The following is a 53,160-nucleotide window of genomic DNA, read 5'->3' as shown; positions in this document are numbered from 1 at the left end:
CCCGATCCTCGCCGGCGATACTCCCGCCGAGCAGCCGTCCCGTCCCGCGGTCGGCGGTCAGCGTGACCGTCGTCTCGGCCCCGCCGGGGTAGTAGCCCGACCGGGAGCCGGCGGTGATCGTCTCGCTCACCGGGTCGAAGCCGACGTCACGGGCGCGTTCGTGGTCGAGGATCCCGGTTCGGCCACACTCCATCTCGAACGCTTTCACCACCGCCGTGCCGGCGATATCGCCGACCGGCGTCGGCGTGCCGGCGACTGTCTGCCCGACTGCGCGACCCGCGCGGTTCGCGGTGAGCCCCAACGGCACCCAGTCGGACTCGCCGGTCACGGCGTGGCGCATCTCCGCACAGTCGCCGGCCGCGTAGACGTTCTCGCGGCTCGTCCGGCCGTACTCGTCGGTCGCGATCGCGCCCGAGTGGCCCAACTCGATCCCCGTCCCGTCGAGCAGCGCCGTGTTCGGGCGGATGCCGATCCCGACGACCGCCGTGTCGACGGGGATCCGTTCACCGTCCCCGACGACGGCCTCGACGGTGTCCTCGCCCGCCAGCCGTTCGACTTCGGTGTCGAGGTGGAGCGTCACCCCGTGGTCCCGCAGGGTCTCCGCGACGCGTTCGGCGGGCGCCTCGCCGAACGGCGGGAGCAGCCGCTCGGGGCGCTGGAACAGGTGGACGTCGAGGTCGTGGGCGCTGAACGCCTCGGCCATCTCGACGCCGACGTAGCCGCCGCCGACGATCGCCGCCGACGCCGGGGGGTCCCGTTCGGCGTACGCGGCGACCAGCTCGCGATCGACGGCTTCCCCGTCGACCGCGTCGGGATCGGCCGCCCCGGGCGGCGTCAGGAACGCCCGCAGCGCCGCCGCGGCGTCCATGCTGTGCACGGTGAACGCGCCCGCGAGGTCGGCGCCGTCGATCGGGTCGGACACCGCGTGGGCGCCCGTCGCGATCAGCAGATCACCGTAGGGCTGTTCGGACCGCCCGTTTCCGGACTCGACGGTCACGGTTCTGGCGGCCGGGTCGACGCCGACCACCTCGTGGCCACGCCGGAGGTCGATCCCGCGGTCGGCGATCCCCTCCGGCGAGAGCGAGAGCAGGTCGTTCAGCGACTCCACCTCGCCTTTCACGTAGTACGGCATCCCACAGTGGGCGTAGGAGACCCACTGCCCCTTCTCGAAGACGATCACCTCGCGCTCGGGCGCCTCGCGCTTGCACTTGCTCGCCGCGCTCAGCCCAGCGGCGTCACCACCGACGACGACGAACGGGTCGCTCATGGCCCTGTATGTGGGCTCGAACCACCTAACGTTGCGTGTGGGGCCGACCCGGGCTCGGTCGCCGACCCCATCAGCCAAGCACTCCGCCGCCGACCCACCCGCCGAGCACGAGCCCGCTGGCCAGTCCATCGAGGAGTGCCACCATTGTAGGGTACCTCAAGTAACCCAATTACCTCATGTCTCGATAAGCGTGAGCCGGCCCTGCAGTAACACGGTAACCTCGACGTAACTCGTGATTGAAGGCCCGTGGGGCTGTACCTTGGGTATGGAGGAGTTCGACTTTCTCGTGATCGGTTCAGGCTCCGGGCTCGAGGTGGCCAACGTCGCCGCGAACCGGGGGCAGTCCGTCGCCGTCGTCGAGAAGGGGCCGCTGGGCGGCACCTGTCTCAACCGCGGCTGTATCCCTTCGAAACGGCTGCTCTACCACGCCGACGTGTACGAGACGATCGAGGGCGCCGGCGAGTTCCACATCGACGCCGAGATCGAGGACGTGGAGTTCGCGGAGATGGTTCGCGAGGTGAACGAGGACGTCGGCGAGTCCTCGTCGTCGATTCAACGGGGCCTGCGCTCCTCGGAGCAGCACCGACTGTTCGAGGGTGAGGGACGGTTCGTCGACGACCGCACCGTCGAGATTCACGGCGGGGAGGACGATGGCTCGCCGGCACGAGGAGCCGGCGAGGACGACGGAACTCGCGTCCGCGCGGGGACCGTGCTGATCGCCGCCGGGACACGGCCGGGGATCCCGAACATCGACGGGATCGAGACGGTCGACTACCTCACCAGCACCGAGGCGCTCGAACTGGAGTCGCCGCCGGATCGGCTCGTGATCGTCGGCGGGGGGTACATCGCAGCCGAGCTCGGCCACTTCTTCGGGACGTTCGGCAGCGACGTGACGATACTCGGCCGGCGACCACAACTGCTCCCGAACACCGACCCCGAGGTCGCCGCGGCGTTCACCGATCGCTACCGCGAGCGGTTCGACGTCCAGACGGGCTACTCGGTCACCGCGGTCTCGGAGGCGGACGGTGAGATCACCGTCGAAGCGCTGCCCTACGAGTACGGCGACGGCGACGCAGACCCCGGTGTCGTCGAGGACGGTGAGGCGCTCAGCGTCACCGGCGACGAACTGCTCGTCGCCGCCGGCAGGGTCCCGAACACCGACACGCTCGATCTGGAGAACACGGCCGTCGAAACCGACGACGCGGGGTTCGTCGAGACCGACGAGTACCTCGAAACCGACGCCGAGGGGGTCTGGGCGCTGGGCGACATCGTCGGCGAGTACCTGCTGAAACACAGCGCCAACCACGAGGCGCAGTCCGTTGCACGCAATATCTTCGGCGAGGAGCCCGAGCCCGTTGACTACGACGCGATGCCGTACGCGGTGTTCGGCTCGCCGGAGGTCGCCGGCGTCGGCGCGACCGAGGACGAACTCCGGGCCGCGGATCGGGAGTACGCCACGAACAGCTACCGGTTCGACGAGACCGCCCGCGGGGACGCGATGGGCGCCGACGGGTTCGTGAAGGCGCTCGTCGATCTCGAGGGCGAGATACTCGGCTGTCACATCGTCGGCCCGGACGCGTCGACGCTGATTCAGGAGGTCGTGACCGCGATGACGGCGGGCAGCGGCACCGTCCGGGACATCCGGGAGTCGATCCACGTCCACCCGGCGCTGCCGGAGGTCGTCCAGCGCGCGTTCTCCGGGCAGTTCTCCCGTGGCGGGAACCACCAGCACCACCACTGAGTCGGGCGGCGCCTCTTGCCCGATTCGGACCGTTACGCGAACGTAACCGCGTTCCGTGACGACGCGTCGGCATGTGACTACTGCTCGGGCGCCTTCGGCGTCGACGATGCCGTGCAGGACGCCGGCGTGGTCCAGATCGACGACAACGACGGCCATCCGAGCATCCGGTCGCTGGTCGACGGCGACTACGAGATCATCACGTTCTGCCCGTGCCCGAGTGGAAACGGATCGGCCGAGCGCGGGAGGCTTTTCCCGGCCGGCGTCGAACTGGCTGATAGTGCCATCTTCCGACCCTGAGGACGGGACGCCGGTCCCTTCGACGGACCGCCGATCGCGGGTCGGCGAGCCCGTCGTGCGTGCGGACCCGGAGATCACCGGCGAGCGCGCGAGCGACGCGATCGACTTCGACCCCGACGACCCCGAGAGCGTCGCCCGCGCCGCCGAGGTGCTCGCGGCGTTCGCCGACGGTGACGGGCCGGGCGACTACCTCGACATGCTCCGGGGCGCGGCGGCGTGTGCGGCGCTCGTGCGCGGGGTCGGCTCCTACCGCGAGGCCGCCGAGCGCGCCGGCGGCGTCTCGGTGTCGTTCATCCGGACGTGGGCGCGGGTCCACGACCTGCCGCAGTCGGTACGGCGCCACGTCGCCCGCGGCGAGATCGCCCCCTCGGCGGCCAAACACCTCGCTCGCGTCGACGGCGCCGCGCGGCTGGATCTGGCGTGGGCGGTGCTCGACCACGACCTGACCGTCCGTGAGGTCCGGTCGCTCGCGAGTCGGGTCAACGACGGCGCGTCGGCGCGGGAGGCGCTCCGCGAGGAAGGGATCGAGCTCGGCCGGATCGAGCTCTCGCTGCCGGCGTCCGAGTACCGCAAACTCCGTCGCGAGGCGTCGATGGGGAACACCACACCCACCGAGCTACTGGCGCAACTGCTCGCCGAGCGCTACGACTGAAGGAACTGCACGGCGGCCTCCGCGATCGTTTCTCGGGCTTGCTCCACGTCGGGCCACTCGATCGTCTCGTCGGGGAAGTGGGTCTGTTCGATCGTCCCCGGCCCGAACACGACCGTCGGGATCCCGGCGGCGACGTAGTGTCGGGAGTCGGCGCCGTACGTCGCGCCACGGGGGTCGGTGTCCGGCAGCCCCGTGTCGAGCATCGCGCTCCGGAGCGTCCGGACGATCGGCTCGTCGGCCTCTGTCTGGGCGGACTCGAACTGGATGCTGAACCGCTCGAAGCTGGGCGGATGCTCGGAGAGCCACTCGTCGCCGTCGACGACCGACTGTAGCGCGTCCTCGTACTGCTGCTCAACCTCGTCGACGGTCTCGCCCGGTGCGACCCCGAAGCGCATCTCGGCGGTCAGCGAACTCGGCACCGAGGAGGCCCAGTTGCCGGCCTCCACGATGCCGATCACGATCGGCCACGGGACGGGGTACTCCTCGTACAGCGGGTGGGTGACGGTTTCGCCGCGCTTGGCCTCGAGATCTTTGAACGCCGCACGGATACGCTCGAAGTGCGGGAGCACGTCCTCGCCGCGCCAGCGCGAGGCGGCGTGTGCGGCCCGACCTTGGATCTCGAGACGCTTCATCACCGTCCCCTCGGTGGCGGTGATCGGCGTCAGCTCGGTCGGCTCGGCGACGATCGCGGCGTCGCGCTCGAACGGGTAGGGGTTCGACAGCGCGGCCGCTGCGGCGCCGATGCCGCCCTCCTCCTCGCCGGCGACGGCTTCGACGACCAGTCGGCCGTTCAGGTCGGCGTCCTCGGCGCGTTCGGCGGCGTCCAGCGCGGCGAACACGCAGGCCGCGACTGGGGCCTTCATGTCCACTGCACCGCGGCCGGTCAGCGTCTCCTCGCCGTCGTCGGTCTCGCCCCACACCGGCTCGAACGGCGGCGACGACCACGCGTCCTCGTCGGCCGGCACGACGTCGAGGTGGCCGTTCAGGATCAGCGTCGGGCCGGTAGCGGGATCGCCGAACTCCAGCACGCCCGCGACGCTCGGACGGTTCTCGGTGTCGATCAGGCTGGGGTCGTCCGGGAACGACGAGTGCTGGGCTAGTACCTCGGCGTCGGCCGCCCACTCGTACGTCTCGAAGCCGAGGTCGTCGAGGCGCTCTCTGGTCCACGCCGCGGCCTCGGCCTCCCCGCCGCCGACGGTGGGGAACTCGATCAGTCGCTCGGCGAACGTGCGCATCTCCATGACCGAGGGGTCGGCGGGAGTAGGTTTAGCTTCCGGGGGAACCGTAAACGCTTACCCGGTGCTCGTTCTGGTTGGGAGTGAGGGCTGATAGCTCAGTTTGGGAGAGCGTCTGGCTTTTAACCAGACGGTCGGGGGTTCAAGTCCCTCTCAGCCCGCTTCTCCGGCGAACGAACTGCCCCGCGAGCGCCACATCGATACTCAGTTCTCCCCCTGATAGCTCCCGTCGTACGTCCCCTCGCTCTCCGCATCAGCGAGCACGAACTGCCCGATCCGCGCCCCCTGCTCGACTTCGATCGCCCGGCCGACCTGGAGCAGCCCCTCGCCGCGGCCCTCGTAGCCGGCGTCCCAGACGGCCGTATCGAGCGAGCACGTGTTGCGCAGCAGCGTCGAGCGCGGGAGCACGAAGCCGACGCTGTCCTCGGGCACCGCCAGTCGCTCGCCGTAGCGGACGACGTAGTCGCCCGGCTCGAGCCGGTAGATCGGCGGGTCGTCGCCGTGGGGGTCGACCTCGCTGCGGTCGCCGACCGACTTCCCGTCCCGGCCGACGTAGCCGGGGCTGGTCTGTTCGAACACTGCCTCGAGGGTGAGGTCGACGCCGTTCGGCTGGACCGCGTCGTCGTCGGCGTCCTCGACGGCGGCGGCGACCTCGGCTCCGGAGCGGAACATGGTCGGTGTCGGTCCGTCGACGACAAAACCCTGCCGGAGGCGCCGTGACCGACTCTCGCGCCGGCGTGTGCCGGCCTCGCCGCCTGCGCCGTTTCTCGCCGGATTTATCACTGCTCCGAGCCCATCTGCAGACGATATGGGAAAGACAATTACGGAGAAAGTCCTCGACGATCACCTCGTTGAGGGCGAGCTGACGCCCGGCGAGGAGATCGGGATCGAGATCGACCAGGTGCTGACCCAGGACACCACCGGGACGATGGTGTGGCTGCAGTTCGAGGCGCTCGGCCTCGACGAAGTCCAGACCGACCTCGCCGCGCAGTACTGCGACCACCAGACGTACCAGTTCGACTTCAAGAACACCGACGACCACCGCTTCCTGCGCTCGGCGGCGGGCACCTTCGGCGCCCACTTCTCCCGGCCGGGCAACGGCATCTGTCACAACGTCCACAAGGAGAACTTCGCCGCGCCCGGCAAGACGCTGCTCGGCTCGGACTCCCACACGCCGACCCCCGGCGGCCTCGGCCAGCTGGCGATCGGTGCGGGTGGCCTCGACATCACCGTCGCGATGGGCGGCGGCGCCTACTACGTCGACATGCCCGAGGTCGTCAACATCCGACTCGAAGGTGAGCTCGGCGAGTGGGCGACCGCGAAGGACGTCATCCTCGAGCTGCTGCGACGCCTGAGCGTGAAGGGCGGCGTCGGCAAGGTGTTCGAGTACACCGGCCCGGGCGTGGAGACGCTCTCCGTGCCGGAGCGGACGACGATCACCAACATGGGGACCGAGCTCGGCGCCACCTCCTCGATCTTCGGCACCGACGAGCGCACGAAGGAGTGGCTCGACGAGGTCGGCCGCCCCGAAGACTACGTTGACCTGCAGCCCGACGAGGACGCGGAGTACGCCGACGAGATCGTCGTCGACCTCTCGGAGATCGAGCCGATGATCGCGGAGCCGTCGATGCCCGACAACGTCGTGCCCGTCCGCGAGGCGGCCGGCCAGTCGGTCGAGCAGGTGATGATTGGCTCCTGTACCAACGGCGCCTACGAGGACATCCTCCCCGCCGCGAAGATGCTGGAGGGCCGCGAGGTCCACAAGAAGACCGAGATGATCATCGCGCCCGCCTCGAAGCAGGCCTCCGAGATGCTCGCCCGTGAGGGCTGGACGGCCGAGCTGATGGCCGCCGGCGTGAACTTCTCCGAGGCGACCTGTGGCGCCTGTATCGGGATCGGCCACGTCCCCGGCAGCGACACCGTCTCGCTCCGGACGTTCAACCGTAACTTCGAGGGTCGCTCGGGCATCGAGGACGACTCGGTGTTCCTCTGCTCGCCGGAGGTCGCGACCGCCGCGGCGATCAAAGGCGAGATCGTCGACCCGCGTGATCTGGCCGACGAGCTCGGCGATCTGGAGGACCCCGGCTTCGAGCTCGGCACGGACTACGACCAGCACGACGTCGACCTCATCTCCCCCGACGAGGCCGTCGACGACGAGCTCATCAAGGGCCCGAACATCGGCGACGTGCCGCTGAAGGACGCGCTCGAGTCCGATCTCGCGGGCGAGGTGCTGCTCCGGATGGACGACAACATCACGACCGACCACATCATCCCGGCCACGTCGGACATCCTGAAGTTCCGCTCCAACGTGCCGAAGCTCTCGGAGTTCACCCTCTCCCGCGTCGACGAGAGCTTCGCCCAGCGCGCGCTGGACGCCGACGGCGGCTTCCTCGTCGCCGGCGAGAACTACGGTCAGGGCTCCTCGCGTGAGCACGCCGCCCTCTGTCCGATGTACCTCGGCATCGAGGGCGTGCTGGCCCAGAGCTTCGCCCGCATCCACAAGGCGAACCTGTTCAACTTCGGCCTCGTCCCGCTGACGATCGACGATGACGACTACGAGCGCATCGAGCAGGGCGACGACGTCCAGATCGTCGACGACGTGGGCGCCGGCGTCCGCTCCGGGCAGGAGGAGTTCGCCTTCCGCGTCAACGACGAGTGGGAGGGCATCGCCCACCTCGACGCCTCCGAGCGCGAGCGCGAGATCCTCGCGGCCGGCGGCAAGCTCTCGTGGACGAAGCAGCAGGCCGAGGGCGGCAGCGGCGCGGCGCCCGCGGACGACTAAGCCAGTCACGGCTCGCGACCTACCGTGACCTCCGTGTCACGGTGACGGAGCGTGCTGCCGTGACTGTGCGAAACCGATCACGGCTCGCGAGCGGCGACCGCCGTCGGGCGGTCGCTCCGAGCCCGTTGCCGTGACTGTGCGAAGCCGAATCGCGTCGACGAGAGCGCCGCTCTCGTTCACCGATCAGCCTTCTTCGATTCTTGCCGACGGCTCGCGGTTCGTCTCCCCGATCTGAGCGTGCCGACTGGGGGGCGTCGACCCACCGCTGCACCGCACACCGTCAGTAGGAGTAGCTGTTCTCGGCGAGCGTGAGCGCGCCGCCGTCGGCCCGCGTCAACGGCGAGTAGCGATCGTCCGCCAACTCCGCGAGGTACGACTCGAACCGCTCGCGGAACCCCTCCGGCGGGTCTTCCCAGAGGCGCGCAGCGTAGTCGATCAGATCCTCGTCGTCGACGGTTTCACGGTCGCTGTCGTGGGTGAGGCCGTAGTACCCCGACGCACACATCTCTCGCCACAGGGTTCCCTCCTCGTTGCAGAACATACACCCTCTCGATTCGGGCTGGAACTGCACCCCGCGTTCGCCGTGGCGTTCACACTCGACCCGAGTGAGTTCGCCAATCGACCGCATCTCGACGTCGAGGCCGTCTTCGTCGAGTTCGGCGACGAAGTAGCCGCCGACGCGCCGCTCCTCGGTCCGGGGGTCTCGGACCTGGAGGAACGCCGAGTTCAGCCGCCGTCCCTTCTGTCGGCCGCGGTGGGAGTTGCCACAGAAGTGCGCCCGCCCGTCGAACTGATCCGCGAGCCGCCAGTGCTCCAGATGCGTGACGAGCACCGTCTCGGCGTCGACGTGGTCGAGCGAGCTGGTGAACGCCACCTCCCCGACCGTCACCACGCCGTCGTCGGGAACTTCGGTGCCGACCGAGAGCTCGTAGTCCAGATCGCCGAAGTAGTCCTGATTGCCGTACACCCACACCAGCCCGTGTGCCGCGAGTTCGTCGAACCGTTCCAGCACCGGCTCGACCGCTTCCAGTTGCTCCCTGCCGCGTTCCTTTCCCGTTTGCTCGTCGTCCTGTCTCGCTGTCCGCCAAGCGTTCGTGTAGTCCCCGACGTGGACGACGTAGTCGAACGGGTCGTTGTCGGCATCGTCGAGGACCCGCCGGAGCGACCGCACGTCGCCGTGGTTGTCACCCATGACGAGGATCCGGTGGGTCATTTCGCTCGCGTCCGGGTTCTCGACCCCGGAGCAAGTAAGCACCGAACGATCTGACAGCTGTTGAACGGCTGCCCCAACGCGGTCGTCCGCGGCGCCGCCGGCCGCGTCGTTTATGCCGACCACCTGCCTAAATCACGGACGTGACCTCCCACCCGGACGCGTCGGACGCCGCGGATCTCACCATCCGCGAGGCCGACCGGGCGGACCTGCTCGCGGTGTTCCGGATCGAGAAGTCGGTGTTCCCCCAGCCGTGGCCGTTCGCCTCCTTCGAGCGGTTCCTGGGCAACCGGGGGTTCCTCGTCGCGGTCCGGGACGGCGCCGTCGTCGGCTACGCGATCGCGGACGTAAACGCGAATCACGGCCGCGATCTGGGCCACCTGAAGGACATCGCCGTCCACCCCGAGATGCAGGGCGAGGGCGTCGGCCGCGCGCTGCTCCGGCGCGTGCTGTTCACACTGAGGCTCGCCGGCGCGGACGTGGTGAAGCTCGAAGTCCGGGAGAGCAACGACGTGGCCCGGTCGCTGTACGAGGACGTGGGGTTCGAGCGCGTCCGGCGGGTGTCCGCCTACTACGACGACGGCGAGGACGCCTTCGTGATGGTGCTCGATCTCGCGGAGTGGCAGGGTTAGAGCACGCCGAGCAGGTCGGCGGCGAGATAGAGCTGGCCGAGTCCGGCGACGATCATCACTACGCCCGCAGCCTGTTTGATACGGCCGGTGTACCCGCCGACGGAGCGCCAGATGTCGACCCCGGCGCCGGCGAGCAGCGTCACGCCAGCCAGCGGCGCGGCGACGCCGAGGGCGTACGTCCCGAGCGCGAGCGCGCTCGTGGCGCCGTCGAGCGCGAGCGCCTGCGTGACGACGCCGAGGAACAGTGGGACGACACAGCCCGCGGCGGCGATCCCGTACACCGCGCCGAACACGCCGAACCCGAGCAGTGTGTCCGGTCGGCTCGGCAGCCGAACGTCGACGCCGAGCTCCCCGCCACGCAGCGTGAGAACGCCGAACACCACCAGTGCGACCCCGACGACCGGCTCGAACAGCGGGAGTGCTCGCGTCAGCGAGCGGCCGAGCGTGAGCACGAGCCCGCCCACGAGCGCGAGCGCGGCCAGCGTCCCCGCCGACGCCGTCGCCGCGGCCGGGACCGCGGCCACGCGCTGGTCGCTCTCGCGCAGGTAGTAGCCGACGTAGCCGGGGAGCAGCGGGAACGCACAGGGAGCGAGAAACGTCGTGACGCCAGCGCCGGCGGCGAACCCGAGCACGCCGATCGTTCCCGGGTCAAGCATCGGTCACTGCGTCCAGTTCGGTTCGGAGCGTGTCGGCGTGGACGAGTCCCCCGTGTTCGAACTGCACCGTCCCCTCGGCGTCGACGATCGCGACGTACGGCAGGCCGTCGGCGCCGAAGGCGGCCATGAGCTCGCTGCCGGGGTCGAGCCCGACCGTCCAGGCGCCGCCGTTCTCGCCCCACCAGTCGGCGATGTCCCGCTTGGTCAGCGACTCGCCGAGGCGCTCGTTGGTCACCGAGACGAAGCTGACGCCGTCGTACTCTCCGCGAACCGAGTCCAGGATGTCGACCTGCTCGTCACAGGGTGCACACCACGTCGCGAACAGGTCGACGACCGTCACGCGGTCCGGCGTCGGGACGGGTGCCGATCCCGCTTCGGAGCCGGGAGCGTCGATCGTCTCGACGCGGATCGGGAGGTCGTCGGTCGTCCCTCCCAGCAGGCCACTGCTGGCGGCCCAGAAGCTCCCCCCGGTCAGGCCGACGCCGGCGAGCGCCGCGAGTACCCGCCGTCGGTTCATGCCTCGCGGAGTTCGGTCAGGTCCTCGATGATCGCCTGTTCGTCGGGAGAGGAGGTCTGGTAGGCCCGTTCGACGTAGCCGTCGGCGTTGACCAACAGCGTCAGCGCGGTGTGGGCGAACATGTACATATCCATGTCCTCGGGCTCGGTGCGCCGGAAGTCGACGCCGAACTGCTCCTGAACGACCGTCTTGGCTCGCTCCTTCGACTCGGGTCGGAGGAACTGCCAGCCGTCTGCGGCCGTGGTGACGTTCATCTCCTCGCCGTAGCTCTCGAGTCGGTCAGCGGTGTCTCTGGCGGGGTCGAACGTCACCGGTGCGAACGTCACCTCGTCGGCGTACTCGTTCGTCTGTGCGTGGGCCTGGACGTTCCGGAGCGTGCCGACGAGAACGGGACAGACCGTCTGACAGTGGCTGTAGAAGAAGGTGAGCAGCCCCGGCGTCCCGAGATCCCGCAGCGACAGCGACCCGCCGGCAAGCGGTGCGGGGAGGCTCACGTCGGCGACCCGCTGGCCCCACGCCGGGTACGGTACGTCCTCACTCTCGAAAGGGCGGTCGGGTTCGGCGAGCGACACGTTCGGGTTCGAATCCCCGAGTCCGACGGCATCGAGACAGCCCGCCGTCGTCCCGACGACGGCGGCGGCGCCGGTCGACTTGATGAACGTCCGACGATCCATACAAACAGTTGGACTGCTGCCCGCTTAGGCGGTCTGGTGCGAACGTCGAAACGGCCGACTCACCCACTGACGAGCCGATCGAGCGCATCCGTTTTCCCCCTCCGGACCGAGACCCCGGTATGGGATACCGCTGTCCGGTCTGTGGCTCGCCCCAACAGGACGACGAGCACTTGGCGAACCACCTCGCGATGACCGCGATGCTCCACGGCGAGGACCACGAGGCGTGGCTCGACGATCACGTCGAGGAGTGGGGCGAGCATACGCCGCCCGAACTCGCTGCCGAGGTCGTCGACGGCGCCGAGGAAGTCGACTACGACGAGGCGACCGCCGAACGCGCCGAGACCGAGATCCCGACCGGCGACGGCGAACACGACCACGATCACGACCACGACGCATCCGGCAGCTACCCGACCGAGGAGATCGCCGACCCCGCCGAAGTGCCCGATTCAGGGTTCATCGACGAGGCGGCCGAGGAGGCCGTCGCCGAGGCGCGCGAGATGACGCGAAAACGCCGCGAAGCCGCTGCCGAGGAGGAGAGCGAGGAGGACGGCGACGCCTGACCGGCACGCTGTCAGTCGAGCAGTTCGACGCCTGACCCACCATCGTCACCGGTAAGCCCGTTCGCTCGGGATTTCCACGTATGCGAACAGAAGGAGTGTTCTCCCCGGAGACGGCGGACGGCGCGGCCGAGGCGTTCGAGAGCGTCGGTCCCGCCGCCCAGACGGTCGTCCGTGAGACCGCCAAGGCGATGGAGTTCGACCGCGAGGAGTACGACCGCCGGGTGACCGGCGACGTGGTGGAGACCGCCCGCGACGCGCTGTTCGCGTCGCTGCTGTCGGTCACGATCGCCGACCGCGAGGCGTGGGAGGCGTGGCGGGAGGAGCACCCGGCGTACGACGTCCACGAGACCGGCTCCGAGAGCGTCGAGCGGGTAGTCTGGCACGCCGCGCCCGCCACCGAGGAGGTCGTCGCGGCGACGTTCCAGTCCGAGGAGGAGGCGGCGGTCGGTACCCTCCGTAGGCAGGCGTTCGGCCGCATCTATCGGCCGCTGCTGCAAGACGACGCGCCCGGGGAGTCGGATGGGTGATTTCCCGCCGGACGACGGTCGCCGGCACGAGCCGCTGCCGGAGTCCCACCCCGACTGGCGCGTCATCGAGAGCGTGCCGGAGTACGAGACCGGCTGGTTCGTCGGGGGGTACGACCTGATCGAACAGCCCGACGGCACCCGGAAGCGCTACTACTGGGCCGAGCTCGCGACCGCGGTCGTCGTCACCGCCGTCACCGACGACCACGTGCTGTTCGTCGAGCAGTACCGGCCGACGATCCGCCACGAACAGCTCGAACTGCCCGCCGGCGTCGTCGAGGCCGAGGAGTCGTTCACCGCTGCGGCCCGGCGGGAGCTTCGCGAGGAGACGGGGTTCCGCGCCGACTCGCTGTCGCTGCTGGAGGACGTCTGGGTCGCGACGGGCGCGCTCAGACACAAGCGCGCCTACGTGTTCGCCGAGGGGCTCGAACCGGTCGGGCAGGAGCTCGACGCGAACGAGTTCCTCACCCCGCGGGCGATCCCGATCGAGGAGGCGATCCAGACGGTTCGCTCGCGACCGATCAACGAGGCCACGCTGCAGGGACTCACGCTGGCCGACGAGGAAGGGCTGCTGTAACCGCGCCCGCGGTCCGTGAGCTTCAACCGTCCGAGCGAGCCACGGTCGGTATGGACGAGATCTCGACCGAGCGCGTGGCCGAACTGCTCGAAGACGGCGCGGCCCCGACGATGGTCGACATCCGCGAGCCGCCGGCGTTCCGGCGGGGCCACATCCCCGGCAGCCTGAACGTCCCGTTCCGACAGCTCCCCGATCGAGTCGCCGAACTCGCAGACGCCGACCACGTCGTGACGGTCTGCCCCCACGGCAAATCCAGCGTGCAGGCCGCGAAGCTGATCGAGTCCTACGAAGGGATCACCGACGCGACCGTCGAGAGCATGGCCGGCGGGCTGAGCGAGTGGGACGGCCAGATCGAGTCCGGCGACGACGACGCGGAGCCCGACGAGGGGCCGGCGGCGCCGTTCTGAGCGAGCGACTCCCGACTACGCTTCTCAATTTCCGGATTCCGTCGACGATCGGCTCCAGCAGCTAGCTTCCCGACCGTCGCCGTCGAAGCCCCACCGTCGCGAGCACGGCGACGGTCGCGACCGGGACGCCGAACCCGGCCCCGGTGGTCTCCGTCGTCGTCGGGGCGATAGCGCGCACGTCGACCGCGCGGCCGCCCGCGCCGACGCGGTACTCCCCCGCCGCCGGCAGTTCGACGGTCGCCGAGACCGTCTCCCGCTCACCCGCGCCGAGTGTGACTGTCCGGGTCGCCACCGTCTCGCCGTTCCGGGTGAACGGGATCGTCGCGTTGCCCGGCACCTGCTCGTCGTTGGTCACGGTGGCGGTCACGGTCGTCTCCTCGCCGGGGTCGACGGTCCGTGGCTCGACCGCGAGCTCGGTCACCGCCGGCGTCGCCGGCTCGCGAACCGCGACCGTGAACCGCTCGCCGGCGATCGAGACGGTGTAGCGCCCCGGCTCCGCGAACTCGTGGCTCAGCGAGGTCGCCGTCCGCTCCCCGGGAGCGAGCGTCCCGTTCGCCGTCACGACTGCCCGGTCGTCGACCCGGAGCGTGACCGCGTACTCGCCGGTCGCACCGCCGAGGTTCTCGACCGTTGTCCGCAGCGAGAGCGCCTCGCCGGCCGCCAGCGTGACCGGCGGAGCGAGCGTCGCGTTGCGGTACGGGCCGGTCGCATGCACGTCGGTTGCGGGGTCGAAACCCACCCGCAGCAGTGCGGCGTCGCCGCCGAACGCCTCGCGGTGAGCGCTCCGGTTCCAGACCGCGGCTTCGTCGTCGGTCGTCGTGAACCGTTCGGCGGTGGCGCGGGTGGACTGCCCCCCGGCGTTCGCGACGGCTGCGAGGATGTCCTCGTTGGTGACCGGGGAGGTCCGCTCGTTGAGCGACGCCAGCACGCGCTGGAAGGTGGCGCCGCGGTCGGTCGCGACGCGGATCCGCCGGTCGATCTCGCCGCTCACCAGTGCCCCTTTCCAGTAGTTCGCGTTGTTCGCCCAGTCGCCCGGGTCGGCGAGCACCGAACTCGCCTGCGGCTGGGCGGTCCCGCGGTCGAGGAACTCGGCGAAGCGGGCGAAGGTCACCCCCTCCCGTCGGTGGCTCAGGAGCGCGGCGTACCACGTCGCGCTGGCCTCCGTGAGCCACCGCCCGGAGTCGGCGGTCCGGAACGACTGCCGGGTGTGGACGTACTCGTGGAGCCACGCGTTCCCGACCCCGTCGATCGGCTGGTTCGCGCGCACCCAGAAGTCGGTGTCGCCGACCTGGACGCCCTGTGCCGCCCAGTTCACTCGATCGGTGGGTGCCGCGACCGCGAACACGGTCGGGTCGCGGTCGCCCACGCGAAGCGCCTGTGAGGCGTTCCCGAGCCCGTCGAGGATCTCCTCGGGCGGGTCCGCGAGCGAGGCGGCCTCGGGCACGATCAGCGTTATCTCCTGTCCGCCGACCTCCCGGGTGTACGTCGCGTGGGGCCCGAGGAAGGCGGTCGTCTCGCCGACGGCGCCCGCCCCGTCGACGCGGGTCGTGCGGTCGACGCTGATCGAGTCGGCGCCGCGGTAGCGCCACTGGTAGCCGAGGTTGGGCTGCTGGATCAGCGCCCACTCGCCCACGTCGGCGTAGAGGTACGAGCCGTCGGCGCCCATCGGCCCGTCGCGGTCGGTGGTCCGGTTGGCCGCCATCGCGTAGCGGAGCCGTGGCTCGACGGTCTCACCGTCCCACTCCCACGTCTGTCCCTCGATGTAGCTGAACCCCTCGGCGTCGGTGACGCTCGACTGCGGGCCCAGCGTGACCCTGAGCTCGGTCACTTCCTCGGGGATCTCGAACGTCTGGACGACGCCGATCGATCCCGGGCGATCGGGCGTGAGCGAGAGAACGGTGTCGACTGCGATCGTCGGCGACGCCACGGGGTCGACGGCTCGCTCGGCGTCGTGGGCGGTCCACGAACTCGCGTCGGCGCCGCCGGCCGTGACGGCGGTCGCTGGCTGCACGCCGGCGAGCAAGAGAACGACCGCGACGGCGACAGCTCTGTGCACAGTACTGCTCGGTGCGGGTCCGGCATAGTTCCCCGGTCGCGACGCGGGAACCGGGCCGGCAGGGAAGGGGTCAGGCCACGTTGAAGCCTTTGTCGCGGAGGAAGTCCTCCACGCGACCGCTGTGGTTGCCCTGGAGCTCGATGGCGCCGTCCTCGACGGTGCCGCCACACGCGAACTTGGACTTCAGGTCCGAGGACAGGCTGTCCATGTCCACGTCTTTCGGATCGAACCCCTCGATGACCGTTACCTCCTTGCCGTACCTGCGCTCGTCGATGCGGATACTGATCTGCTGGGACTCTTTGGCGACGTCTTCGCAGACGCAGAGTTCCTCAGGCAGCCCGCACGTCGAGCAGACTTCACCCATTACGGCCGGAAAGTAGCTACCACAGCTACAAAACAGTATCGGGGCGCCGTTCGCGGCCCGAGTGTCGGCGTCGACGGCTACTCTTCTTCCTCGTGGACCAGCTTGTGGACGTACGTGCGCCCGGCCAGCCCGCCGAACAGCAGCTCCCGGGGAGTGAGCTCCCGGTCGAACCCGTCGCGGCGGGCGATGTCGAGGCGCTGTTCGGTCGTTTGGAAGTAGTTGACCACCGTGACGAGCAACACGCCGCCGACGGTGTTACCCAGCAGCACCGGGAGCACGAACCAGACTAGCCCGTCGAGGAACACGGGGTAACCCGCAAAGGCGAGGTAGGCGAGCTCGGTGAAGGAGACGACGGAGTGATAGAGGTTCCCGAGCGGCACCGCGAGGAAGGCCAGGTAGACGATCACCAGCCGGGCGACGCTGTCCCGGACGGCGTAGACGAGCCAGACGACGCCGGCGACGATCAGCCCCGCGAACCCTGCTTTGAAAAACAGCGGCCAGAAGTTCGTCTCGATCCCTTTCTGTGCGAGATACGTCGCGGCCTCCATCGCGCCCGGCGAGAGCACGCCGGTCCGGGCCAGCACGAGCGCGCCGACGCCGCCGCCGGCGAAGTTCCCGACGATCACGATTCCCCAGATCTTCAGCAGTCGCGGGACGCTCATCAGCCGTTCGAGCACCAGCACCACCGGCGGCAGCGTGTTCTCGGTGTACAGCTGGTAGCCGCCGATGATGATGAACACGAACCCCAGCGGGTACAAAAGCGCGCTGAGTATGGGGTGGCTGTCGGTCGACGCCGTCAGCGAGGCGTACAGCAGGAACGTGATCGTGATCGAGAACCCCGCCGCGAGGCTGCTGAAGAACAGCTCGCGCCCCCCCGTGGTGGCCTCCTCGTCGGCGGCGGCGATGATGCGCTGGAACACCTCGTGGGTCTCGAACTGGTCGCGCAGCACCGCCCCCGCGGCGGGCGCGCCGTGCTCGGACTGCTCGATCGCTTCGCGAACGCTCTCGTCGTCGGCGTCGCCGTCCGACATTGCGGGTGGCTACGAACGGGGAAACCTAACTCCTGTGGGTTTGGAGTTAAAACGGCCAGAACGCACGGACGAGGATCGCCAGCCCCACGAACGCGGTGACCCCGCCGACGATCTGTGTCGCGTCGATCTCCCACTCGTCGGCCACGTCGCCCTCGTGACCCTCCTCCATCGCGGCCTTCCGTGCGGCCTGGTAGGGGGCGACGACGTGGACTCCCCCTGAGAGGAGGAGGAACAACCCGGCTGTCAGCGGCCGCCACGCTTCGAACGGCATCGACGGGCATTCTCGCTGGTCGCAAAAATGGGTTCCGCCGGCGGCGGGCGAGCACCAGCGGCCACCCGAGTCGGTGCAGATATCCAACGGGGTGCCCGCCATGAGTGGGGCCACTGGGAGCTTTCGCTCCTCACTGTCGTTCGGAGACGAAAGCCTGGACCGGGAGTCGAACCCGGGAAGTCTCGATTACAAGTCGAGTGCATGAACCACCCATGCTCTCCAGGCGCAGTCGACGCTACTCAGTCCTCCTTTGAGTGCGTGTCGTTTTCGGGTGCCTTCTCCATCTCCACGCGGTGGGTGTCGTAGCCGTGGCGCGCGTAGAACTGCCGGGCGGCCTCGTTGTCGGCGAGCACCTCCAGCGAGATCCGATCGACGCCGGCGTCGAGCAGGCGGCGCTCGGCGGCGTCGAGCAGGTCGCCGCCGACGCCGGCGCTGCGGTGGCTCGGCCGTACGTAGATGTTCTCGATCACGCCGCGGTCGACGTCCTGCCGGAAGCCGCCGGTCTCGGGGGCGAACTCGACGAACCCCGCGAGGTCCCCGTCGGCGGTGCGGGCGACCAGCACTCCCTCGGTGACGATCGCCCGGGCCAGCCCCTCGCGGACCGACTCGCGGTTGGGCGCCGCCAGTAGGTGCGAGTCGTGTGCGCGCTGGTCGCGCGCGAGATCCACCCACAGCTCCGCGATTCGGTCGGCGTCGTCCATCGTCGCCGGCTCGATCTCCATTCGCTTCCCTCTCGGGTCGCCGAGGGGTAAGAGGTGTCGGCTGCGGCCGCCACGTCCCGCCGATCCACGCGGAGCAACTCCGAGCCCGTTGCTGATACGGGAGAGGGAAACGTTCAACCGCCGTCCGGCCGACTACTCGCGCATGGATCTCGACGATATCGACCGGATCGCGGTACTCGGTGCGGGCAACATGGGCCACGGCATCGCCGAGGTGGCCGCATTGGCCGGCTACGACGTGACGATGCGGGACATCAACGAGGAGTTCGTCCAGAACGGCTACGAGCAGATCGAGTGGAGCCTCGAGAAGCTGGCCGAGAAAGACCAGATCAGCCAGGCCGACGCCGACGGCGCGCTCGATCGGGTCACGCCGGTCGTCGACCTCGACGCCGCGGTCGGCGACGCCGACGTGGTGATCGAGGCCGTCCCCGAGAAGATGGACATCAAAAAGGAGGTGTACCGCGAGGTGGCCGACCACGCGCCGCCGGAGACGATCTTCGCGACCAACACCTCCAGCCTCTCGGTGACGGAGCTCTCGGAGGTCAGCGACCGACCCGAGCAGTTCTGCGGGATGCACTTCTTCAACCCGCCCGTGCGGATGCAGTTGGTCGAAGTCATCTCCGGCGCCCACACCGCCGACGAGACGCTCGACACGATCGAGTCCCTCGCTGAATCGATGGGCAAGACGGCCGTCCGTGTCCGAAAGGACTCGCCGGGGTTCATCGTCAACCGCGTGCTCGTGCCGCTGATGAACGAGGCGGCGTGGATCGTCGAGGCCGACGACGCAACGATCGAGGAGGTCGACTCCACCACGAAGTACGACCTCGGCCTCCCGATGGGCTCGTTCGAGCTCGCCGATCAGGTCGGTATCGATGTCGGCTACCACGTACTGGAGTACATGTACCAAGAGCTCGGCGACGCCTACCGGCCCTGCCCGCTGCTCGCCGAGAAGGTCGAGGCGGAGGAGCTCGGGAAGAAGACCGGCCGCGGCTTCTACGACTACGAGGACGGCGACGGCGCCCAGATCCCGACTGACGCCGGCCGCGAGGATCTCCAGGAGCGCCTGCTCGCCGTGATGGCCAACGAGGTCGCGGGCCTCGTCGCCGAGGACGTCGCCGACCCCGAGGCGATCGACGAGGCGGTCAAGCTCGGCGCCGGCTTCCCCGACGGTCCGGCGAAGATGGCCGACGACTACGGAATCGACGCCCTCGTCGAGACGCTCGACGAACTGTACGAGGCGACCGACGAACCCCGATACGAGGCGGAGGACTCGCTGCGCGAACTCGCTGACTCGGGCGCGGGGTTCCACGGTGCCGCGAGCGACGGCGACGGCGAGACGGAGTACGAGGTGCTGAACGTCTCCGTCGACGGCTACGTCGGCCACATCGAGATCGCCCGACCCCACCGGATGAACACGATCAGCGAGGAGCTGCTCCACGAGCTCGACACCGCGATCGACGAGCTCGACGCCCACGAGGACGTGCGCTCGGTGCTGCTCACCGGCGAGGGCGACCGCGCGTTCTCGGCGGGTGCGGACGTGCAGTCGATGGCCGCCGGCGGCGGCGACCCGCTGCACGCGGTCGAACTCTCCAAGCTCGGGCAGGAGACGTTCGGCAAGCTCGAATCGCTCGACGCGCCGGTCGTCGCCGCCATCGACGGCTACTGCCTCGGCGGCGGGATGGAGCTCGCGACCTGTGCCGACCTCCGCGTCGCCAGCCGGCGCTCGGAACTCGGCCAGCCCGAGCACAACCTCGGCCTGCTGCCGGGCTGGGGCGGCACCCAGCGCCTGCGCCACATCGTCGGCGAGGGCCGTGCGAAGGAGATCATCTTCACCGCCGACCGCTACGACGCCGCGGAGCTCGAGGAGTACGGCTTCATCAACGAGCTCACCGAGGACAGCGAACTGCTCGACCGTGGCTGGGAGCTTGCTCGCGACCTCGCGGCCGGCCCGCCGATCGCCCAGCGTTACACCAAGCGCGCGATGCTCGCCGGCCGCGACGACACCGACGCCGGGCTCGAAGTCGAGAGTCAGGCGTTCGGCCACCTGATGAACACCGACGACCTGATGGAGGGGGTCACGGCGTTCATGGGCGACGAGGAGCCGGAGTTCGAAGGGAAGTAGGCCGAGATTTCTTCCGCGATCGGGCGGCACTTTTTGCGTGATTCGACGGTACCGGAGCGGCTGGTGGCTCGAGGTGAAGTACTGGAACGAGAGGTGGACGTAGGCCGAAATCGCCGAACAGTGCGGTGTCTCGCCGCGGTGTATCCGCACATGGATGCAGAAACGAGGCGTCGAGACGCGGGAACTGGCCGGGGAGAACCACCCGCAGTACGGGAGTGAACGGGATGAAGCAACCAGAGTGAAGATCTCGGAGACGATGGCGGGCAGAGAGTTCTCCGCGGAGACGATCGAGCGGTTCCGTGAGGCGAAGCAGGGATCGGAGATCCCTGCGGAAACCCGAGAGAAGATTTCCGAGTCACTCTCGGGGCTGGAACGGTCCGACGAGATTCGCGAACGGATGTCGGCGGCGAGATCTGGAGCGCAGAACCCGCAGTGGAAAGGTGGAGTCTCCGACAGCTACGGGGTTGGCTGGGGGAAAGCGCGCGAGTGTGTCCGGGAACGTGACGTCGTTTGCCAACACTGCGGCCGTGAGGGGAACGAGCGTCGACTCGACGTCCACCACGTCTTCCGTTTCGGCTGTTCGAGCAGGCCGACAAGACCCCGACCGAGAAGGCACACGAACTCGGGAACCTCGTTCTCCTCTGTCGCCCGTGCCACCGGAAAGCCGAGCGAGGTGAGATAGTGTTCGACTCGTCGCTGGAACCGCCGGAGTGAACGACGAAAAGACAGATTTATACCTCAGCCTCGGCGATGTTCAGACACGCTCGGTTGGTGTAGTCCGGCCAATCATTTCGGCCTTTCGACTAAAATTCGGGCCTTGCCCGTTTAGGAAGAAAGCCGATGACCGGGGTTCAAATCCCCGACCGAGCATTTCTCCGACGTACAGTCTCGGCTAGTGACCGCTCGGCGGCTCCCTCCGGGGCCGATGGCGCCGTACGTCGTCGCCGCCGGCCTGCTCGAGTCGCCCCCGACGGTCAGTATCCCTTTCTCGCCGGCGGATGCCGTCGTCGACGTGGACACACCATCTCCGCACCGGCTCGGTGCCGCCCTCCTCGGCCTCGTCCTGTTCGCCGTCCTGCTGGGGTGGAACCCCTCGCTCCCGGATCCGATCGCGTTCGGCGCCGCCTCGATCCCGCTGGGGCTCTGCTGGTACGGCGTCTCCAGCCAGTCGCCGGTGTCGGCCGTTCTCCGAGTCGGTGCCCTGGCTGTCGCGCTCACCCTCGCGTCGTGCATCCGAGGCGCTGGGCCCCTCTAACGGAACTCCTCGTAGCTCGCTTCTAGGTCGACCATCGGTTCGGGGTAGTCCTCGCCCAGCACCACGCCGTAGGCCGCCTGCTCCTTTTGATCCATCTCCCACGGCTCGTGGACGTACGCGGGCGGGACCCCCCGGAGTTCGGGGAGCCAGTGGCGGACGTACTCGCCGTCCTCGTCGTAGTTTCGGGCCTGCTTCACCACGTCGAAGTAGCTGTTCCGGCTGTCGTTACCCACGCCGGCGACGTACGCCCAGTTCCCGTAGTTCGAGCCGGGGTCGTAGTCGACGAGCTGGCGCTCGAAGTAGGCCGCGCCCCGGCGCCAGTCGATCCGCAGGCTGTTCGCGAGGAAGGAGGCGACGTTCTGCCGGCCGCGGTTGCTCATGAAGCCGGTCTGGTTCAGTTCTCGCACGTTGGCGTCGACGAACGGAATCCCCGTCTCGCCGCGTTTCCAGCGTTCGAACTGCTCGCGGGCCGTCGGATCGGTCCCGGGGTCGGCCCAGTCGATATCCTCGCGCTGTCTGATCCCGTCGCGGGCGAAGAACTGCCCGCCGTGTTTGGCGGTCTGAAACGCCATGAAGTCACGCCAGCGGAGTTCGAACAGGAGCCAGTACGTCGAGTCGTTCGCGACCCGCTCGGCCTCGTAGCGGTCCACGTCCCGCTTCACGTACCGCGGGGAGAGACAGCCGGCCGCGAGCCACGGCGAGAGCTTCGAGGAGTAGTCGGCCCCGAGCAGCCCGTTTCTGGTCCGTTTGTACTCCCGGAGGTCGTCGTCCTCCCAGACGTACGCTTCGAGTCGATCCAGTCCTGCGGTCTCCCCGCCCTCGAACGCCAGTACGCCCCGATCGTCGTATTCGGGCTGTTCGAGGCCGAGCTCCTCGGGGGTCGGGACCGCGCCGCGGCCGCCGTCGAGCCGAGCGAGATCCGGCGGCGGCGGGAGCGACGGCTCGGGAAGCGGCTCCCGAACGCGACTGTCGTTCTCGACGGACTGCCGGAACGGCGTGAACGTGTCGTCGATCCCCTGGATGCCGTCGGGCAGATCGGCGACGTGATGCAGCGTGGACGTCCAGTGGCCCTCGGTCCGAACCTCGGCGTCCCCGAGCGTGCTCACGACGGCGCGGGCGGCCTCACGCTCCTCGGGTGCGGGGAGCGCTTGGTAGTGGACGGCGTCGGCGTCGACGGCCGCGGCCAGTTCCGCGAGCACGTCGTCCGGCCGGCCCTCGCGGACGAGCAGCCCCGACCCTTCGGCGTCGAGTGCCGCTCGCAGGTCGGCCACGGTCTCCCGCTGGAAGCGTGCACGGTACGCCCCGGTTTTCTCGAAGTCGAAGGAGTCCCGGCCGCCGTACGGCTGCTCGCCGTACTGCCGTGGATCGACCACGTACACCGGAAGCAACTCCTCGGCCTCGGCGGCGGCGACGAGGGCGGCGTTGTCGTGCAGGCGGGCGTCGTTGCGGACCCACCAGAGGGCGGTCTCCATGCTGGCTCTGGGGCCGGCCGCCGTTTTGCAGTTCGGGTAGCGGGCCGCGTGGGAGGGTCCCCGGAGCGAGAGGTCTATCCACCTCCACCGCCCAGTCCGGGTATGGGTCTCGACGACCTCCCGGAGTCCTGGACGGTGTGGAACGAGCAGCGGGACGGTCGGATCATCCTCGCCTACCGCCCGGACGTGTTCGACGCCGAGGAGTTCCCGGCGCCGTGTCTCCCGACGATCTACGTCACGAACGGCTCGCGGGCGGACCGCCCCGGCGCGGGCCAGTACGCCACCGAGGAGTGGCACGCGACGCTGTTCGCGGAGCCGGAGATCGAGTTGACGAACGAGACGCGGGACAGTCGGTCGACGGCCGTCGACGCCGCGGTCGACGTGGCCGATCGGTTCGCGAACGGCGAGATCGACTACCGCGCGGCGTACCAGCAGCCCCGGGAGGCGTACCTCGCGGAACTGGACGAGCGGACCGGCCGGGCTGACTGAAACCGGGGCGAGAGCCTTAACCCCGCCGCGGAGCTACGTTCGTCCATGACCACCGTTACGCTCGTCGGCGCCCGGCTCGCCGAGCCGGGCCAGGAGTTCGTCTATCAGGGGGAGGCCTCGGGTTGTGAAGGCTGTCCCTACCGGAGTCAGTGTCTCAACGTGGAGGAAGGGACCCGCTACGAGGTCGTCGACGTGCGGGAGAACACGCAGGTGCTCGACTGCGCGGTCCACGACGAGGGAGTTCGAGCGGTCGAAGTCGAGCCCACGTCGGTCCCCGCGAACGTCCCCTCGAAGTCCGCCTACTCCGGGAGTAAAGCCAAACTCGCGGGCGAGTGTTCGCACTCGGAGTGCCCCTCGCACCCGTTGTGTGTCCCGCTGGGGGCGGAGTTCGGCGAGGAGCACCAGATCCAGGAAGTCGAGGGGGAGCCGCCACACGAGACGTGTCAGCTGGATCGGGACCTGACGCAGGTGGAGCTGGCGCCCTCTGAGTAGTCGGGTACGCTTAGTTCGTTTAGGGGCGGTTTTCGGGGGGTTCTGTTGTGGGTCGTGTTCGCTTTGGGGCGATCGATGGGTTGGCGTCGTGAACTGCGACTGTAGACGATACTGGGGAGTTCGGTGTTTCGACCGCGAACAGCAACAGCATCCCGGTGCGAGACCACTTGCGACCGCACCGCCCCGCACAGCCCACAAACCTCCCCAGCCGACTCGTTCGGGCTTCGCCCTCACTCGTCCTCCGAGGGAGCAAAGCTCTCTCGTGCCCTCGCTCGTTTCACTCACGAGGACCTCGCGCTGGGCTCGCGCACAGAGGCGCGAGCGCTTCGCGCCGACAGCCACCGCGGTGCGGTGGCGGTGGACGCCTCGCGAGCGCCAAAGTGGCGCTCGCGGGGGGAGGGGTGGGGATTCCGGGCTGTGCCGGACCCTGTGTCCGGCACCCTGCGGTCACAAGTGGTCTCGCGTCGAGATGCTGTTGCGGTTGCTGTTCCAGTTGCCAATAATCGAGATGCTGTTGCTGTCGCAGTTACCAACGATCGAGCCACTGTCGCGGTTACTGTCCCACTCATCAAAGATCGAGCCTCCGCCGTAGCGACGGACGGAGACGCCGAAAACGAAGACTGCCGACTTACTCCAGCACGACCAGCACGTCGCCCATGTCGACGCTCTCGCTCTCTTCGACCAGCACCTGCGACACCGTGCCGCCGCGCTCGGCGTCGATGTCGTTCTCCATCTTCATCGCTTCGAGCACCGCAACCGTGTCGCCCGGGGCCACATCGTCGCCGACCTCCACGTCGACCGACAGCACCGTCCCCTGCATGTCGACGGCGACGGACTCGCCGCCCTCGGGCACCTCGGGCGTCTCGCCGCCGTCGTCGCTGCTGCCGCCGCCACTGCTTCCGCCGGCGCCGGAGGGAGGACTCCCGCCGCTGCTCGTCTCGGGCGTCGGGATCGCGGGCGCGCCCTCCTCCTCGAGTTCGACGTCGAAGCGCTTGCCGTTGACCTCGACGGTGAACTCGCGCCGGGTCGTCTCGCTTTCCTCGCCCTCGTCGCCGGTGGACTCGACACCCCACTTGTCGACGGCCTCGTCGATCCGGGCGTGATCGAGGTCGTTGTCGAGGTACTTCGTCGTGTGTGTGCCGTTGACGAACGTCTCGTCGTCGAGCATCAGCCGATGGAACGGCGAGATGGTGACGACGCCCTCGATGTCGTACTCACCGAAGGCCCGCTTCGAGCGCGCGATGCACTCCTCGCGGTCGCTCGCGTGGACGATCAGCTTCGCGATCATCGAGTCGTAATCCGTCACGAGCTCGTCGCCCTCCGAGAGCGCGTCGTCGACGCGGATGCCGATGCCGTCCGGCGTGTCGTACGTGTCGAGCGTGCCGCCGCTTGCGGGCTGGAACTCCTCGTCGGCGTGCTCGGCGTTGATCCGGAACTCGATCGCGTGGCCCGAGAGATCCACCTCCTCTTGCTCGAAGGTGAGCTCCTCGCCGGCGGCGACCCGGAGCTGCCACTTCACGATGTCGATACCCGTCAGTTCCTCCGTGACGGTGTGCTCGACCTGAATCCGGGTGTTGACTTCGAGGAAGTAGAAGTTCGCGTCGGGGCCGAGCAGCTCGCCGGCCTCGGCGTCGCGGTCCTCCTCCTCGACGAGGAACTCGAACGTCCCGGCGTTGTAGTAGCCGGCGGCGTCGGCGCCGCGGCGGGCGGCCGCGCCGATCTCCTCGCGGAGCTCCTCGGTGAGCGCGGGGCTGGGGCCCTCCTCGATCACTTTCTGGTGACGGCGCTGGAGCGAGCAGTCACGCTCGCCGAGGTGCCGGACGTTGCCGTGCTCGTCGGCGAGGATCTGCACCTCGATGTGCCGGGGGTTCTCGAGGTAGCGTTCGAGGTAGACGTTGGCGTTGTCGAAGTACGCCTCACCCTCGCGTTTGGCGCTCTCGAACTGGTCCTCGGCCTCCTCCGGGCCTTCGACGATCTTCATCCCGCGGCCGCCGCCGCCGCCCTCGGCCTTGATCGCGACGGGGTAGCCGTGCTCCTCGCCGAACGCCTTGACCTCCTCGGCGCTCTCGGCGGGATCGGTCGTCCCGGGAACGATCGGCACCTCTGCCTCCCGCATCGTCTTCCGGGCCTTGGTCTTCTCCCCGAGTTGCTCCATCGCGTCGGCGGCCGGGCCGACCCACGTGATCTCGTCGTGGGCCTCGACCTTGCCGGCGAACTCGGCGTTCTCCGCGAGGAACCCGTAGCCGGGGTGGATCGCGTCGGCGCCGGCTTTCTCCGCGGCCTCGATCACGGCCTCGTGGTCGAGGTATGAGTCGGCCGCGCGGGCGGGACCGACGTTGTACGCCTCGTCGGCGTGGCGGACGTGACCGCCGTGTTTGTCGGCCTCGGAGTACACCGCGACGGTGTCGACGCCCAGTTCCTCGCAGGCACGCATGACTCGGACCGCGATCTCACCGCGGTTCGCGACGAGCACCTTGTCGAACATTCTTGCAGGCCGTTCTCGTAGCGCCGACGTGATTCTGTCGGTCCGGGCCGAGCGTCAGTGATCGTGGCTGTCGGCGCCGTCCTCGCCGTGTTCGTGCCCGTTCTCGCCGTGTTCGTGCCCGTCACCGTCGTCGTGCCGCCCCGCCAGTCCTGCGAGGTGGCCGGCCGTCGAGAGGATCAGCTCCGCGCCCAGCGCCGCGGCGTTCTCGCTTCCGGGCAGACAGAACACGGGGACGCCGTTGGCGACGCCGGCGGTCGCCCGCGTCGCGACGACCATCGTCCCGATCTCCTCGTAGGAGCGCCGCCGGAACAGCTCGCCGAAGCCGGGGAGCTCCTTCCCGAGCAGCGGCTCGACGGCCTCGACGGTCACGTCGTCCGGCGTGACGCCGGTGCCGCCGGTGGTGACCACCACGTCGGTGTCGTCGCGGTCGACGAAGCGTTCGACGGTCCCCTGCACCGTGTCGTAGTCGTCCGGGACGAGATCGCGGGTGGTGATCTCGTGGCCGGCATTCCCGAGCGCGTCGACGATCCGGTCGCCGCCGGCGTCCTCGTCGAGCGATCGGGAGGAGGAGACCGTGAGGACGGCGACACCGAGTTCGTCGCGGTCGTGATGGTGGTGGTCGTGGGTGCCGGGTTCGCCGTCGTCGTGTGAGTGTTCGTCATGCGAGTGTTCGCCGTGATCGTGCGCAGGATCGTCGCTCATGTCTCGCTCTCCGATCGCGGGACACAAAACTCCGGGCGCTCGCGGTCCGCCCTTCGCCCCCGGCACCGGCCCGCTGCCGCCAACCGTTATGTCGCCGCCGCCGCAACCACTCGCTTATGAAGTCCGTCCAGTTCCACGGCCACGGCGGCCACGACGTGATCCAGTACGACGAAATCCCCGATCCGACGCCCGGCGCGGACGAGGTCAAGATCGACGTGAAGGCCGCGGCGCTGAACCACCTCGACGTGTGGACCCGGCGAGGGATGCCCGGCATCGACCTCGAGATGCCCCACACGCCCGGTAGCGACGCGGCGGGCGTCGTCGTCGAGGCCGGGGAGAACGTCGAGCGGTTCGAGCAGAACGATCGCGTGGCGGTTTCGGCGGGCGTCGCCTGCGGTCGCTGTGAGTTCTGCCGCGACGGCGAGGAGTCGATGTGCGTGCGCTACCAGATCATCGGCGAGCATCGCCCCGGCGTCCACGCGGAGTACGCGACCGTCCCGGCGGACAACCTCGTCCCCGTGCCGGAGGGCGTTGACTGGGCGGTCGCGGGGTCGGCGTCGCTCGTGTTCCAGACCGCGTGGCGGATGCTCGTCACCCGCGCGGACCTCTCGCCGACCGACTCGGTGCTCGTCCTCGGCGCTTCCGGCGGTGTGGGCCACGCGGCGGTCCAGATCGCCGACCACGTCGCCGACGAGGTGTACGCGACCGCCTCCAGCGAGGAGAAGCTGGGCTACGCCGCGGACTGCGGCGCCGACCACGTCATCGACTACACGGAGACGAACTACGCCGACGAGATCCGGGAGCTGACGGGCAAGCGCGGCGTCGACGTGGTCGTCGATCACGTCGCCGGCGAGTCGTGGTCGGACTCACTAGCCTCCCTCGCAAAGGGTGGGAAGCTCGTGACCTGCGGCGCCACCGCCGGCGGGCAGCCCCACACCGACGTGAACCGCATCTTCTGGAACCAGCTCTCCGTGCTGGGTTCGACGATGGCTACCCCCGGCGAGGCCGACGACGCCCTCTCGCTCGTCTGGGACGGGACGTTCGAGCCGCGGATCCGGGAGGTGGTGCCGATGTCCGAGGCCGCCCGCGGCCACGAGATGCTGGAGAACCGGGAGGGCTTTGGGAAGGTGGTGCTAAAGCCCGACAGTGAACTCTGAGGACGACGGGTACACGCACACGCCGGATAGCGTCGACGGCGAGTCGGACGGCGATGGGGGCGGTCCCAGCGGCACGCTGCTCGTCGTCGTGGTCGCGCTGGCGACGCTGGTGATCCCGGGATTCATCTACGTCTACCCGACGCTGTTGGCCGATCACGTGCCGTTTTTGGTGGCGATGCTGGCGCTGCCGTTCGTCCCGGCGCTGCTGTTGGGTGTCGTTGGTGTCTGGGCGATGAAGGAGTAGATTCGGACGGGTTTCGTCTGTTTTCGGATTCGGTCCGGTCGTCGACTACTGGACTCGGGACTGCGACGGTGACAGCAACCGCGACCGCGGCAGCACCAGCATCTCGATGCTGTCGCGGTTGCTGTCGCAGCTATGTCCCCACGGCCAGCTACCGTCGAAGGAGCGCACTGTACTCCGAACTCGCCGAAAACGAACCCAGAACTACCGACAGAGCGCCCGCACGTCGTGCAGGTCGTCCACCACGTGGTCGGGCTGCACCGACAGCTCGTGGTGCCGACGGTGGGGCCGGCGGATGAACGCCGACTCGACGCCGGCGTTGACCGCCGCGGTGATGTCGCTCTCCCGATCGCCGACGTACAGCGCGTCCTCGGCGTCCAGATCCGACAGCGCCTTCTCGAGGAAGTGTGGGTCGGGCTTCTTCCGGCGCAGATCCGAGATCGTCGGCTGTCGACCGTAGGCGGTGTCGAACAACCCCGAGACGCCGTAGTGGTCGAGCAGGAAATCCACCGTCTCCTGCTGGTTCGAACTCACAACCCCCATCGGGAGGTCAAGGTCCGACAGCGTCGAGACGTCGTCGAACAGCTGCTTCCCGCCGGCGTGGACGTGCTCGCGCTGTGCCTCGTGGGACGCGCGATCCCGCACCCGCCAGAACTCCTCGACAGAGAGACCGTACCGCTCGCAGACGTCTGACAGCGATTCCGGCGTCACACCGACGACGACCTCCTCGACGTGCTCGGGATCGGGGTCCTCGACCCCGGCCTCCTCGAACGCACGCCAGGCGGCCTCCTGCAGCACGTCGTAGTCGGTGGTGTCCACCAGAACGCCGTCGTTGTCGAACACGACCGCGTCGTAGCTCATACGTATCAGACGCGAACGGCGGTGAAAAAGCTTGTGTGGGCCGAAACAGGTGAGGCAGCGCCCTCGAACTGGCTAGTCGTCCGCGGCCCCCGTCGCCCCACCGCTCTCCTCGTGGATCCGCTCCCCACGGTGGAGCCGCGACGCGATGGAGTACGTCTGCTCGCGCTCCCGCCGGGTCGGGTAGTGCGCCGCGAGGTAGCGCGCGACCGCAGTCGCGAGCACCCGCCGCTCCGCCGGATCGTCCCGCAGGTCGAACTGCCGGAGGCCGGCCTCGAGCGCCTGGAACGTGTGGAATCCCGTATCCTCCCGGAGCAGCGCGCCGCCGAGTTCCGCCTTCAGGCGCTCGGGGTCGCCGCCCGCATCGAGGAAGTTCGCGGCGTGCGTGCCGGCGGCGTTCACCTCGCCCTCCATCTCGAAGCAGTGCAGCAGTTCGCGGATCTCCGCCTCCGGATCGGCGCTCTCGTCGACCGACGGCTCGGGCGCCGGCGGGGTGTTGAGGAAGCGGTCGAGGTAGACGTTCGTCGCCGCGTCGTACACGCCGCGGTAGAGTTCGGTCGTGGGCGCGCGCTGGGCCGCGCGGTGGACCGCATTTGCGTAGGTGAACGTGTGGTGGACCGTGTTCCAGTCGTTGAACTCGTTGGCCGTCGAGAACAGTGCGACGCGCTTGCCCGCCGCGAACGTCACCGCGCGGGCTAACTGCTCGACGGTCGCGCCGGCGCGGATCGCGTCGTCGAGTGCGTCGTACACCGCTGCCGGCTCCTCGCTGTGGAGGCGGTCGGTGAAGTCGTCCGGTTCGGACCACGTTTTCTCCTCTCCCTCGCCGACCATCTCGTCCAGTCGGTCGAACGACTCGGCGCTGCGGCCCGCGAGATCATCCGGCTGGCGCCACGAGGAGAGCTCCTCGCTGCGCTCGGCGGTCGCGAGCCCGCGTACCAGCGACGCCAGCACGTCCGCGCTCTCGGGGTGGTCCCAGCCGACGTGGTCAAGCGCCTCTGTCGCCTTGTTCAGGTGGTCGAAGCGGTGGCCGGTGTCGAGGTAGCGGTGGTCGGTCGCCGCCGCCGTGAGCATCTCGGTCAGCTGCTCGGGCGTGCAGTCGGCGGCGACGGCGGTCCGCAACACGCGCTCGGCGCCGTCTGCGTCACGCACCTCGACGTTCTCCCGGAACCACGCCTGCAGCCGCGAGAACGACACGTCCGTCGCCTCGAACGCCTCCTGATCGAACTTCGGCGGCTGGTCGGCGCAGTCGCTCGCGACCTGTGCGAGCCCCTGGTAGAGCGCGCGCTCCCGATCGGCCTCGTCGAGATCGGGCAGTCGGTTCATCAGCGCAGTCAGGATCGTCAGCCCGGAGCTCCAGCCGCCCTCGCGGTACTTGGTGCCGAACACGGTCGCCGTCTCGAACGGCTCGACGGGGTCCACGTCGGCCCGGAGCAGTCCGATCGCGGATTTCGCGAGGACGAGTCTGAGGTTCTGCTCCAACCCGTCCTCCAGCCGCTCGGCCCAGTGGACCGCCGGCGGCTCGTCGCGCTGTGGGTCTGGATCGACGTAGACGGTGCCGTCGACGACTTCGATCGGGTAGCTCTCCACGTCGTCGGCCCACGGGTCGAACGTGTCCCCACAGGAGAGTTCGAAGCGCGCGTGGTGCCACTCGCAGGTGAGCACGCCCTCGTCGACGCTCCCCTCGGAGAGGGGGAATCCCATGTGGGGACAGCGGTTGTTGACCGCGCGGAACTCCCCTTCGTGGTGGAACACGACGACGGGCGTGCCGTCGGCGCTCGCGACGGTCCGACCCTCCTCGCGCAGCGTCGATTCGTCGGCGACCGCGACGTAACCGTCGGGGACTGTGGTAGCCATACCCACAGGTGGGGGCGAGAGCGACTAAAGCGTATCCTGAAGAACGTTTTACCGTGTTCTTTCGCCGACGACAGGATCGGCGGGCGGGCTCGCGGGCGCTCAGCTAGGTGCGAGCTTCCGGCCGCTCAGTCCGAGGCGACCGCGGGCGCGTGGTTCTCGGCCATCTCGAGCACGTCGTCGAAGAAGTCGAGCGAGTCGTGGGGGCCGGGGTTGGCCTCGGGGTGGTACTGGCGCGTGATCACGTCGATCCCGACGCCCGCCAGCCCCTCGGCGGTGCCGTCGTTGACGTTGACCTGCGTGACCGCGAGCTCGCCCGGGTCGGCGACGCTGTAGCCGTGGTTCTGGGTCGTCATGATCACGCGGTCGGAGTCGAGATCGCGCACCGGCTGGTTCAGGCCGCGGTGGCCGAACTCCATCTTCTCGGTCTCGCCGCCCAGCGACCGCGCGACGACCTGCTGGCCCAGACAGATGCCCGCGATCGGAGTTTCGCCCGCGAACTCCTCGACGACCTCGCCGGCGGCCTCGAAGTTCGCCGGATCGCCCGGCCCGTTCGAGACGAACACGAGATCCGGCTCGATGGCGGCGACCTCGCCGGGCGTCGAGTCGTACGGCAGGACGTGCACCTCGGCGTCGCGGGCGGTCAGCGAGTCGACGATCGACTGCTTCGCGCCGCAGTCCAGCAGCGCGACCGTGAGCCCGCTGCCCTCGTACAGTTGCGGCTCGTCGACGCTGACCTGTGCGCCGATGTCGGTGTGCTCGCTCATCCCGACGCACTGCTCGAGCTGTGCTTTGGCCTGCTCGGGCGTCGCGTCCGGGCCGGCGGCGACGCCACAGCGCATCGCTCCCTGCTCGCGGATCGAGGTGACGAGATCCCGGGTATCGACGGCGTCGATCGCAGGGATCCCCTCGGCCGTGAGCCAGTCGGCCACGTCGTCGGTGAACTCCCGCGCGACGGCGACTCGGGGCTGGACCGAGTCCGACTCGAAGCGCTCCTCCCGGACGCCGTAGTTCCCGATCAGCGGGTAGGAGAACGTCAGCGCCTGCTCGGCGTAGGAGGGGTCGGTCAAGCTCTCCTCGTAGCCGGTGTAGGCCGTCGTGAAGACGAGCTCGCCCCGGCCCGTGCCGGGGGCACGCGAGCGTCCCTCCACGACACGACCGTCGGCCAGCGCGATGTACGCACTCATTACGAGATACGTACTCATCGTGCCCTATAACTGTGTCGTTCGAAGTATTCTTACGAAATTCGTAATCGGTATGACGGGGGCGTCCCAGGGGACTGTATGGACGAACTCGATCGGGAGATCCTGAACATCCTCCGGCGGGACGCCCGGACGCCCTACACCGAGATCGCCGAACGGGTCGGCACGAGCGAGGGGACCGTCCGGAACCGCGTGGAGGGGATGGTCGAGGAGGGCGTGATCGAACGGTTCACCGTGACCACCCGGACCGGGAACGTGAAGGCGATGATCGAGATCTCGGTCGCGATGGACGTGAACACCGACGAGGTGGGCAAGCGGCTGGCTGAGTGGGACGAGGTGGACTTCGTCTGGCAGGTCTCCGGCGAGGACGACATCGTGCTGATCGTCGACTGCGTCGATACCCGGGCGGTGAACGAGCTCATCTCGCGGGCCCGCGAGCAGGAGGAGGTCGAGGAGAGCACTACCCGGCTGATCCTCGACGAGCGGCTCGGGACCTAAAGCCCTCCGGCGGGCGGATCGCGTGCCACGGCGGGAGCGCTTTTCCCTCCCAGTCCCCGACTGTCGGATGCATGACCGACGCGTTATTCATCGTCAGCGAGGAAGGCTACTGGGCCGAGGAGTGTATCGATCCGCTCACCACACTGAACGACGCCGGCGTCGACGTGACCGTCGCGACGCCGACCGGCGAGCCGCCGGTCGTCGACGAGCGCTCGCTCGATCCCGAGGACATCGGCGAGGAGGAGGCCGACCGCCTCCGCGAGATCCACGAGACTGACGAGCGGCTCAACGATCCGATCGCGGTGGCCGACGCCGAGCCGGCGGGCTACGACGCGGTGGTGTTCCCCGGCGGCCACGGCACCGTGTGGGACATCAATCAGGACAAGCACGCCCGCGCCGCGCTCCGGACGGCCGTCGAGGGCGAGGACGGGACGGCGCTAGTCGTCTGCCACGCCGCCGGGATCCTCGCGTTCACCCGCGACAGCGACGGCGAGTTCCTCGCCGCCGGCCGGGACGTGACGGGCTTCCCGAACGCGTGGGAGGAGGGGATCGTCGACGAGCGCGACCTGTTCGATGGGCGGAAGCTCCCCTACTGGGTCGAGGACGAGGTCAAGACCGTCGGCGCGAACTGGGATGCCGAACTCGACGCCGACACCTCCGTCACCGTCGACGGCGACCTCGTGACGGCTCGCGGCCCCGGCTCCTCCCACGCGGCCGCACTGACGCTCCTGGAGGAGCTGGGCGTCGAGGCCTGATCGGGCTCGTTCGGCATCGAAGCGACCTTACCCCCGGTGGCCAATGACCCCCGTATGAGCACTGAGAACGCCGACTCGGGCGGTGGCACCGAGCCCCACCCCAACGCAGCGCAGGACGTGGTCGCCGTCGACGGCGACGACGGGCAGACCGGACTCGTGAACCGCCTCGACGCCCACACTGGCGAGGGGGAGCGCCACCGCGCGTTCACCGCGCTGGTGTTCGACGAGGACGGCCGGATCCTCCTCGCCCAGCGCGCCGCGAACAAGCGCCTCTGGGACACCCACTGGGACGGGACGGTCGCCTCCCACCCCGTCGAGGGACAGAGCCAGATCGAGGCCACGAAGCAGCGACTGGAGGAGGAACTCGGCGTCACGCCCGACCAGTACGACGACCTCGAAGTGACCGACCGCTTCGAGTACAAGCGCCGCTACGAGCGCGAGGGGCTAGAGTGGGAAGTCTGTGCCGTGCTGCAGGTGACGCTGACCGACACCTCGCTCGATCCGGACACGGAGGAGATCGAAGGGCTGCTCTGGGCGGATTACGACCTGCTGTACGAGAACCCCGAGTGGTACCGCCAACTGCGGCTGTGTCCGTGGTTCGAGATCGCGATGCGCCGGGATCAGGAGGGCGAGACTGTTTCCGACGGCGAGGTCGGCTTCGAGCGGTAAGCGGGGAGAGGAACTGACGATCGAGTTCTTTCAGCGGTGGTTGGTTGACCAGCGACCGCGAACAACACCTCGATCAGCGATCCCCGGACAGCGACCGCGAACAGCAACAGCAACAGCATCTCGATCGTTGGCACCTTGCGACCGCACCGCCCCGCACAGCCCTCGCTCCTCCCCAGCCGACTCGTTCACTCCCGGTGGTCGTTCACTCGTCCCTCGCGCGCTCGTTCGCGCCGTCGCGCTCACGTCGCGCGCCACTGCCGGCTGCGGTGCGGTCGCGGTGGACGCCTCGCGCCGGCGACCTGTCGCCGTCACCAGAACGCTTCGCGTTCCGGTTGCCAGCCGAGAATCGAAGATTCTCGTCGACGGCGCGGGGGGAGGGGTGGGGACTCGGAACTGTGCCGGACCTCGTGTCCGGCACACTGCGGTCGCAAGTGGTCTCGCGTCGAGATGCTGTCGCTGTCGTGGTTGCTGTCCCAGTTGCCAACGATCGAGTTGCTGTTGCCGTCGCGGTAACCGCATCAAGCGAGTGCTCCCCACGAAATCGGCGGAAGCATTAGACCCGTACGGCCCCAACACCACCCATGAGCGAGTCCGACCCGAAACCCGAGAAGTCCGACGCCGAATGGCGCGAGGAGCTCACCGAGGAGGAGTACGAGATCCTCCGCGAACGCGGCACCGAGGCCCGCTTCAGCGGCGAGCACGTCGACCGCGACGACGACGGCGTCTACCGCTGTGGAGGCTGTGGGGAGATCCTCTTCGACTCCGAGACGAAGTTCGACGCCGGGTGTGGTTGGCCCAGCTTCTACGCCGCCGAGAACGACGCCGTCGAGACTCGCGAGGACCGTCGCCACGGGATGACCCGGACCGAAGTCGTCTGTGCCAACTGTGAGGGCCACCTCGGCCACGTGTTCAGCGACGGCCCCGAGCCGACCGGGAAGCGCTTCTGCATCAACTCGGTCGCGCTGGAGTTCGAGGACGAGGCGTAGCGTCGCTCCCCGGCTGTCGTCCGGTACGGGGACCGCCAGCACCGCAACAGTCATTCCGCCCGCGTGTTCTCTCGGCGTATGGTCGAGGCGAACCTCGTTCTCACCGCGGGGATCTTCCTGACCGCGCTGGCGCTGGGGGGGTTGCTCGCGCTCCGGCTGGGTCAGTCGGTGATCCCGGCGTACATCCTCGTCGGCGTCCTGCTCGGTCCCTACGCGCCGTCCGTGGCCGGCGTTTCGCTTACCGTCGTCGAGTCTACGGAGATCGTCCGCCTGCTCGCGGATCTCGGCGTCGTCCTGCTGCTGTTTTTCGTCGGCCTCGAACTCAGCCTCGCGTCGCTGATCCGCAAGCGCTCGCAGTTCCTCCGTGCCGGCGCCGTCGACGTGGCGGTCAGCTTCCCGCTGGGGATCGTCGTCGGCCTCGCCGTCGGCTTCTCGCTCGTCGAGTCGCTGTTCGTCGGCCTGATCACGTTCAACTCCTCGACGGTGATCATCGCGAAGTCGCTGATCGACTTGGAGTGGATCGCTGACCCCGAGAGCGAGGCGATCCTCGGCGTGATCGTCGTCGAGGACGTGCTCACAGCGGCGGCGTTCGCGGTGCTCTCGGCGGTGCTGCTCGGCGGTGCCGACGTGGCCTCCCTCGGCCGAACGCTCGGACAGGCGGCGGTCGTGCTGGTCGCGCTCACCCTGCTGGCGTACTACGGGAGCGAGTGGGTCGACCGTGCGTTCGACGTGCGCTCGGGCGAGCTGTTCCTGCTCGCCGTCCTCGGCGCGACGGCGCTCGTCTCCGGCTTCGGGCTGGCGGCGGGCGTCAGCGACGCGATCGTCGCCTTTCTCGTCGGCGCGGCGTTCGGACAGACCTCCCACGCCGCCCGGATCCAGGACCTGCTCGCGCCCAGCCGGGACCTGTTCGCGGCGGTCTTTTTCTTCGTCGTCGGGCTCGGTACCGACCCGCGGGTGGTGGTCTCGGTCGCCGGGCTCGTGGTCGCCGCGGCGGTGGTCACTGTCGCCGGACAGATCCTCAGCGGCTACGCCGCCGGGCGGAGCTGGGGGCTCTCGGTCGAGGGAGCGTCGAGGATGGGCGCCGCGCTGGTGCCCCGCGGGGAGTTCTCGCTGGTGATCGCCGCGTTCCTCCTGACCGCGGGAACCACGCCCGCCCTCCGCGAGACGATCCCCGCCTTCACCGTCGGCTACGTCCTGCTGACGAGCGTGCTCGGGACGGTGCTGATGCGGAACGCGGGGCTGATCCAGCGCGTCGCGGAACGGCTCCCGACGACGGCTCAGTCCTGAACGCGCTCCTTCAGCGCGGCCTGCTCCTCGTGAGTACCGATCGCGACGAGCAGGTCCCCGCCCGCGAGTTCGAACTCGGCGTCGGGGTTGGACACCGTCTCCTCCCCGCGTTGGACCGCGATCACCGTCGCGCCGGTGTCGCGTTTGATCTCACTCTCTGCGAGCGTCGTGCCGTCGAACGACGAGCCCTCGGCCACTTCGACCCACTCGATGATCGCGTCGCCCAACGGCGCCGACAGCGCGTCGACGTTCACCGACTCGAAGTAGGCGCCCTCGAGAATCGAGCCGAGTTTGTTCGCCTCCTCGCCGTTCAGGTCGAGCAGCTTCTCCCCGCTCCCGTCGCGGCCGGGGCGGCGGTACAGCTCGCAGCGCCCGTCGTGGTGGACGACCACCGACGCGACCCCGCCGGCGTCGAGGTCGAGGTCGAACTTCCGGCCGACCCCGGGGAGGTCGGTCTCGTAGACGGTCATACCTCACCTGACGCGGCGAGGGGAATAACGGTGTGGGTAGAAATTCACACGCCGGCTACGGCAGGTAGCGAACGCTGACGACCCCCGGCTCCGAGCGGATCTCGACGCGGTTCACGCCGAGGCGGGCGGCGCGGCCGAGCGTCGCCTCGCGGTCGTCGAGCACGTCCTCGACGGCGGCCTCGGTCTCGTCTTCGGGCACGCTGATCACGTGAATCTCGCCGATCCCCGCGCGTTCCTGCTTGGTGAGCTCGCCGACGGACTGCTCGGCGGCGATCTCTCGTTCCTGCTTCGTCGGCGGTTCGCGGCTCTCGTCGATCGAGAGCGGGCGTCGCTCCTCGACCTCGACCAGTTCCGCGGTCACCTCCAGTGGCGGTTCGGGGGCGACGACGCCCTCCACGGCGTCGTCCACGGAGAGGCCGGGGTTCGAGGAGAGCGTGTGCACCTGCCCGCGGTCCACGTCCCGCAACACTGCGCTGTCGTCGTCGGCGTGCGTGACGAGGAACGTCCCCTCGGTCTCGCCGTCGATCTCGGCGTCGCTCATACCCCGACTGGGCGCCCGAGCCCCTTCCGGATTTCGCCAGCGGCTCAGCGCAGCCGCCGGTGGAGCAGGAGAATCAGCGCCGCCGCCGCGCCCGGGAGCAGGGGGGAGGCGGTCGCCGGGAGCGCGTACAGCGCGGCGACGACGGGGGCGAACACGCCGGACGGCTCGGGGCGGGCGATCGTCTCGCCGTCGAGGACGAACGTCTCGGGCATCGACGCGATCAGGCCGAGGTACAGCGAGAGCAGGAACAGGTAGCCGCCGACGGCCAGCAGCGGCTCGTAGTTCGCCGGCGGGTCGAACGACCCATCGACACTACGCCCGTACCGCCGCGTTCGAGCCGCGAGCAGTACGGGACCCACGATCGGCAGCACCGCTAGCAGGCCCAGGAGAGCGACGAACGACCGAGAGAGCGTGAAGTTTCCGCCGCGGGCGCCGGCAGTCTGCCCGAACACGACCACGACCGCGAGCACGCAGGTCAGCGTCAACAGCAGCGTCGCGAGGGCAGCGACGAGCACGTACGACCGGAACAAAAGTGAGTCGCTCCCCCGGAACGCGTAGGGGAAGGCGCCGAGGATACCGTCGTAGTCGTCTGCCATTGCCGGTGGTTGTGGCCGACCGGAGTTAAACGCCGCGAGGCGGCTGCGTCGCCCCTATCCAGCAGCAACGCTTTTTGGGTCAGGGGACGCCCTTCCGGCAACTGAATGGTGTCGCTCCCGGACTCGATCTCCGATCTCTCCCGTCGCCACCGGCTAGTCGCCTACTACGTCGTGGGGCTGGTGGCGATGGTCCTGCTCATCACGCTCCTCTACTTCTACGGGATGCGCACGCTGGAGGGCGAGGGGGCGGAGTACACGATCTTCAACGCGTTGACGACGGTCGTCGAGACGATGACGACCACGGGGTACGGCGCCGACTCGCCGTGGGACCACCCGCTGATGAACGTCTTCATGGTGCTCATCCAGCTGAGCGGCATCGCCGTCGGCTTCTTCACGCTCCGACTGGTCGTCATCCCGCTGTTCAACGAGGCGGAGGTCGACCTCGACAGCCGACTCTCGCCGAAGAAGGACCACGTCATCATCTGTGAGTACAGCCGGGACTCCGCCGTTTTGCTTGACGAGCTCCGGGAGCTGGACATCGACTACGTGCTCCTCTCCTCGGACGAGACGGAGGCGAAGGCGCTGGCCGACGAGGGGTACGCCGCGATCCACGGCTCGCCGCAGGACCCCGCGGCGTTCGAGCGCGCGAGCATCGACAGCGCGCGGGCGGTGCTCACCGACGCCGGCGACGCCAACGTCAACACGATCCTCACGGTCCGGTCGATCCGCGAGGACATCGACGTGATCGCGCTGACCGACGACAGCGAGATGGCGGGCGTGCTGCGTTCGACCGGCGCCGACACCGTGCTCTCGCCCCACGGCGTGCTGGGCCGCCGCCTCGCGGCGAAGGCGGTCGACTCCTTCACCGCTGAGGTCCGAGACACGGTCGAGCTCGGCGGCGACATCGAGGTTGCGGAGGTGCCGGTCTCCCACGGCAGCGAACTGGTCGGGAGCCGCATCCGCGACTCCAAGATCCGCGAGCGGGCCGGTGTCAACATCATCGGCGCCTGGATCGACGGCGAGCTCCAGCTCCCGCCCGACCCAGACGCGGTGATCCGGGACAACACCGTCCTGCTGGTCTCCGGCCGCGCGGAGAGCCTGGAGAAGCTGAGCGAGTTCACTCGCTCCCCGCAGCGGTTCGGCGACCACGACCGGATCGTCGTCGCCGGCCTCGGCGAGGTCGGGCAGGCCGCCCACGGGGCCATCGAGGACGCCGGGATCGACACCGTCACGATCGATCTCTCCCCGGGGGACGGCGTCGACGTGGTCGGCGACGCCAGCGCGCGTGAGACGCTGCGCGAGGCCGGCGTCGCCGACGCCGACGCCGACGCGATCGTGATCGGGCTCCCCGACGACTCCGACGCGCTGCTCTCGGCGGTGCTCGCCCAGGAGATGAACCCGGACATCGAGGTGCTGATGCGGGTAACCGCGAGCGACGCCACCCGGAAGGCGCTGAGCGCCGGCGCCGACTACGTGCTGTCGGTGCCGCGGGTGAGCGCCCGGATGGTGGCCCGGGCGCTCCGCGGCGAGGCGGTTCTGGACCCCGGCGGGCAGGTCCGACTGATCCGGGTCCCCGCGACGCCGTTCGCCGGATCGACGATCGCGGCGTCGGGCATCGCGGCGACCGGCTGTCGAGTGGTCACGATCGAGGACGAGGACGGGGAGACGCGTGTCGTCGACCCCGAAAAGCAGCTTTCGGGGAACGAGGAACTCACGCTGGTCGGCACCGACGAGGCGGTCCAGCAGTTCCTGAAGCGGTACGACGTGACGCCCGCCGGCGACGGCGGACCGGCGTAGCTACTCCGCCCGCGGGAACTCGCCGATCGTGTCCTCGCGGAACGCGTCCTCGTCGAACTCGTACTCGTCGTCGAGGAAGTCGACGATCGTGTGGGTGTCCCGCATCGCGTTCTTCAGACAGGTCGAGGCGCCCGGCGAGGGCGTGATGTTGAAGATCACGTCGTTGCCGACGATCTTGGCCTCGCCCATGTCCAGGGACTTCTTCTCGGTGTCGACGATCTGGGGGCGGACGCCGCCGTACCCCTTCGCGCGCTCGATGTCGTCGAGTTCGACGCTGGGCACCACCTTCTGGACGTGCGGGAGGAACTGTCGCGGGCCGATCTCCGGCACGTCGTAGACGAGGTTCCGGAGCACGTACGGCAGCAGGATGCGGTCGGCGAGGATGTTGGCGTAGCTCAAAAAGGAGGCGGCGTTGAGCCCGAACACGTCGAGGAAGTCGCCGACCGTCGAGATCCGGCCGCGCTCAAGCGCCGGCACCAGCTTCGCAGTGGGGCCGAAGCGGGTGATGCTGCCGTCATGGACGTCGGCGTCGCCGTGGACCGCCGCGAACGGGAGCTTCTTCATCTGCAGGGTGTACACTTTCCCGTTCAGCAGGTCGTCGGCGAGGAAGAAGCTGCCAGCGACGGGGAGCAGCACTTTGTCCTGTCCGTAGCCGAGCTCTTTGGCCATCTGGAGGCTGTGAGAGCCCGCGGCCACGACGGTCGCGTCGGCGTCGAGCGTGCCCGCGCCGGCGGTCTCGATCTCGTGGCCGTCTGGCTTGGGGGTGATGTCGGTGACCTCGGTGCCGGTAAACACGTCGACGCCGTCGTCGACGGCATCGACGAACGACTCGGCGGTGGCGCCGTAGTCGACGACGTAGCCGTCGGGCGTCTGGAGCGCGAGCATCTCGGTGTCGGGGTCACGCCCCTCGACGACTTTGGGCTCGAGATCGGCAATCTCCTCGCGCCCGATCGGTTCGAGCTTGGGGAACAGGTCGCCGAACCCTTCCTCCTCGTAGCGCTGTTCGAGGCTGTCGACCTCCTCGCGACCGACGCCGAGCACCATCTTGCTCCGTTTCGCGTGCATCTCGCGGTCGGGGTCGTGGTTCTCCAAGTAGCCCGCGAGCAGCTCGGCGCCCTCCTTGACCTCCTCGGCCTTCTCGAGGGTGTAGTTGGTCTCGATGTCGCCGAAGTGCAGCGTCTGGGAGTTGTTGGTGTGGTGCGTGTTGATCGCGCCGATCTCCGGCTCCTTCTCGACGAGCGCGATCGAGTCGATGTCGGTGAACTTCGCGGTCGTGTACAGCAGCGACGCGCCGCTGATGCCGCCGCCGACGATGACGAGGTCGTACTGTTCGGACATGTGAGCGTTACTCCCACGCTCGTACTCCGCACTGATAACGGGTCTTCTTTCGTCGTCGTGTTCGACGATCGACGTTCCGGATATCGACAGAAGCGGCCGGGGAGCCACTGGGTGACAGACTCAGACGGCGCCGACGACAGCCTCGACGACGGGGGAGAAGAGTCGCAGATCGAACGCGACGACCACCCCCGCGCCCACGAGGTCGAACACCAGATCGAGCGCGGTGTCCCGCCACCCGTAGTGAACGAGTACGGGCTCGATGTCGTAGCGCTCGGCGACCTCACGGGCGAACAGCTCCCCGACCTCCCAGAGGATGCCCAGTACGAACGTGGCCAGCAGCGTGCCCGCCACGGCGGCCGCGGGCGCGACGACGAGCAGGCCGGCGTACAGCAGCGCGGCGGCCAGCGCTGCCGAGAGCGTGTGGGTGAGATGGTCCCACCACCACACCGAGTCGTAGCGCCCGAGCATCCCGAGCGCGTGGAGGAGGCCGGCGACGGCGATCCAGAATGCGAGCCCACGGAGTTCGGGGCCGTCGGTACCGACTGTCACCGCCAGCACCGGCGGGACGAGCGTGAGACAGATCGCGCCGACGGTGTTGACGACCGCCGCCGTATTCCCCCGACGGTAGGCGATCCAGAGCGCGGCCAGCAGCGCCCCCTCGACAGCGGCGACGCCGACCGTCAGCGGCTGCATGGATCGATGAGGTCCCACCACACGGAAGTAGCTTCTGGACGCTTCACAGTTCCGGCCGGGGGTCGTCGCTGTCGGCGTCTTCGACGTACCGCTCGGGCACCCGTGCCAGCAGCGACGGCGGCACGCGACCGGGCAGCAGTTCCGTCGCGAGGACTCGCGCGACCCGCGGGAGCACACGGCGCGTGGCAGCGTACGCGACCGCGACGACCAGCGACGCGACGACCACGCGCTCGAACGGCGGTGCGACGTGGAGTCGAAGCGGGATCGCGAGCCCGACCGCGAGCAGCAGATCCTCCGGGGCGCCGTCGTAGCGAACCCACCGCCGCGGGGCGATCCAGCGCCCGCGAACGTGATCGTACACTGCGCGGTCGTCGGTCGCCTTCCACGGCCGGAGCTCCAGCCCGCCGCCGAGTGTGTCGAGGAGGCTGTGGCTCGCAGCGGCCGCGAACAGCAGGGCCGCGCTGATCGTCGGTGCCGACGGGGCGCCCACCGCGACGACCGCGGCGACGCCGGCGAGCACGCTGTATCCCACGGGGTAGTGGAGCGTGCGCCGGTGGCCGGCGTAGAGGTCCAGATCCGGCAGGACACCGCCAGCGAGTCCGGCCACCAGCGCCGCGGTAGCGTGCTCGGGAGCGAGCGCGGCTACGGGTAGCGCCAGCACCATCCCGAACAGCGCGTGGGTCGGGAGCATCATCGTGTCGTTCTCTATCGGACAGATACCTAAGAACGTGTCGGGGGTCGTCCCCACGCGCTGTTCCTTCTCGATCGGTTTCGAGAGGACTTCTCGAACGGCAAAAGAAGTTCTCGCCGGGCGAGCAGGCCTCTCCCGCCCTGAGCGGACGCGACGTCGACGAGCTATTTCCGGTCTTCCGGATCGCGACCCTCGTCCGACTCGTCCTCAGTATCGTCTGCCGCCTCGTCGTCGTCCGCGCTCCCGTCGCCGGCTTCGGACTCGTCGTCGCTCTCGGGCTCGTCCTCGGCCGTTTCGTCGTCGGTCCTCGCTCTCTCGCCGTCGGCCTCGTCGCCCGCCTCGACGCCCTCGGCGACGGTCTGCTCGACGGTCTGTTCGACCTCCTCGGTGACCTTCTCGGTCACTTCCTCGCTGACCTTGTCGGCCACCTCGTCGACTTCCTTGCTCACGGTCTGCTCGACCTCCTCGCTGACGGTTTCGCTGACGGTCTGCTCGACCTCCTCGCTGACGGTTTCGCTGACGGTCTCCTCGACCTCTTCGCTCACCGTCTCGCTGACGGTCTCCTCGACCTCCTCGGTCACGGTGTCGCTCACCTGGTCGACCTCCTTGCTGACGGTCTGTTCGACCTCCTCGCTCACCGTTTCGGTGACGGTCTGTTCGACTTCCTCGCTCACTTTCTCGGTCACCTCCTGGGTCATCCACTCGGGGTCGAACCGCGCCATCTTCCAGGCGATGTGGATGAGGTAGGAGAGCAGCGCACCGAGCCCGAACGCGACCCCGACCTGCGTGCCGAGTTCGAGGATCAACACGATAGCCACGAAGATAGTCAGACCGTAGGCGATGTCGACGGCTGCGTCGACCCGTGACGCCTTCATCGGGACTCCTCCTGCGAGCGCTCGCGCTGTCGATGGACGGTCATACGACAACACCGAGTTCCAGACGGGTATACCCATCTTTCCCGGCGGGCGGTCGTGGGTGCGATCCCGCCCGTGGCTGGGTCGCGCCGGCTCGCGGGGTGGGCCGTTCCAACCGCTTAAGAGCACGCCGCCACTCCCTCCCGTATGGTCGATGTTTTTCTCGTCGTGGGGATCGTCGTGGCGCTGTTCGTGGGGTTCAACATCGGTGGGTCGACCACCGGGCCAGCGTTCGGGCCGGCGGTCGGCTCCGACGCCATCTCCAAGACCGGCGCCGCGGCGCTGATGGGTGTGTTCTTCTTCGTCGGCGCGTGGACGATCGGCCGCCGCGTCGTGGACAAGCTCGGCGAGGAGCTCATCACCAGCGCCAGCGTGTTCACGATCGAGACGAGTATCGTCGTCCTCTTCTTCATCGGCGGCGCGCTGTTCGTCGGCAACTACTTCGGCGTCCCGGCGTCGACGTCGATGACCGCCGTGGGATCGATCGCCGGTCTCGGCGTCGCGACGGGCGAACTCGACTGGGCCGTGATGGGCGAGATCGCGGTCTGGTGGGTCGTCGCGCCGATCGTCGGCTTCTGGGTGTCGGGGATGATCGGCCGCTACCTCTACCCGCGGATCAACCAGTGGGTCGCGATCAACAGCAGCGAGGGGCCGCTGATGGAGGTCGAACGCTCCGGGGCGATCCCGCGGCCGGTCTCGGGCCCGAACACGACCCGCCGGGAGCTGATCGGCGGGATCATCGTCATCACGATCGGCTGTCTGATGGCGTTCGCCTCGGGCACCTCGAACATCGCGAACGCGATCGCGCCGCTGGTCGGTGCCGGTGTCGACGTGAACATGATGATCCTGCTGGGCTGTGCCGCCGTCGCCGTCGGCGCGTTCACGATCGCCCGCCGGACGCTCGACACGCTGGGGAACGACATCACCGACCTGCCGCTGACCGCGGCGATCGTCGTCGCGATCGTCTCCTCGACGATCGTGATCGGGCTCTCGGCGATCGGCATCCCCGCCTCGTTCGTCATCATCGCGACCACCTCCATCGTCGGCCTCGGCTGGGGGCGAGCGACCCGGACGGCCACCATCTCCGAGGGGGTCCGCGGCGAGGAGTCCCCGAACGTCTCCGTCGGCGCGCTGGCCGCCGACGAGCCGGGGGAGGCACCCCCGGAGATCGGCGAGGAGGAGCCCGAGGATATCCCCGCCGCCTCCGACCTGTTCGACCCGTCGACGACGGGCCGGGTGTTGATCATGCAGAACGTCGTGCCGGTGCTCTCGACGGTGGGCGCCTACGCCGCGTTCACGATCCTGTTCCGGTTCGTCTGGTAACGGTCCGCCCCGTAGGGGCCGTTACTCGTAGTGCTCTTCGAGATACTCGACGATATCGTCGGTCTCGTACATCGTCACGCCGCGGTCGGTGTCGACGAGGTACGGGATCTGGTCCTCGCCGCCGGCTGTGAGCTCTTCGTGGGTCACCTCGTTGGTCACGTCGCCGCCGGCGTTGCCGGGGAGTCGGGGGTTGTGGATCACGTACGAGACGCCGAGTTCGGAGAGTGTCTCGCGGACTTCCGCGCTGTGTGGGCAGCCTTCGGACTGGTAGAGTTCGAGCACGGTATCGACGGCGTGCCGGAAGCGCCAAAGAGCTACCGCCGGCGGGCGCGTCGGACGATACAGCCGCTCAGTCGGCGTCGTCAGGCGCCGTCTGACTGTCACCCGAAGCCGAACGCTTCCCCGATCGCCTTCGACTCTCCCTGTCGGCAGGATCCCGTCCCGCGTCGATGCTCCCCATCTCGGGGGACTTCTCGTCGCCGACTGCGGTCTGGACCTTCCCGGCGACCACCGCGAGCGCGTAGATGCCGACCGCGACGAGGACGACGACGCCGCCGGCGGTCGCGCCAGCGTAGTAGGAGACGGCGATCCCCAGCAGCACCGCGAGCTCGGCCAGCACAACTGAGACTAGCAGCGACTCGGTGAAGCTCCGGGAGACCTGCGCCGCGCCCGCGACGGGGACGACAAGCATCGCGGCGACGAGGATCACCCCCATGATCTGCATGGCGCCGACGACGACCAGCGCGGTCAGCATCACCATGATCCGGTTGTACCAGCCCACCGAGAGTCCCGACACCTCGGCGGCAGTCTCGTCGAACGTGACGTACAGCAGCTGGTTCCGGGTCACCGCGACGACGCCGACGACGACGGCGAACAGCACCAGCAGGATCGCGGCGCTCTGGCTGGTCACCGTCGAGAGGTTCCCGAACAGGTACTGGTCGACGCTGACGGTCAGGCCGCCGGCGTTGATGCTGATGAGCGTCGTCCCCAGCGCGAACCCCGTCGAGAGGACGATCGCCATCGACACGTCGTTGTACGCGTCGGTCGTCTCCGAGATGAGCTCGATCAGCAGCGCCGCGAGCATCGCGACGATCACCGCCGTCAGGTACGGGCTCACCCCGAGGTCGATGACCGCGTTGAGGAACAGTCCGACGGCGACGCCCGCAAAGGCCGTGTGTGCGAGCGCGTCGCCGATCAGCGCCAGCTGGCGGTGGACGAGGAACGTCCCGATCAGCGGGGCGATGATGCCGACACAGAGCCCGACGAGGATCGCGCGGTGCATGAACCCGTACTGGAGCAGCCCGAGCCCGGTCAGCTCGCCGACCCACGACAGCAGCCCCGACCAGAGGTCGAGGAACCAGTACAGCGGCGAGAGCAGCGCGTCGAGTGCGCTCGCCTGCAGCACGGGCGCGGTCATTCCGTCCCCCCCACGATCCCCGCGGCCGTGCCGAACGCGCGGGCCAGCGCGTCGCTGTCGACGAACTCGTCGGTCGGCCCGTCGAAGTAGACCTGCTTGTTCAGACAGATCACCCGCTCGGCGTGGTTCGTGACGGCGCTGAGGTCGTGCTCGATCAGCAGCACCGTGATCCCCTGCTCGTTCAGCGAGTGCAGCAGCTCGTAGAACGCGTCGACGGACTCGGCGTCGACGCCGACCGTGGGCTCGTCGAGTACGAGCAGGTCGGCCTCACTCGCCAGCGCCCGGGCGATGAACGCCCGTTGGCGCTGGCCGCCCGAGAGCTGGGTCACCCGGCGGTCGGCGAACGCGGTCATGCCGACGGTGTCGAGCGCCTCGTCGACGCGCTCCCAGTCCGACTCCGAGAGCCACCCGAAGCCGACGTGGGGGAACCGCCCCATCTTGACGACCTCCCTGACGGTGATGGGCATCTCCTTCGACGCGCTGGCGTGCTGGGCGACGTAGCCAAGCCGCGAGCCCTCGTCGAACTCGTGGGCCGGCTCGCCGAACAGGCGGGCGGTCCCCGAGTCGGGGCGCAGCAGGCCGAGCATCAGTTTCATCAGCGTCGACTTGCCGGAGCCGTTCGGCCCGACGATGGCGACGTACTCGCCCGGCTCGACCTGCAACGAGATGTCCGTCACCACCGGGGTGGCGGTGTAGCCGAACGCGACTTCGGAGAGGTCGACGACGGTGTCGTCGCTCATTCGAAGTTCCTCCACTCCTCGCTCCACCCGTCGGGGCCGGCCTCTTCGGGCGGTTTGTTCCCGAGGACGACCTCGAAGGTGGGCATGTTGATGTTGTAGGCGATCTCCGCGTACCCCCAGTTCTGTTCGACCCAGTCCTCTCGGACGCCGGCGTACGGCGTGACCGGGAAGTACGCCTCCGCCCGCGTCTCCTCGATCAGCTGTCTCGCGGGGCGGCGGGCCTCGAAGACGCCGTTGGCGACGTAGCGGATGTCGTTCTCCGCGATCACCTCCTGGGCCTGCCGGATGTCCTCGGGGGCGACCGCGCCGCTGGCGGCGAGGTTGGTCACCAGCGGCCGCATCGCTACGTCGTAGCGGGCGCCGATGTACTGGAACGCGTTGTGGGCCGCTAGCTGGACCACGTCGCGGTCGGCGGCGTCGAAGATGGCCTGATAGGACGCGTCGATCTCCTCGATGGTTTCGGACTTGTAGCGCGCGGCGTTCTCCCGGAGCGTGTCCTCGGCCTCCGGCTCGAGATCGACCAGCCCCTCCGTGATGTTGTCGATGGACGTCTTCGCGCGCTGGGGGTCCAGCCAGAAGTGGGGGTCTTTCCCCTGCTGCTTGCCGACGCCCTCCTCCTCCCGGTCGAGGCTGGCGGCGAGATCCAGGAGCTCGATTCCCTCGCGGGCGTTGATCAGTTCCGTGTCGACGCCGTCGTCCTCCATCGTCTGGATGGCGCGGTCGGCCCAGGGCTGGAACCCCTCACCGACGTGGAGGAAGGCGTCGGACTCGATGATCTCCCGCGTGATGCTCGCGTTGGGCTGCCAGCCGTGGCCGTGGAGCCCGGTCGGCACGAGGTTCTCGACCCGGATCGGGGTGCCGTCGGCGACGACGCGCGCGAAGTCGTAGAAGCTAAAAAACGACGCCGTGACGACCGGCCCTTCCTCCCCTGCGGTACGTGCACAGCCCGCCAGCCCGGCCGCGAGCGCCCCGGCACCGGCGGCGATGGCCGCCCGGCGCGAGAGTTGGTTCGCCGTCGACGATCGGTTCGTGTCGCTCATTGTCGAGTGGAGAGGGGAACCGAATACTCAAAATAGCTTCGGTGAAGTAAATATTTAGATAGTTCTAAATACGGACTCCTCGTTCCGAGCGGGTGTCCGGACGCCGAAGCCAGACGCTGTGTAGGAAGCTCCCCCCTCGATCGCCGATCCGGCGACCGCGTTCGCCGAAAAATTCTTCACGTGTTTCTCGTTGTATCCGTTATGGAGTTCGGACTGACCCAAGAGCAGGAGCAGCTACGAGAGGAAGTGCGTCGGTTCGCGGAGAACGAGATCGCGCCCGTCGCCGGCGAGTACGATCGTGAGGAGAAGTACCCCGCCGAGATCGTCGAGAAAGCCGCCGAGATGGGGCTGACGGGAGCGCACTTCCCGATGGAGTACGGCGGCGTCGGCTACTCGACGCTGGAGATGGCGCTGATCACCGAGGAGCTGTTCGCGGTCGACCCCGGGATCGGGCTCTGTGTCACCAGCGCCGGCTTCGGCGCCGAGGCGATCATGGAGTACGGCACCGAGGAGCAGAAAGAGGAGTACCTGCGGCCGATCGCGGAGGGCGAGGCAGTAATGGGCGCGGCGATCAGCGAGCCCCACGCCGGCTCCGACGTGAGCTCGATCTCGACGAGCGCACGGAAGGACGGCGACGAGTGGGTGCTCAACGGCTCGAAGATGTGGATCACCAACGGCTCGGTCGGCGACTACTTCGTCGTGATGTGCGAGACCGACCCCGACGTGGGCGACCGCTACACGGGGTTCTCACAGATCCTCGTCGAGCGGGAGCGCGACGGGTTCGAGAGCGAGAAGATCACCGGGAAGATGGGGATCCGGGCGAGCGACACGGCCGAACTTCGGTTCGACGACGTCCGCGTGCCCGAGGAGAACCTCGTCGGTCAGCGCGGGATGGGGTTCCCCCAGCTGATGCAGTTCTTCGACGAGACCCGAACCATGGTCGCCGCACAGGCAGTCGGTATCGCGAAAGGCGCCGCCGAGCGTGCACTGGAGTACGCCGAGGAGCGCGAGCAGTTCGGTCGCTCCATCTCGGAGTTCCAGGCGATCCGGCACAAGCTCTCGGAGATGCACACCCGGACGGAGGCCGCCCGCCAGCTCACGTACAAGTCGGCTTGGAGCGTCGACAACGCCGAGGAGGATCTCACTATGTTGGCGTCGATGGCTAAGGAGTTCGCTTCGGACGTGGCGACCGACGCCGCCGACGAGGCGGTCCAGATCCACGGCGGCGCGGGGTTCGTCGACGACTTCGACGTGGAGCGGCTCTACCGCGACTCGAAGATTACCCAGATCTACGAGGGGACGACCGAGATCCAGAAGAACATCGTCGCCCGCGAACTGCTCGACGAGGGGCGCTGAGGCGGCGAAACGGCGGCCGGCGATCCGTTCTTGCACGGTTCGTGCTTGGTATTGACACACATTTATAGGGGTGAACAGTGAACACACGCCCGCTATGGTACGAAGAGTCACACGACGTGACGTGTTGAAAGGTGCCGGTGCGGTCGGTGCGGCCGGCGTGACCGGCGTCGCCGGCTGTCTCGGTGGCGGCGGTGGCGGCAGCCGGACGATCCAGCAGGGGGTCCTCCTGCCGCTGACGGGTGACCTCGCGAACCTCGGCGGCCCGATCCGGGACGGGGCGATCCTCCCGGCGTCGGAGCTGGAGGGCGAGACGGAGTTCACGTTCGACATCCAGGAGGAGGACACCGAGACGAACGCACAGGCGGGCATCTCCGGCGCGGAGACGCTGGTCAACAACGGGTTCCCGGCGATCACCGGGCCGGCGTCGTCCGGCGTCAACATGCAGGTGACCCAGCAGGTGCTCATCCCCAACGAGACGGTCGGCTGCTCGCCGTCGTCGACCTCCCCCGCGGTGACCGATCTCGACGACGACGACTTCATCTTCCGGACGGCGCCGTCTGACGCGTTGCAGGGGCAGGTCATCGCACAGGTGGCCGCCGAGGAGCTCGGCAACAGCACGGCCGCGACGATGTACGTCAACAACGACTACGGGCAGGCGCTCTCGGAGTCGTTCACCAGCACGTTCGAGGAGGAACACGGGGGGAGCGTCTCCAGTCAGGTCTCCTTCGAGCAGGAGCAGAACTCCTACAGCTCACAGCTCGAGTCCGCACTCGAAGGCGAACCCGACACGCTGGTCGTGATCGGCTACCCGGCCTCCGGGATCCAGCTGTTCCGTGACTACTACAGCAACTACGACACCGGCGAGGACATCGTCGTCACCGACGGGCTGCTCGACGACCAGCTCCCCGACGAGGTCGACAACGACATGGCCAACGTCACCGGGACGGGGCCGAAGGCGTCCGGCCCCGGCCGGGACGCGTTCGACGAGCGGTACATGGAGGAGTACGACCGCCAGCCCGGCGTGTTCAACGCCCACGCCTACGACGCGACGGCAGTCAGCTTCCTCGCGAACGTGTACGCGGGGGAGAACTCCGGCCCGGCCGTCCGTGACAACATGCGCCGCGCGGCGAACCCCGAGGGCGAGCAGTTCGGCCCGGGCGAACTAGCCGAGGCCATCGAGGCCGCCGCGGCAGGCGACGACGTCAACTATCAGGGTGCGTCGTCGGCCGTCAACTTCGACGACAACGGCGACATGACCGCGGTCTCCTACGGTATCTACGAGGTCGAGGATCGGGAGTTCACCGAGGTCGACTCGATCGCCTTCGGCGGGTAGCCGACCCCGATTTTCCGTTTTCCGAATCAGCCGCCGAGGAACTCCTGTCGCACCTGCTCGTCGTGCAGCAGCGCGTCGCCGTCGTCCATGAACCGGTTCCCGCCCTGCACGAGCACGTAGCCGCGGTCACAGCGCCGCAGCGCCTCTTTGGCGTTCTGCTCGACCATCAGCACCGCCGTCCCGGCGTCGTTGATCCGGTCGATGCGGTCGAACATGTCCTCGACGAGATCGGGTGCCAGCCCCGCCGAGGGCTCGTCGAGCAGTAGCAGGTCGGGATCGAGCATCAGCGCCCGACCCATGGCGAGCATCTGCTGCTGGCCGCCCGAGAGCGTCCCTGCTTTCTGTCCCTTGCGCTCTTCGAGGATCGGGAACCGCTCGAACACGGCGTCGAGCTGTTCCTGTGGTACCTCGTCGAGGATGTACGCGCCCATCTCGAGGTTCTCGAGCACTGAGAGCGTCGGGAACACGTTGTCGGACTGGGGGACGTAGCCGAGGCCGAGGTGGATCACCTCTTCCGGCTTCTTCCCCGTGATGTCGGTGCCATCGAACTCCACGGTGCCGCCCATCAGCGTGGTGAGCCCGAAGATCGACTTCATCACGGTCGACTTCCCCGCCCCGTTCGGGCCGACGATCGTGACGTACTCGCCGTCCTCGACGTTCATGTCCACGCCGTCGAGGATCTGGAGGTCGCCGTAGCCGGCGTCCAGCGAGTCCACCTGCAGCAGGCTCTCCTCGCTGGTGACGAACTCGGTAGCGTTGACCGCACCGTCCTGCTGCTCGGCGGGCTGGCCCTCGCTGTCGGCGCTCATACCTCACCCCCGAGATACGCCTCGACGACGCGGTCGTCGTTTTTGATCTCCGCGGGCGTCCCCTCCGCGAGGACGGTCCCCTGGTGCATGACGATGACGTGCTCGCAGTTCTCCATGATCAGATCCATGTCGTGTTCGACGAGCAGGAACGTGTACCCCTGCTCGGTCAGGTCGTGGATGCGGTCGAGCAGCTTCTCCTCCAGCGTCGGGTTGACGCCCGCGAACGGCTCGTCGAGCAGCAGCATCTCCGGGTCGACCATCAGCGCCCGGGCGAGCTCCAGCAGCTTGCGCTGGCCGCCAGAGAGGTTCCCCGCCTCCTCCTCGGCGAGGTGGTCGATCTCGAACAGTTCGAGCATCTCCCAGACCGCCTCCCGGAGCTCGATCTCCTGGGCGATCACGTCGTCGCGAAGGCCGGGCAGGACGGCGTTGACCAGCTTCTCGCCGAGCTGATCCTGGGGGGCGAGCATCATGTTCTCGAGCACCGTCATCTCCTCCAGTTCGCGGGCGATCTGGAACGTCCGGACGAGCCCGCGGTTCGCGATCTCCGGCGGCGAGCGACCCGTGATGTCCTCGCCCTGGAACATGACGGAGCCCCCGTCGGGCTCGTGGACGCCGGTGATGCAGTTGAACGTCGTCGACTTGCCCGCGCCGTTGGGGCCGATCAGCCCCGTGAGCGATCCGGACTCGACCTCGAAGGAGGCGCCGTCGACGGCGGTGATCCCGCCGAAGTGTTTCTCGAGGTTCTGTACGCGGAGCGGGATCGACGGCGGCAGCTCCTGTGCCGCACGCTCGGTCTCACTGTCTTCCGTCTCCGAGAGCTCCTCCGGCGGCGTCGCGTCGACCGGCTTCTCGGGCCCGCCGGCGTCACTCATCGGTCTCACCTCCCGTTCGCTCGCTGAGGTCGACGCTAGCGGCGATCTCGCTGCGGCCGCCCAGCAGCCCCTCGGGGCGGTTCTGCATCAGGTACACCAACACCGCGCCGAGGAAGATGAACTTCAGATAGGCGACGTTGTCGACGAGGTAGCCGGCCCAAGCCAGCGGATCGAGCGTGACCATCGCCTCGTAGAAGTTCGTCGGCCGCGGGAGCGAGCCGAAGAACAGCTGTGCGATGGCGTCGACGAACCCCGCGATCCGGCGGGGCCCTTCGAGCAGGAACGCCGCGAAGACGGCGCCGCCGACGACGCTGCCGGTGTTCGAGCCCGAGCCGCCGACGATCAGCGCGGTGAAGATGTAGAACGTCACGATCGGCCGGAACGTGTTGGGGTTGACGAACCCGTAGGAGCCCTGCCAGAGGATGCCACCCAGCCCCATCAGCGCACAGCCGACCATGAACACCTTGATCTTGAACAGCCGGGTGTCCTTGCCGAGCGAGCGGGCGACGAGTTCGTCCTCGCGGATCGCCTTCAGCA

55 protein-coding genes, 3 tRNA genes and 2 pseudogenes (2 of these 60 cut by a window edge) are annotated in these 53,160 nt (G+C 68.6%); 27 read left to right on the top strand and 33 right to left on the bottom strand.

Going from position 1 to position 53,160, the window contains the following annotated elements; all coding sequences use genetic code 11:
- Window positions 1–1,267 carry the 5' portion of an FAD-dependent oxidoreductase gene (locus tag BN1959_RS11695; RefSeq protein ID WP_053948824.1) on the bottom strand. 158 nt of this gene lie to the left of the window's left edge, so the window shows 1,267 of its 1,425 coding nt (coding positions 1–1,267); its start codon is at window positions 1,265–1,267; the stop codon falls past the left edge of the window.
- 265 nt (window positions 1,268–1,532) lie between these two features.
- On the opposite strand from BN1959_RS11695, the gene BN1959_RS11690 reads away from it, so the two are divergent.
- From BN1959_RS11690 to BN1959_RS11680, 3 genes and pseudogenes are all read left to right on the top strand, one after another.
- Window positions 1,533–3,008 (top strand): dihydrolipoyl dehydrogenase, encoded by a 1,476-nt coding sequence (locus tag BN1959_RS11690; RefSeq protein ID WP_053948823.1) that lies wholly within the window; start codon window positions 1,533–1,535, stop codon window positions 3,006–3,008.
- Window positions 3,009–3,056: 48 nt separating this feature from the next.
- A pseudogene (locus tag BN1959_RS15540) lies at window positions 3,057–3,212 on the top strand (DsrE family protein); the annotation flags it as partial.
- 73 nt (window positions 3,213–3,285) lie between these two features.
- Entirely contained in the window at window positions 3,286–3,957 is a 672-nt protein-coding gene (locus BN1959_RS11680; protein ID WP_053948822.1) for a DUF7119 family protein, read from the top strand.
- Here the strand turns inward: BN1959_RS11680 and BN1959_RS11675 are convergent.
- Window positions 3,948–5,198 carry a M20/M25/M40 family metallo-hydrolase gene (locus BN1959_RS11675; RefSeq protein ID WP_053948821.1) on the bottom strand — a complete coding sequence of 417 codons (1,251 nt, stop codon included), beginning with the start codon at window positions 5,196–5,198 and terminating at the stop codon, window positions 3,948–3,950. The two genes, BN1959_RS11680 and BN1959_RS11675, sit on opposite strands and share 10 nt — an antisense overlap.
- 81 nt (window positions 5,199–5,279) lie before the next feature.
- On the opposite strand from BN1959_RS11675, the gene BN1959_RS11670 reads away from it, so the two are divergent.
- Window positions 5,280–5,353 (top strand) — tRNA-Lys (locus tag BN1959_RS11670).
- A 43-nt stretch (window positions 5,354–5,396) separates the two neighbouring features.
- Here the strand turns inward: BN1959_RS11670 and BN1959_RS11665 are convergent.
- Window positions 5,397–5,864, bottom strand: a complete 468-nt coding sequence (locus BN1959_RS11665) for a deoxyuridine 5'-triphosphate nucleotidohydrolase (RefSeq protein WP_053948820.1) — start codon at window positions 5,862–5,864, stop codon at window positions 5,397–5,399.
- Window positions 5,865–6,000: 136 nt separating this feature from the next.
- On the opposite strand from BN1959_RS11665, the gene BN1959_RS11660 reads away from it, so the two are divergent.
- Window positions 6,001–7,974 (top strand): aconitate hydratase, encoded by a 1,974-nt coding sequence (locus BN1959_RS11660; RefSeq protein ID WP_053948819.1) that lies wholly within the window; start codon window positions 6,001–6,003, stop codon window positions 7,972–7,974.
- Window positions 7,975–8,254: 280 nt separating this feature from the next.
- Here BN1959_RS11660 and BN1959_RS11655 read toward each other — a convergent pair whose 3' ends face one another.
- A complete protein-coding gene (locus tag BN1959_RS11655) occupies window positions 8,255–9,187 on the bottom strand; it encodes a metallophosphoesterase family protein (protein WP_154018273.1) in 933 nt (310 codons plus the stop codon).
- A gap of 140 nt (window positions 9,188–9,327) precedes the next feature.
- Between BN1959_RS11655 and rimI the strand changes: the two genes are divergently transcribed.
- Window positions 9,328–9,816, top strand: coding sequence for a ribosomal protein S18-alanine N-acetyltransferase (rimI, locus tag BN1959_RS11650; RefSeq protein ID WP_053948817.1), 489 nt, complete (start codon window positions 9,328–9,330; stop codon window positions 9,814–9,816).
- Here the strand turns inward: rimI and BN1959_RS11645 are convergent.
- From BN1959_RS11645 to BN1959_RS11635, 3 genes are read right to left on the bottom strand one after another with little or no spacing between them, the layout of a single operon-like run.
- Window positions 9,813–10,472: a cytochrome c biogenesis CcdA family protein gene (locus tag BN1959_RS11645; protein WP_053948816.1), complete on the bottom strand. Its 660-nt coding sequence runs from the start codon at window positions 10,470–10,472 to the stop codon at window positions 9,813–9,815. The two genes, rimI and BN1959_RS11645, sit on opposite strands and share 4 nt — an antisense overlap.
- Window positions 10,465–10,989, bottom strand: a complete 525-nt coding sequence (locus tag BN1959_RS11640; protein ID WP_053948815.1) for a TlpA family protein disulfide reductase — start codon at window positions 10,987–10,989, stop codon at window positions 10,465–10,467. Before BN1959_RS11640 ends, BN1959_RS11645 begins: the two co-directional genes overlap by 8 nt.
- The gene (locus BN1959_RS11635) at window positions 10,986–11,663 is read right to left on the bottom strand and encodes an SCO family protein (RefSeq protein WP_053948814.1); all 678 of its coding nucleotides are present in this window, start codon (window positions 11,661–11,663) and stop codon (window positions 10,986–10,988) included. The genes BN1959_RS11640 and BN1959_RS11635 overlap by 4 nt, the downstream gene beginning before the upstream one ends.
- A gap of 119 nt (window positions 11,664–11,782) precedes the next feature.
- Between BN1959_RS11635 and BN1959_RS11630 the strand changes: the two genes are divergently transcribed.
- The 4 genes from BN1959_RS11630 (at window position 11,783) to BN1959_RS11615 (ending at window position 13,731) form a co-directional block, all read left to right on the top strand.
- A complete protein-coding gene (locus BN1959_RS11630) occupies window positions 11,783–12,223 on the top strand; it encodes a DUF5810 domain-containing protein (protein WP_053948813.1) in 441 nt (146 codons plus the stop codon).
- A gap of 80 nt (window positions 12,224–12,303) precedes the next feature.
- Complete coding sequence (locus BN1959_RS11625) at window positions 12,304–12,750, top strand: DUF5809 family protein (RefSeq protein ID WP_053948812.1); 447 nt, start codon at window positions 12,304–12,306, stop codon at window positions 12,748–12,750.
- Window positions 12,743–13,324 (top strand): NUDIX hydrolase, encoded by a 582-nt coding sequence (locus BN1959_RS11620; protein WP_053948811.1) that lies wholly within the window; start codon window positions 12,743–12,745, stop codon window positions 13,322–13,324. The genes BN1959_RS11625 and BN1959_RS11620 overlap by 8 nt, the downstream gene beginning before the upstream one ends.
- Window positions 13,325–13,374: 50 nt before the next feature.
- Window positions 13,375–13,731 carry a rhodanese-like domain-containing protein gene (locus BN1959_RS11615; protein WP_053948810.1) on the top strand — a complete coding sequence of 119 codons (357 nt, stop codon included), beginning with the start codon at window positions 13,375–13,377 and terminating at the stop codon, window positions 13,729–13,731.
- Window positions 13,732–13,792: 61 nt separating this feature from the next.
- Here the strand turns inward: BN1959_RS11615 and BN1959_RS11610 are convergent, their stop codons facing one another.
- The 6 genes and pseudogenes from BN1959_RS11610 to BN1959_RS11585 all read right to left on the bottom strand — a co-directional run bounded on the left by BN1959_RS11610 (window position 13,793) and on the right by BN1959_RS11585 (window position 18,175).
- Entirely contained in the window at window positions 13,793–15,787 is a 1,995-nt protein-coding gene (locus BN1959_RS11610; RefSeq protein WP_053948809.1) for a CARDB domain-containing protein, read from the bottom strand.
- Between the two features lie 70 nt (window positions 15,788–15,857).
- Window positions 15,858–16,151, bottom strand: coding sequence for a stress response translation initiation inhibitor YciH (gene yciH / locus BN1959_RS11605; protein ID WP_053948808.1), 294 nt, complete (start codon window positions 16,149–16,151; stop codon window positions 15,858–15,860).
- 107 nt (window positions 16,152–16,258) lie between these two features.
- Window positions 16,259–17,182, bottom strand: a pseudogene (locus tag BN1959_RS11600) (formate/nitrite transporter family protein); the annotation flags it as partial.
- Between the two features lie 46 nt (window positions 17,183–17,228).
- Window positions 17,229–17,453, bottom strand: a complete 225-nt coding sequence (locus BN1959_RS11595; RefSeq protein ID WP_053948806.1) for a hypothetical protein — start codon at window positions 17,451–17,453, stop codon at window positions 17,229–17,231.
- A gap of 151 nt (window positions 17,454–17,604) precedes the next feature.
- A tRNA-Thr gene (locus BN1959_RS11590) sits at window positions 17,605–17,678 on the bottom strand.
- A gap of 14 nt (window positions 17,679–17,692) precedes the next feature.
- Window positions 17,693–18,175, bottom strand: coding sequence for a GNAT family N-acetyltransferase (locus tag BN1959_RS11585; RefSeq protein ID WP_053948805.1), 483 nt, complete (start codon window positions 18,173–18,175; stop codon window positions 17,693–17,695).
- 142 nt (window positions 18,176–18,317) lie between these two features.
- On the opposite strand from BN1959_RS11585, the gene BN1959_RS11580 reads away from it, so the two are divergent.
- The 4 genes from BN1959_RS11580 to BN1959_RS11570 all read left to right on the top strand — a co-directional run bounded on the left by BN1959_RS11580 (window position 18,318) and on the right by BN1959_RS11570 (window position 21,549).
- Complete coding sequence (locus BN1959_RS11580; RefSeq protein WP_053948804.1) at window positions 18,318–20,294, top strand: 3-hydroxyacyl-CoA dehydrogenase/enoyl-CoA hydratase family protein; 1,977 nt, start codon at window positions 18,318–18,320, stop codon at window positions 20,292–20,294.
- Between the two features lie 576 nt (window positions 20,295–20,870).
- Complete coding sequence (locus tag BN1959_RS15510; RefSeq protein WP_154018312.1) at window positions 20,871–21,008, top strand: HNH endonuclease; 138 nt, start codon at window positions 20,871–20,873, stop codon at window positions 21,006–21,008.
- A gap of 48 nt (window positions 21,009–21,056) precedes the next feature.
- Window positions 21,057–21,164, top strand: a tRNA-Glu gene (locus tag BN1959_RS11575).
- A gap of 55 nt (window positions 21,165–21,219) precedes the next feature.
- Window positions 21,220–21,549 (top strand): hypothetical protein, encoded by a 330-nt coding sequence (locus BN1959_RS11570; RefSeq protein ID WP_053948803.1) that lies wholly within the window; start codon window positions 21,220–21,222, stop codon window positions 21,547–21,549.
- Here BN1959_RS11570 and BN1959_RS11565 read toward each other — a convergent pair.
- On the bottom strand, window positions 21,546–23,021 hold the full coding sequence (locus BN1959_RS11565) for a DASH family cryptochrome (RefSeq protein ID WP_053948802.1): 1,476 nt from the start codon (window positions 23,019–23,021) through the stop codon (window positions 21,546–21,548). The genes BN1959_RS11570 and BN1959_RS11565 overlap by 4 nt on opposite strands.
- A gap of 102 nt (window positions 23,022–23,123) precedes the next feature.
- Here BN1959_RS11565 and BN1959_RS11560 point away from each other — a divergent pair, with 102 nt between their 5' ends.
- Together BN1959_RS11560 and BN1959_RS11555 are read left to right on the top strand one after the other, a co-directional pair.
- Window positions 23,124–23,510 (top strand): DUF5820 family protein, encoded by a 387-nt coding sequence (locus BN1959_RS11560; protein WP_053948801.1) that lies wholly within the window; start codon window positions 23,124–23,126, stop codon window positions 23,508–23,510.
- A 45-nt stretch (window positions 23,511–23,555) separates the two neighbouring features.
- Window positions 23,556–24,002: a UPF0179 family protein gene (locus BN1959_RS11555; RefSeq protein WP_053948800.1), complete on the top strand. Its 447-nt coding sequence runs from the start codon at window positions 23,556–23,558 to the stop codon at window positions 24,000–24,002.
- A 628-nt stretch (window positions 24,003–24,630) separates the two neighbouring features.
- Here the strand turns inward: BN1959_RS11555 and BN1959_RS11550 are convergent.
- Together BN1959_RS11550 and BN1959_RS11545 are read right to left on the bottom strand one after the other, a co-directional pair.
- Window positions 24,631–26,487 carry an acetyl-CoA carboxylase biotin carboxylase subunit gene (locus BN1959_RS11550; protein ID WP_053948799.1) on the bottom strand — a complete coding sequence of 619 codons (1,857 nt, stop codon included), beginning with the start codon at window positions 26,485–26,487 and terminating at the stop codon, window positions 24,631–24,633.
- 54 nt (window positions 26,488–26,541) lie between these two features.
- Window positions 26,542–27,189 (bottom strand): MogA/MoaB family molybdenum cofactor biosynthesis protein, encoded by a 648-nt coding sequence (locus BN1959_RS11545; RefSeq protein WP_053948798.1) that lies wholly within the window; start codon window positions 27,187–27,189, stop codon window positions 26,542–26,544.
- 116 nt (window positions 27,190–27,305) lie between these two features.
- Between BN1959_RS11545 and BN1959_RS11540 the strand changes: the two genes are divergently transcribed.
- Both BN1959_RS11540 and BN1959_RS11535 read left to right on the top strand, forming a co-directional pair.
- Complete coding sequence (locus tag BN1959_RS11540; protein WP_053948797.1) at window positions 27,306–28,346, top strand: zinc-binding dehydrogenase; 1,041 nt, start codon at window positions 27,306–27,308, stop codon at window positions 28,344–28,346.
- Window positions 28,336–28,590, top strand: a complete 255-nt coding sequence (locus BN1959_RS11535) for a hypothetical protein (protein ID WP_053948796.1) — start codon at window positions 28,336–28,338, stop codon at window positions 28,588–28,590. Before BN1959_RS11540 ends, BN1959_RS11535 begins: the two co-directional genes overlap by 11 nt.
- A 201-nt stretch (window positions 28,591–28,791) precedes the next feature.
- Here BN1959_RS11535 and BN1959_RS11530 read toward each other — a convergent pair whose 3' ends face one another.
- From BN1959_RS11530 to carA, 3 genes are all read right to left on the bottom strand, one after another.
- Window positions 28,792–29,448 (bottom strand): HAD family hydrolase, encoded by a 657-nt coding sequence (locus BN1959_RS11530; protein WP_053948795.1) that lies wholly within the window; start codon window positions 29,446–29,448, stop codon window positions 28,792–28,794.
- Window positions 29,449–29,520: 72 nt separating this feature from the next.
- Window positions 29,521–31,299 (bottom strand): Rieske (2Fe-2S) protein, encoded by a 1,779-nt coding sequence (locus tag BN1959_RS11525; protein ID WP_053948794.1) that lies wholly within the window; start codon window positions 31,297–31,299, stop codon window positions 29,521–29,523.
- 125 nt (window positions 31,300–31,424) lie between these two features.
- The gene (carA, locus tag BN1959_RS11520) at window positions 31,425–32,483 is read right to left on the bottom strand and encodes a glutamine-hydrolyzing carbamoyl-phosphate synthase small subunit (RefSeq protein ID WP_053948793.1); all 1,059 of its coding nucleotides are present in this window, start codon (window positions 32,481–32,483) and stop codon (window positions 31,425–31,427) included.
- 96 nt (window positions 32,484–32,579) lie between these two features.
- Between carA and BN1959_RS11515 the strand changes: the two genes are divergently transcribed.
- From BN1959_RS11515 to BN1959_RS11495, 5 genes are all read left to right on the top strand, one after another.
- The gene (locus BN1959_RS11515) at window positions 32,580–32,996 is read left to right on the top strand and encodes an Lrp/AsnC family transcriptional regulator (protein WP_053948792.1); all 417 of its coding nucleotides are present in this window, start codon (window positions 32,580–32,582) and stop codon (window positions 32,994–32,996) included.
- Window positions 32,997–33,067: 71 nt separating this feature from the next.
- Window positions 33,068–33,751 (top strand): type 1 glutamine amidotransferase domain-containing protein, encoded by a 684-nt coding sequence (locus BN1959_RS11510; protein ID WP_053948791.1) that lies wholly within the window; start codon window positions 33,068–33,070, stop codon window positions 33,749–33,751.
- Window positions 33,752–33,805: 54 nt separating this feature from the next.
- Window positions 33,806–34,420, top strand: coding sequence for an NUDIX hydrolase (locus BN1959_RS11505; RefSeq protein WP_053948790.1), 615 nt, complete (start codon window positions 33,806–33,808; stop codon window positions 34,418–34,420).
- Between the two features lie 581 nt (window positions 34,421–35,001).
- Window positions 35,002–35,406: a peptide-methionine (R)-S-oxide reductase MsrB gene (msrB, locus tag BN1959_RS11500; protein ID WP_053948789.1), complete on the top strand. Its 405-nt coding sequence runs from the start codon at window positions 35,002–35,004 to the stop codon at window positions 35,404–35,406.
- A 78-nt stretch (window positions 35,407–35,484) separates the two neighbouring features.
- Complete coding sequence (locus tag BN1959_RS11495; RefSeq protein ID WP_053948788.1) at window positions 35,485–36,693, top strand: cation:proton antiporter; 1,209 nt, start codon at window positions 35,485–35,487, stop codon at window positions 36,691–36,693.
- Here the strand turns inward: BN1959_RS11495 and BN1959_RS11490 are convergent.
- Genes BN1959_RS11490 through BN1959_RS11480 form a run of 3 tightly spaced genes read right to left on the bottom strand, consistent with a single transcriptional unit; the run spans window position 36,684 to window position 38,300 of the window.
- Complete coding sequence (locus tag BN1959_RS11490; protein WP_053948787.1) at window positions 36,684–37,163, bottom strand: cation:proton antiporter regulatory subunit; 480 nt, start codon at window positions 37,161–37,163, stop codon at window positions 36,684–36,686. The two genes, BN1959_RS11495 and BN1959_RS11490, sit on opposite strands and share 10 nt — an antisense overlap.
- Window positions 37,164–37,218: 55 nt before the next feature.
- Window positions 37,219–37,704, bottom strand: coding sequence for a DUF5812 family protein (locus BN1959_RS11485; RefSeq protein WP_053948786.1), 486 nt, complete (start codon window positions 37,702–37,704; stop codon window positions 37,219–37,221).
- Between the two features lie 44 nt (window positions 37,705–37,748).
- Window positions 37,749–38,300 carry a hypothetical protein gene (locus BN1959_RS11480; RefSeq protein WP_053948785.1) on the bottom strand — a complete coding sequence of 184 codons (552 nt, stop codon included), beginning with the start codon at window positions 38,298–38,300 and terminating at the stop codon, window positions 37,749–37,751.
- 105 nt (window positions 38,301–38,405) lie between these two features.
- Between BN1959_RS11480 and BN1959_RS11475 the strand changes: the two genes are divergently transcribed.
- Window positions 38,406–40,097: a potassium channel family protein gene (locus BN1959_RS11475; RefSeq protein WP_053948784.1), complete on the top strand. Its 1,692-nt coding sequence runs from the start codon at window positions 38,406–38,408 to the stop codon at window positions 40,095–40,097.
- Here the strand turns inward: BN1959_RS11475 and BN1959_RS11470 are convergent, their stop codons facing one another.
- The 4 genes from BN1959_RS11470 to BN1959_RS11455 form a co-directional block, all read right to left on the bottom strand.
- On the bottom strand, window positions 40,098–41,435 hold the full coding sequence (locus BN1959_RS11470; protein ID WP_053948783.1) for an FAD-dependent oxidoreductase: 1,338 nt from the start codon (window positions 41,433–41,435) through the stop codon (window positions 40,098–40,100). It lies immediately after the preceding gene.
- 120 nt (window positions 41,436–41,555) lie between these two features.
- A complete protein-coding gene (locus tag BN1959_RS11465; protein ID WP_053948782.1) occupies window positions 41,556–42,128 on the bottom strand; it encodes a hypothetical protein in 573 nt (190 codons plus the stop codon).
- A gap of 43 nt (window positions 42,129–42,171) precedes the next feature.
- On the bottom strand, window positions 42,172–42,822 hold the full coding sequence (locus BN1959_RS11460; protein ID WP_053948781.1) for a metal-dependent hydrolase: 651 nt from the start codon (window positions 42,820–42,822) through the stop codon (window positions 42,172–42,174).
- 161 nt (window positions 42,823–42,983) lie between these two features.
- Complete coding sequence (locus BN1959_RS11455; protein ID WP_053948780.1) at window positions 42,984–43,694, bottom strand: hypothetical protein; 711 nt, start codon at window positions 43,692–43,694, stop codon at window positions 42,984–42,986.
- Window positions 43,695–43,880: 186 nt separating this feature from the next.
- Here BN1959_RS11455 and BN1959_RS11450 point away from each other — a divergent pair, with 186 nt between their 5' ends.
- Window positions 43,881–45,056, top strand: coding sequence for an inorganic phosphate transporter (locus BN1959_RS11450; protein WP_053948779.1), 1,176 nt, complete (start codon window positions 43,881–43,883; stop codon window positions 45,054–45,056).
- A gap of 21 nt (window positions 45,057–45,077) precedes the next feature.
- Here the strand turns inward: BN1959_RS11450 and BN1959_RS11445 are convergent, their stop codons facing one another.
- The 4 genes from BN1959_RS11445 to BN1959_RS11430 all read right to left on the bottom strand — a co-directional run bounded on the left by BN1959_RS11445 (window position 45,078) and on the right by BN1959_RS11430 (window position 48,253).
- Complete coding sequence (locus BN1959_RS11445; RefSeq protein ID WP_053948778.1) at window positions 45,078–45,338, bottom strand: glutathione S-transferase N-terminal domain-containing protein; 261 nt, start codon at window positions 45,336–45,338, stop codon at window positions 45,078–45,080.
- Between the two features lie 67 nt (window positions 45,339–45,405).
- The gene (locus BN1959_RS11440) at window positions 45,406–46,473 is read right to left on the bottom strand and encodes a metal ABC transporter permease (protein ID WP_079978677.1); all 1,068 of its coding nucleotides are present in this window, start codon (window positions 46,471–46,473) and stop codon (window positions 45,406–45,408) included.
- Complete coding sequence (locus tag BN1959_RS11435) at window positions 46,470–47,213, bottom strand: metal ABC transporter ATP-binding protein (protein WP_079978676.1); 744 nt, start codon at window positions 47,211–47,213, stop codon at window positions 46,470–46,472. Before BN1959_RS11435 ends, BN1959_RS11440 begins: the two co-directional genes overlap by 4 nt.
- Window positions 47,210–48,253, bottom strand: a complete 1,044-nt coding sequence (locus BN1959_RS11430) for a metal ABC transporter substrate-binding protein (protein ID WP_053948776.1) — start codon at window positions 48,251–48,253, stop codon at window positions 47,210–47,212. Before BN1959_RS11430 ends, BN1959_RS11435 begins: the two co-directional genes overlap by 4 nt.
- Before the next feature lie 201 nt (window positions 48,254–48,454).
- Between BN1959_RS11430 and BN1959_RS11425 the strand changes: the two genes are divergently transcribed.
- Window positions 48,455–49,609: an acyl-CoA dehydrogenase family protein gene (locus tag BN1959_RS11425; RefSeq protein WP_053948775.1), complete on the top strand. Its 1,155-nt coding sequence runs from the start codon at window positions 48,455–48,457 to the stop codon at window positions 49,607–49,609.
- 94 nt (window positions 49,610–49,703) lie between these two features.
- Entirely contained in the window at window positions 49,704–50,942 is a 1,239-nt protein-coding gene (locus tag BN1959_RS11420) for an ABC transporter substrate-binding protein (RefSeq protein ID WP_053948774.1), read from the top strand.
- 26 nt (window positions 50,943–50,968) lie between these two features.
- On the opposite strand, the gene BN1959_RS11415 is transcribed toward BN1959_RS11420, so the two are convergent.
- The 3 genes in view from BN1959_RS11415 to BN1959_RS11405 are tightly spaced (each overlapping or abutting the next) and all read right to left on the bottom strand, a layout consistent with a single transcriptional unit that may run on beyond the window.
- Window positions 50,969–51,751, bottom strand: a complete 783-nt coding sequence (locus BN1959_RS11415; RefSeq protein ID WP_079978675.1) for an ABC transporter ATP-binding protein — start codon at window positions 51,749–51,751, stop codon at window positions 50,969–50,971.
- Window positions 51,748–52,623 carry an ABC transporter ATP-binding protein gene (locus BN1959_RS11410; protein ID WP_053948773.1) on the bottom strand — a complete coding sequence of 292 codons (876 nt, stop codon included), beginning with the start codon at window positions 52,621–52,623 and terminating at the stop codon, window positions 51,748–51,750. Before BN1959_RS11410 ends, BN1959_RS11415 begins: the two co-directional genes overlap by 4 nt.
- A protein-coding gene (locus BN1959_RS11405) for a branched-chain amino acid ABC transporter permease (protein WP_053948772.1) crosses the window boundary here: on the bottom strand, window positions 52,616–53,160 show its 3' portion. It continues 802 nt past the right edge of the window; 545 of the gene's 1,347 nt are visible here — the last part of the coding sequence; its start codon lies off the right edge, out of view; its stop codon occupies window positions 52,616–52,618. Before BN1959_RS11405 ends, BN1959_RS11410 begins: the two co-directional genes overlap by 8 nt.

Source organism: Halolamina sediminis (assembly GCF_001282785.1).
Lineage (GTDB): Archaea > Halobacteriota > Halobacteria > Halobacteriales > Haloferacaceae > Halolamina > Halolamina sediminis.
This window is presented reverse-complemented; position numbering and strand designations above follow the sequence as displayed.

What these genes read in the sequence shown, in the direction of transcription:
- BN1959_RS11460 (WP_053948781.1), bottom strand. Translation starts at nt 42,822, where the DNA reads ATGATGCTCCCGACCCACGCGCTGTTCGGGATGGTGCTGGCGCTACCC.
- BN1959_RS11640 (WP_053948815.1), bottom strand. Translation starts at nt 10,989, where the DNA reads ATGAACCGACGGCGGGTACTCGCGGCGCTCGCCGGCGTCGGCCTGACC.
- BN1959_RS11495 (WP_053948788.1), top strand. Translation starts at nt 35,485, where the DNA reads ATGGTCGAGGCGAACCTCGTTCTCACCGCGGGGATCTTCCTGACCGCG.
- BN1959_RS11540 (WP_053948797.1), top strand. Translation starts at nt 27,306, where the DNA reads ATGAAGTCCGTCCAGTTCCACGGCCACGGCGGCCACGACGTGATCCAG.
- yciH (WP_053948808.1), bottom strand. Translation starts at nt 16,151, where the DNA reads ATGGGTGAAGTCTGCTCGACGTGCGGGCTGCCTGAGGAACTCTGCGTC.
- BN1959_RS11620 (WP_053948811.1), top strand. Translation starts at nt 12,743, where the DNA reads ATGGGTGATTTCCCGCCGGACGACGGTCGCCGGCACGAGCCGCTGCCG.
- BN1959_RS11475 (WP_053948784.1), top strand. Translation starts at nt 38,406, where the DNA reads ATGGTGTCGCTCCCGGACTCGATCTCCGATCTCTCCCGTCGCCACCGG.
- BN1959_RS11595 (WP_053948806.1), bottom strand. Translation starts at nt 17,453, where the DNA reads ATGCCGTTCGAAGCGTGGCGGCCGCTGACAGCCGGGTTGTTCCTCCTC.
- BN1959_RS11550 (WP_053948799.1), bottom strand. Translation starts at nt 26,487, where the DNA reads ATGTTCGACAAGGTGCTCGTCGCGAACCGCGGTGAGATCGCGGTCCGA.
- BN1959_RS11425 (WP_053948775.1), top strand. Translation starts at nt 48,455, where the DNA reads ATGGAGTTCGGACTGACCCAAGAGCAGGAGCAGCTACGAGAGGAAGTG.
- BN1959_RS11470 (WP_053948783.1), bottom strand. Translation starts at nt 41,435, where the DNA reads ATGTCCGAACAGTACGACCTCGTCATCGTCGGCGGCGGCATCAGCGGC.
- BN1959_RS11690 (WP_053948823.1), top strand. Translation starts at nt 1,533, where the DNA reads ATGGAGGAGTTCGACTTTCTCGTGATCGGTTCAGGCTCCGGGCTCGAG.
- BN1959_RS11545 (WP_053948798.1), bottom strand. Translation starts at nt 27,189, where the DNA reads ATGAGCGACGATCCTGCGCACGATCACGGCGAACACTCGCATGACGAA.
- BN1959_RS11485 (WP_053948786.1), bottom strand. Translation starts at nt 37,704, where the DNA reads ATGAGCGACGCCGAGATCGACGGCGAGACCGAGGGGACGTTCCTCGTC.
- BN1959_RS11665 (WP_053948820.1), bottom strand. Translation starts at nt 5,864, where the DNA reads ATGTTCCGCTCCGGAGCCGAGGTCGCCGCCGCCGTCGAGGACGCCGAC.
- BN1959_RS11625 (WP_053948812.1), top strand. Translation starts at nt 12,304, where the DNA reads ATGCGAACAGAAGGAGTGTTCTCCCCGGAGACGGCGGACGGCGCGGCC.
- BN1959_RS11555 (WP_053948800.1), top strand. Translation starts at nt 23,556, where the DNA reads ATGACCACCGTTACGCTCGTCGGCGCCCGGCTCGCCGAGCCGGGCCAG.
- BN1959_RS11525 (WP_053948794.1), bottom strand. Translation starts at nt 31,299, where the DNA reads ATGGCTACCACAGTCCCCGACGGTTACGTCGCGGTCGCCGACGAATCG.
- BN1959_RS11455 (WP_053948780.1), bottom strand. Translation starts at nt 43,694, where the DNA reads ATGAAGGCGTCACGGGTCGACGCAGCCGTCGACATCGCCTACGGTCTG.
- BN1959_RS11450 (WP_053948779.1), top strand. Translation starts at nt 43,881, where the DNA reads ATGGTCGATGTTTTTCTCGTCGTGGGGATCGTCGTGGCGCTGTTCGTG.
- BN1959_RS11410 (WP_053948773.1), bottom strand. Translation starts at nt 52,623, where the DNA reads ATGAGTGACGCCGGCGGGCCCGAGAAGCCGGTCGACGCGACGCCGCCG.
- BN1959_RS11440 (WP_079978677.1), bottom strand. Translation starts at nt 46,473, where the DNA reads ATGACCGCGCCCGTGCTGCAGGCGAGCGCACTCGACGCGCTGCTCTCG.
- BN1959_RS11430 (WP_053948776.1), bottom strand. Translation starts at nt 48,253, where the DNA reads ATGAGCGACACGAACCGATCGTCGACGGCGAACCAACTCTCGCGCCGG.
- BN1959_RS11515 (WP_053948792.1), top strand. Translation starts at nt 32,580, where the DNA reads ATGGACGAACTCGATCGGGAGATCCTGAACATCCTCCGGCGGGACGCC.
- BN1959_RS11645 (WP_053948816.1), bottom strand. Translation starts at nt 10,472, where the DNA reads ATGCTTGACCCGGGAACGATCGGCGTGCTCGGGTTCGCCGCCGGCGCT.
- BN1959_RS11480 (WP_053948785.1), bottom strand. Translation starts at nt 38,300, where the DNA reads ATGGCAGACGACTACGACGGTATCCTCGGCGCCTTCCCCTACGCGTTC.
- BN1959_RS11490 (WP_053948787.1), bottom strand. Translation starts at nt 37,163, where the DNA reads ATGACCGTCTACGAGACCGACCTCCCCGGGGTCGGCCGGAAGTTCGAC.
- BN1959_RS11615 (WP_053948810.1), top strand. Translation starts at nt 13,375, where the DNA reads ATGGACGAGATCTCGACCGAGCGCGTGGCCGAACTGCTCGAAGACGGC.
- BN1959_RS11565 (WP_053948802.1), bottom strand. Translation starts at nt 23,021, where the DNA reads ATGGAGACCGCCCTCTGGTGGGTCCGCAACGACGCCCGCCTGCACGAC.
- carA (WP_053948793.1), bottom strand. Translation starts at nt 32,483, where the DNA reads ATGAGTGCGTACATCGCGCTGGCCGACGGTCGTGTCGTGGAGGGACGC.
- BN1959_RS11585 (WP_053948805.1), bottom strand. Translation starts at nt 18,175, where the DNA reads ATGGAGATCGAGCCGGCGACGATGGACGACGCCGACCGAATCGCGGAG.
- BN1959_RS11530 (WP_053948795.1), bottom strand. Translation starts at nt 29,448, where the DNA reads ATGAGCTACGACGCGGTCGTGTTCGACAACGACGGCGTTCTGGTGGAC.
- BN1959_RS11415 (WP_079978675.1), bottom strand. Translation starts at nt 51,751, where the DNA reads ATGAGCGCCGACAGCGAGGGCCAGCCCGCCGAGCAGCAGGACGGTGCG.
- BN1959_RS11660 (WP_053948819.1), top strand. Translation starts at nt 6,001, where the DNA reads ATGGGAAAGACAATTACGGAGAAAGTCCTCGACGATCACCTCGTTGAG.
- BN1959_RS11420 (WP_053948774.1), top strand. Translation starts at nt 49,704, where the DNA reads ATGGTACGAAGAGTCACACGACGTGACGTGTTGAAAGGTGCCGGTGCG.
- BN1959_RS11630 (WP_053948813.1), top strand. Translation starts at nt 11,783, where the DNA reads ATGGGATACCGCTGTCCGGTCTGTGGCTCGCCCCAACAGGACGACGAG.
- BN1959_RS11505 (WP_053948790.1), top strand. Translation starts at nt 33,806, where the DNA reads ATGAGCACTGAGAACGCCGACTCGGGCGGTGGCACCGAGCCCCACCCC.
- BN1959_RS11655 (WP_154018273.1), bottom strand. Translation starts at nt 9,187, where the DNA reads ATGACCCACCGGATCCTCGTCATGGGTGACAACCACGGCGACGTGCGG.
- BN1959_RS11675 (WP_053948821.1), bottom strand. Translation starts at nt 5,198, where the DNA reads ATGGAGATGCGCACGTTCGCCGAGCGACTGATCGAGTTCCCCACCGTC.
- BN1959_RS11560 (WP_053948801.1), top strand. Translation starts at nt 23,124, where the DNA reads ATGGGTCTCGACGACCTCCCGGAGTCCTGGACGGTGTGGAACGAGCAG.
- BN1959_RS11435 (WP_079978676.1), bottom strand. Translation starts at nt 47,213, where the DNA reads ATGAGCGACGACACCGTCGTCGACCTCTCCGAAGTCGCGTTCGGCTAC.
- BN1959_RS11570 (WP_053948803.1), top strand. Translation starts at nt 21,220, where the DNA reads ATGGCGCCGTACGTCGTCGCCGCCGGCCTGCTCGAGTCGCCCCCGACG.
- BN1959_RS11635 (WP_053948814.1), bottom strand. Translation starts at nt 11,663, where the DNA reads ATGGATCGTCGGACGTTCATCAAGTCGACCGGCGCCGCCGCCGTCGTC.
- msrB (WP_053948789.1), top strand. Translation starts at nt 35,002, where the DNA reads ATGAGCGAGTCCGACCCGAAACCCGAGAAGTCCGACGCCGAATGGCGC.
- BN1959_RS11510 (WP_053948791.1), top strand. Translation starts at nt 33,068, where the DNA reads ATGACCGACGCGTTATTCATCGTCAGCGAGGAAGGCTACTGGGCCGAG.
- BN1959_RS11580 (WP_053948804.1), top strand. Translation starts at nt 18,318, where the DNA reads ATGGATCTCGACGATATCGACCGGATCGCGGTACTCGGTGCGGGCAAC.
- BN1959_RS11465 (WP_053948782.1), bottom strand. Translation starts at nt 42,128, where the DNA reads ATGCAGCCGCTGACGGTCGGCGTCGCCGCTGTCGAGGGGGCGCTGCTG.